This window comes from Mycobacterium simulans (assembly GCF_900232995.1).
Classification (GTDB): domain Bacteria; phylum Actinomycetota; class Actinomycetes; order Mycobacteriales; family Mycobacteriaceae; genus Mycobacterium; species Mycobacterium simulans.
On sequence record NZ_OCVX01000006.1, the window covers coordinates 36,373 to 84,982 of the forward strand.

Consider the following 48,610-nt stretch of genomic DNA (forward strand, 5'->3'; position numbering starts at 1 on the left):
CGGCAGGGGCGGGTTTGGGGTGGTCTATCGCTGTGTGCAGATGGGGTTGGGTCGGGTGGTGGCGGTAAAGGTGCTAACCGCGCTCTCTGATCAGGATCGGGCCCGGTTTGCCTCTGAACAGCAGGCAATGGCGCGGTTGACCGGCCATCCCCACATCGTGGCCGTGTTACAGGCGGATCAAACGGTCAGCGGGTGCCCGTTTTTGGTGATGCCGTTGTGCGGCCGGGGGTCTTGGCAGGAGCATATCGCCCAGCACGGAGTGTTAGGGCTGGGTGAGGCGTTGGGGGTGGGAGCCAAGATAGCCGGGGCGTTGGCGGCCGCACATCAGGCGGGAATAGTGCATCGTGATGTAAAGCCGGCGAACATTTTGTTCACCGAATACGGCGAGCCGGCATTGACCGATTTCGGGGTCGCCCGTACCAATGACGGACTTAGGACCGCCGGCGAGGCATTTGTCGGCACACCGGCATTTACCGCGCCGGAGGTAATCGCCGGGGCTAGCCCCGGCCCCGACGCCGACGTCTACGGTTTGGGGGCCACTTTGTTCGCCGCGCTCACGGGCCATGCAGCCGTTGAGCGCCGCCACGATGAGCGGGTGGTGGCCCAGTTCGTGCCGATCACCAGTGACCCGGTGCCCGATCTAGGCGAGCACGACGTCCCCGCCGAGGTGGCCGCCATCATCGCCGCCGCGATGTCCCCCGAACCCGCCGATCGGCCATCGGCGGCCGACCTGCGCGAGCAGTTGCGCCAGGCCCAACTGCGCCACCCCGGTGATGCCGGCGGGTCGACACGACCCGTCGCGTCGGCCACTGCGGCACCCTTGATGGCGGGTTATCTGCCGGTGCTGCCCGGCGAGGTGGTGGGCCGGGCCGCCGAGGTGGCCCAGCTGCGGGAGCTGTTAGCGGGGTCGCGGCTGGTCACCCTGACCGGTGTTGGCGGGGTCGGCAAAACCACCCTGGCTGTGTATGCCGCGGCCGAGCTGCGCACGGAATACCTCGACGGGGTGTGGCTGGTCGAGCTGGCCGGGCTGCACGATGGCACGCTGCTGACCGAAATAGTGGCCGCAGCACTGGGGGTGCGTGATCAGCCCGGCCGAGCGCTGAGCGAGGTACTGATGGACGTCCTGTATGAGCGCCGCGCGCTGCTCGTATTGGACAATTGCGAACATCTCATCGCCGACGCGGCGAAGTTCGTCGACATGGTGGTGCGCCGGTGTCCACGCCTGCACGTTCTGGCGACCAGCCGCGAGGCCCTTGACATCGCCGCAGAAACCGTAATGACGGTGTCCCCGCTCGCCGTGCCCGACCCCGAGACCGACCCCGAGTTGGGCAGCTTGGCCGCCTACCCCGGGGTGGTGCTATTCCTGCAACGCGCCAACGCCGCGATCCCCGACTTCACGTTGAACGACCACCACGCCACCGCGGTGGCCCGCATCTGTACCCGCGTGGAGGGATTACCACTGGCCATCGAGCTGGCCGCAGCCCGCATGCGTGCCATGTCGGCCGAACAAATCGCCGACGGGCTCACCAACCGCTATTCCCTACTCACTCGTGGCCACCGCGGCGCCCCCACCCGACACCGAACCCTCGCTGGCTGTATCGACTGGAGCTACCAACTCTGCACGCAAACCGAACAATATCTGTGGGCGGCGTTTGCGGTGTTCGCCGGAAGCTTCGACGCACCCGCCGCCCGTTACGTGTGCGCCGACAACCTACCCACCAACGACGTCCTTCCCGACCTGCTTAGCTCCCTGGTCGACAAATCCATCCTGATCCGCACCCAACACCGCGACCAGGTGCGCTTTTGTCTCCTGGACACCCTGCGCGATTACGCAAAAACTCACCTCACCCAAACCGAGCAAGACCGATTGCGCGCCCGCCACGCCCGCTGGTACCACCAACTCGTCACGCAAGCCCGATCGCAATTGTGGGGCCACAGTCAGCTGCACTGGTCGGAGCGCCTCATCGAAGAGATGCCGAACATCCGTGAAGCGCTGCAATTTTCCCTCGGTTACGACCCGACTATGGCGTTAGGGATAGCGGTGGCTATGCGCCCGGTGTGGATGTTCCGCGGGATGCTCGGCGAGGCACGCCGCTGGCTCGGGCTGGCCCTGGACGCGACTTCTCTTCAGCAACCGAGCCTCCCGCGCATTCACGCCTTGGGCGACATCGCGCTGACCAGCTTTCTGCAAGCAGATCTTTCGGCCGCTCGCGCTGCACTCGCCGAAGCCCGCGACCACCTGGCTGCGACGCACAACGCTGAAGCTAGCGTCGAAATCGACTCCATCGAGGGTTACATCGCCAGCATTGAGGGTTACATTGCCAGCCAAACGGGTGAGATTGAGCGGGCAGCTGAGTGTTTCCGGCGGGCTTTGGCGCTAACGACCGATTTCGAGGTGCGGTTTGCATCGATGCACTACCTGGGCTGGGTTTTCGAGATATCGGGTGATCTTGACCAAGCGATGAGCTGCTTTGAAACGGCGTTGGACCTTACGAAATCGCACGGGGAGTCGATGTTTCAGCCACGGGCGCTGGTGTCGGTGGGCATGGGGCACTGGCTGCGTGGGGATCCCCAGCTCGCAGTGCCTGTCCTTACCGAGGGCCTTCGCCTAACGCACGTGGGCGGCGATCGTCTCAACGGGGCACAGTGCTTGGAGGCCTTGGCGTGGATTGCTAGTTCACGTCACGATTGGCGCCTTGCCGCCGTCATGATGGGAGCAGCCGACGCGCTGAGCCGAGCTATCGGTAGCCCGCTACTGTACTTCCCCGATCTGATTGCCTGTCATAACGAGTGCGACACGCAGGCTCGCCAAGAGCTAGGTCCGGTGGGATTCGAGGCCGCTTGGGCTGACGGCTCCGCACTCAAATTCGACGAAGCAGTCGCCTTGGCCCTGGATAGGTGTAATGACTGGCATGACGTGACGCCACAGCGGTGGGGTGCCACTGGGCCTGGGGTGCCTCCTCCCAGTTGAGCGGCCCATACTGCCGCTCCATCAACGCGGCACTTCCGTCAAGACGACGTTGTCCGGTCTGAGGGCATGGCCACATGCCGCAGGGGCACGGCTGCATCGAAAATCCGGTAGCGGTGCGCGGCGGTGTTTGCGGTTTTATCATTTTGAGCTTGATGCGATGGGCTGATGATGGTTGAGCGGGATTGCGCGCCGGCCGTCGATGTGGTGGCGGAGTTAGCCGGGGCAGGGTTCGTTGATGCCGTAGAAATCGGCCGGGGTGGGTTTGGGGTGGTTTATCGCTGTGCGCAGGTGGGGTTGGGTCGGATGGTGGCGGTCAAGGTGTTGATCGCACTCTCTGATCAGGATCGAGCCCGGTTTGCCTCTGAACAGCAGGCAATGGCGCGGTTGACCGGCCATCCCCACATCGTGGCCGTGTTGCAGGTGGGCCAGACCGTCAGCGGCTGCCCGTTTTTGGTGATGCCGCTGTGTGCACAGGGGTCGTGGCAAGAGCGCATCGCCGAGCAAGCGGCGACCTTGGGACTCGATGAGGTGTTGGCGGTGGGCGCCAAGATGGCTGGGGCGTTGGCCGCCGCGCATCGGATCGGGGTGGTGCACCGCGATGTGAAGCCGGCCAACATTTTGTTCACCGAGTACGGTGAGCCGGCGTTGACCGACTTCGCGGTCGCCCACATCGGTGCGGGGTTTCAGACCAGGGAGATGGTTGTCGGCACGCCCGCGTTTGCCGCCCCGGAGCTAGTCGACGGCACCCCACCCAACGAGGCCTCCGACATCTACGGACTGGGCGCCACCCTGTTCGCCGCCCTGACCGGCCATGCCGTCGTCGAGCGCCGCCACGATGAGCAGGTGGTGGCCCAGTTCGTACCGATCACCCGGGACCCGGCGCCCAATCTCGGTGGGCACGACGTCCCCGCCGAGGTGGCCGCCATCATCGCGGCCGCGATGGCCCCCGACCCCGCCGATCGACCATCGGCAGCCGAGCTGGGCGAGCAACTACGCCACGCCCAACTACGCCACCCCGGTGCCGCCGGCGGGGCGGCGCGGCCCGCCATATCGTCGGCCACTGCGGCACGCCCAACGATGGGTCAGGTGCCCGCGTTACCCGGCGAGGTCGTGGGCCGCGAGACCGAGGTGACCCAGCTGCAGAAGCTCTTGACAGGTTCGCGGCTGGTCACCCTGACCGGTGTCGGCGGCGTCGGCAAGACCACCCTGCCTATCCACGCCGCAACCCAACTGCTCACCCACTACCCCGACGGGGTATGGCTAATCGAACTGGCCGGGCTACACGACGGCGCGCTACTGACCGAAACCGTGGCCACAGCGCTAGGGGTACGTGATCAACCCGGCCGAACACTCGGCGACGTGCTACTGGGAATCCTGGCCCAGCGCCACACACTGCTGATCCTGGACAACTGCGAACACCTCATCGACGACGTGGCCAAATTCGTCGACACCGCCCTTCGCCACTGTCGACGGTTACACGTCCTAGCGACCAGCCGCGGGATCCTCGACAACGCCGGCGAAACCGTAATGACCGTCTCCCCGCTGGCCGTACCCGACCCCGAGACCGACCCCGAGTTGGGCAGCTTGGCCGCTTACCCCGGCGTGGTGCTATTCCTGCAACGCGCCAGCGCCGCGATCCCCGACTTCATATTGACCACCCACAACGCCGCCGCCGTGGCCCGCATCTGTACCCGCGTGGAGGGATTACCACTGGCCATCGAGCTGGCCGCAGCCCGCATGCGTGCCATGTCGGCCCAACAAATCGCCGACGGACTCACCAACCGATACACCCTGCTCACTCGTGGCCACCGCCGCGCCCCCACCCGACATCGAACCCTCGCCGCCTGCATCGACTGGAGCTACCAACTCTGCACCGACACCGAACAACAACTCTGGGCGGCGTTTGCGGTGTTCGCCGGAAGCTTCGATTTGCCCGCCGCGCAACATCTCTGTTCCGGCGACTTACCCGCCAACGACGTCCTACCCGACCTGCTGGGCTCCCTAGTCGACAAATCCATCCTTATCCGCACCCAACAGCGCGACCAGGTGCGCTTTCGACTGTTGGAAACCCTGCGCGACTACGCCAAGACCCACCTCAGCCAAAGCGAACAACACCGGCTACGCACCCGCCATACCCACTGGTACCACCAACTCGTCACACAAGCCCGACCGCAATGGTTCGGCCACGGTCAGCTGTACTGGTCGGAGCGGCTGATGCGGGAGATGGCAAACATCCGGGAAGCCCTGCAATTCGCCCTCGACCATGACTCAGCTATCGCGCTAGAGATGGCGGTGGCTATGCGCCCAATCTGGCTCAACACCGGGATGCTCGGCGAAGCACGCCGCTGGCTCAAGTCGGCCTTGGACGCGACATCAGATCAACCGAGCCCCCTCCGCATCCACGCCCTGGGCGACGTCGCGTTCATCGCCTTTGTACAAGGTGATCTCGCGGAGTCCTGCGCTCGAGTGGCGGAGGCCCGCGATCACCTGGAGGGAATGGACGACGCAGAGCTAAACGCCACGATTGACTGCATGGAGGGCTACATTGCCGTGCAAATGGGTGAGATCGAGCGGGCGGCGGCGTGCATCCGGGGGGCTTTGGCGGGAGTCGTCGAACCCGAGGTGCGGTGGGCGTCGTTGTACTACCTGGGCTGGGTTTTGGCGGCCTCGGGCGACCTGGCCCAAGCGGTGAGTTGCTTTGAAACGGCATTGGAGTTCTCCAGATCCCACGGAGAGTCGATCTACCAGTCACGGGCGCTGGTGTCGGTGGGTATGGGGCACTGGCTGCGCGGGGATCCCCAGCGCGCAGAACCCGACCTCATTGAGGGACTTCGCCTTTCGCAGTTTGTCGGCGATCCTTTTAACGGGGCACAGTGCCTCGAGGCCTTGGCGTGGACGGCCGGCTCGCGTCACGATTGGCGACATGCCGCCGTGTTGATGGCGGCAGCCGACGCGCAGAGCCGAGCCATTGGCAGCCCACTACTGTACGTTCCGGATCTGATTAGCTGTCATGTCCAGTGCGACAAGCAGGCTCGTCAAGAGCTAGGTCCGGAGGGCTTCGAAGCCGCTTGGGCTGAGGGAGCCGCGCTCAATTTCGACGAAGCAGTCGCCTTGGTGCTGGAATCGTATGGCGTAAGCACAGGCGCACGGTCAGGAGCGCAGCCCTCTTAGAGCGCCGTGCGGGCCAGAGTCATCCCGGCGATGTGATTCAAGTGCCCGATAGCCACCGCAATAGAACTCTGCCCGGGCACTGCCGGAACACTCTGGTACGAGATGTGCGGCAACGTCGGCGGGTTCGTGCCGTAGAACCGAACGGCAAGGTCGATCGCCTCGACGATCGCTGGGCCCCCCACAATCGGATCCGTGACCAGATCCTGGACCTGCTGCGCCAGGCTTCCTTGACCGGTGAGCCCGGCGATAAGGGCAACGATCACGTTGATGTCGATGCTGAGTTGGACGGCGGCTTTGTAGACAGCGGTGATGTCGGCGCCGGCGGTGTCGTTCGGCGTTGTCGAGTACAGGTCGCCGGGATTGGCGAAATCCCACCAAATATCAACGCCGTTCGCGTCTTTCGGGATCTGCGCCGCGATGAGGTTGATGTCGGCGATACCACGCCCGCCCGGGTCGGTGGCGCCGGGGAAGGTGTGCCCGGCGAGCCGCCACGGGTTTCCAAAGGTGTACCCGCCGATCAGGTTTGGTCGCGCCCATTGCAGCGAGCCGGTCATGATCTCGGCCAGCACGCGCGACGCCGCCTCGGCACCCTGGGTGTACCCGCCCAGCGCAAAAGTCCGGTTTGGGTTAGCAGTGATCCACCCTGTCGCGTTGGTAACGGCGATCTGGACGGATCGGGCGTAGCTCGGCGAAGTCGGCGCGCCGGGCGTTCATCGATTTGGAAAAGACATGGTTACGACGCGGCCGTGTTCGGTATCGGTTCGGCAACCAATCCAGTCGCACTTCTAGAGAAAGCCTTCGGGACAGCGATACAGTTCCGCCGCGCCCATCTTGATTGCGGAAATAACTTCATGAGCGCGAATACCAGGGAGTGCCCATTGAAAAGGTTTGATCGCTGCAGCATGACCGTACTTGCCAGTGCTGGGTTGTGCGGAGCCGCGTTGGCGCTGAGCCCGGGCGCGGCAGCCGCCCCCCTGCCAACGGGCGGCCCCGCGTGCATCGAGCAAATGAGTGCGCTTGGCCCCATGTGCATCGTGCAGATGGCGGGGGTCGCAGCGCCCGTAGGCGCAACGCCATTAGCGCCGATGGTCCTGCCTGGTCCGCCGGTTGTGGCTGCAGCCCCCGCTGCAGTGCCGGCGGGCGCTCCAATACCGGCTGGCGCACCGGTACCGGCGGTTGCTCCAATACCGGCGGGCGCGCCAGTACCGGCTGGTGCGCCGGTGGTCGCGGGTGCACCGGTGGTCGCGGGTGTGCCGGATGGTGCGGTACCGGCCGGCGCGCCTCTGCTGAAGCAGGCGGGAGCAGGCAAGGGTGTGCCAACGAATCCGGGGCCGGCCCTTTCCGCCGGCCCCGTGGTTCTGCCCGGTCCACCGCCTGCGCCTGGTCCGACGTTGGTTACGGCTACGGCACCCCTTCCCCCTGGTAGCCCCTAAGCGGAAGTTGCGCCATATCAACCATTTTCAGCCAGCTGGGGACTCGCCGACCTTGTGTGCGGGGTCAGGATCAGCCGATTTTTCTTCTCTAGGAATTCCTTCCTGAACGATTACCGGGTCACCAACGTTGACTGTGTTGAAGTACCACTCGGCGTCGGTGGGGCTCAGGCTGATGCAGCCGTGGCTGACATTCTCAACCCCCATTGATCGAACCGCCCACGGAGCTGAATGCACATAGAGGCCGCGGCTGGTAATACGTACGGCGTAATCCACCGTGAGCCGGTAACCCTCGGGGTCGTCGACGGGAATGCCGACGCTGCTCGAATCCATAGTCACCGAGCGGTCTTTGGAGATCACCCGGTAGGTACCGACGGGCGTCGCGAATTCCGGCTTGCCCATCGTGGCGGGCATGACACCTGCTTCTCCAAAGTGCGGCCGGTGGTGCGGCGCTGGCAATGGAGGCGGCGTTTCAGCTTCAACTCCGTCGATGCTCACGGTGAAGGTGTGATTTGCGATATCGGCGACGCCGACGACGGCTGGACCTGTTTTGAAGTCCGTGCGCAGACGGCCCACCGAAAGTGCCACCGTGCTGTGAGCGGGCCAGAATCGGTCGGGAACCCATTGCACCACGTTGTCGTCAAGCCACTCGAACTTGCCGGTCATTGCGGGCGCCGATTTCACTTCTATGGCGCGCTCAGCCCCGCGCCGGTCGGCGACGGGGCCGCTAAACGTCACCACTACGGGGTGCGCGACACCCACTACCTCGCCCCGCCTGGGTAGCACGGATGCGATGGCGACGTAGTTGTACGACGGGCTCAGCGCCGCGAGACGCACGCCAGCCGGTTCAGCGACCACTGTCGCGGCGATCACGATCATCACCAGAACAGACCGAACGGCTGCCCGCATCGCTTCCAAACCCCTTGAGATTACTAGCTTGTCGTTGTCGGTGACGATGTTAGGGTGCCGTGGCGGTCGGGTGTGCAAGCGCGCGCCAGCAGCTCGGTCAAGTCTTCGCCACGATTTGGTTACGGCCAACGTCGAGAACTCAACGACGTGAATCGAGTACCGTGATCATCCAGTCAGGCGACGCACGACGTGCGGCAGCAGCGTTGGCGCACAGGGTTATACCAGCAGGCATCGGCGGACCCCCGTCCGGAATTCGCCGCACCTCTCGTCATAGGATGTGCTGAGTGATGAGACGGTCGAGCATCTGAACAGTCCGCTCCAAGGGATCGGTGGATTGCACCGCCAGGCAGAGGATGACTGCGCCCTCGACGGCGGCCACAATGGTCGTGGCCAGCGATTCCGCCTCGTCGATCCCGGCGCCCTCGGCCCTGAGGCGTTCGGTAAGCATCGCCTGCCACGCGGTAAATACCTCACCCGCGGCGTCTGCGGCCGAGGGCGACTCGGTGCGTCCGAGCGCGGCAGCGACGATCGGGCATCCGGAGGTGTAGTCGCTGGAGCGCAGCGTCTCCTTCCATGACTCGACGAACGCCGCCAACGACTCGCGGCCATTACCGTCCGGCGCAGCGCCCGCCAGAGTCGAATCGATGCGTCGGCCCGCCGCCAGAGTGGCCTCGGTTATGAGTTCCGACTTCCCGCCGGGAAAGTTCACGTAGACCGATCGTCGCGCTGTGCCGCTGTGTTCAAGCAGTTCAGCCAGTCCGGTGCCGGACACCCCGTTGCGGCCGAGCAGTTCGATGGCGCTTTCGATCAGTCGCTCGCGCGCGGTCATCGTCTCGTCCTCCCCGGATCCGTGGTCAAAGATCAGGACAGTTGCAGTATACCGATTGGTCTACTAATGTCAGGTAGACCAATCGGTATAAATCATGGAGAGGTCCCGTCGATGACACCCACACGGCCCATCGCACTGATCACCGGAGTGTCCTCCGGCATCGGCGCAGCCATTGCAGTGAAATTGGTGAACGGTGAATTCCGCGTGTTCGGCACGTCGCGCGCACCCCAGAACCTGCCCCCGACGCCCGGCGTCGAGACCTTGGCGGTCGACGTAACCGACGACACCGCAGTCCACGCGGCGGTTTCGGAGGTCATCGACCGCGCCGGACGCATCGACGTCCTAGTCAACAACGCGGGCTTGGGAATCTTGGGCGCCGCCGAGGAAAGTTCGATCGCGCAAGCCCGGGCATTGTTCGAAACCAACTTCTTCGGCGTCATCCGGCTCACTAACGAGGTGCTGCCGCACATGCGCCGTCGTGGCAGCGGGCGCATTGTCAACATCAGCTCCGTGCTCGGCTACCTCCCCGCGCCGTACGCGGCCCTGTACTCGGCGTCAAAGCATGCCCTGGAGGGTTACACCGAATCGTTGGACCACGAACTGCGCGAATACGGCGTGCGCGCGGTCCTGGTTGAACCCGGTTACACCCGAACTGCTTTCGAGGCAAACATGTGGGACGCCGACAGGCTCCAGGCGGCCTACGCCGACAACCGAGCGAACGCCCGCGCGGTGGTCGCCCAGAAAATTCGCAGCGCCGAGTTGCCCGAGGTCGTGGCTGAAGCCACGTACGCGGCGGCCACCGACAAGCGAGTCAAACTGCGCTACCCCGCGGGCCGCCAGGCGCGACAACTGACGCTGCTGAAGCGCATCGCGCCAGCCGCCCTGCTGGACAACGGAATCCGCAAGCGAAGCGGACTGAACAAACCGCGATCGACAGCGGTAACCGCTAACCGCTGATTGCTCAACACATTTGAAATGAGAGCTTGACATGACGAACATCAACGACGACAAGACGCTGCGAAAGTTCCGCAGAGAACGTGCATTCGGCCGCTATGTACTCAACCCGGTGGTGAAAGGGTTGGGCAAACTGGGAGTGCGAACCGCGATGGCCACCGAGCTGGAGACGATCGGGCGCAAGACCGGCCAGGCGCGCCGCGTTCCCGTGTCCGCTCAATTCGATGAAGCAGGGGCGTGGATCATCAGTCAGCATGGCACCCGCTCCGGGTGGGGCCGCAACATCGTTGACAACCCGAATATTCGTGTGCGACATGGAAATCAGTGGCGTATGGGAGTCGCGACATTGAGGCCGGATGATGACGTTGTCGCGCGTGGCCGCAAGTTCGGGCGGGTAGCAGCCTCGGTGGTAAAGGCGCTGGAGACGACACCCGTCTCGGTACGGATCGACTTCACCGACTAGGGGGACTAGGCGCGGGCGGCGTCCACCACGGTGCCCGCGCCCTCATTCTCACCGGAAGCGACTTGTCGAGTCGCGCGAGGCTTCCACACGTACCAACACCTCGTTGCGGCCAGGGGCTGGAGCTGGGCGTTGCTGTTTTCGTGACGATGCCCAGACCATACGAGCTCGCGACGCAGTCACAATCTTCGCGGGTCTACCGACGTCGCGCACCGACAATGAGCAGCGCGGCGCCGAACAACGGACAGACGGTGCGGACATGGTTCCACAACGTCCACGGGTCCGAGTAGTCACGCCACACCCGCGCCGGCTCCGCCGTGAGAGGCGCGCTGTCCAGGTGGTTGTTGAGCGGCACATTGAACGCGGCCGTGACGAGCACCGCCACAACCGACAGGATTGCGCCGGCCAGTAAGTATCCGCTACCGGGTTTGCGCAGCTGTGTCACCGCGGCGACGCCGACTGCCAACGCGGCGAGCGCCGAACCAAAGAACAACAGTAAGAATGGCGGGTTCGTTTGCGCCTCAGCGTTGATTCCGCGCATCGCGGTGATCGCGTCTAGCGGGTTGATGCGGTTCAGACCACGCATCACAAAGCTGGAAAATGCAAAGAATAGGCCGCCGACGGCGGCGCTGCCGATCGCGGCGACGGAGGCCAGGACGCTGATAGGGCTAATGTGCATGCCCGCAGTTAAATCGAGATCGGCGAGACGATCCAGTGTTTAACGTCCCGTGTCGGTATGCCAATGGCATCCGTGCCGCCGACACTGACCAAGGTCGCACTGACCGACCGTCGGCTGCCCACTTTGGCCCCACCGCGCGCGTGGAACCCTGACGGAATCCGCGCTTTGCCGATCAAAGGGGGCTAACGTCACGGTAATGCCGATCCTCCAGCATGATCGAGGCCGCGCCTACTACCGGCACTGGCCCGCCGCAGCTCCCCACGCTGCCGTCATTTTCCTGCACGGATTCGGTGAGCACACCGGCCTGTATCACCGGTACGCATTCGGACTCAATGCCGGCGGCATCGACCTGTGGGCGGTCGACCAGTTCGGCCACGGGCTCACCGGAGGAGAACGCGGCAATTTCGGCTCGATCGAGATCAGCTCCGCGCTGGCCGACGCCATTACCGATCTCGCCGAACGGCAGCGGCCCGGTCTGCCGCTGATCGCTCAGGGCCATTCGTTCGGTTCCGTCGTGACTTTGTGTCGCCTGCTGGATAATCCGGACCGCTATCGCGCCGGCATCATCTCCGGTGCGCCCCTGGCGCCGATACCCGAATTGTTAGACGGGGACGGCTCTTTCGACCTTGATCCGGCGTGGCTGTCGGCCGATCCGTTTTATCTCGATTCGCTCGAGAACGACCCGCTGGCGTTCGTCGACGCGAACGGGTCGGTACTTTCCCGCGAACTCGTCACGGCGTGGGATCGGCTCGGATCGCAGCTGCCGAACCTCGCGGTCCCCACGCTGGCGGTGCACGGTGAGGCCGATCCGATCACGCCGGTTGGACCTGTGCGTGCTTATGCTCAACAGATAGAGCGCTTGCAGCTCAAGACATTTGCCGGTGGACGCCACGACATCCTCAACGAGACCGTGCATCGAGAGGTCGCGGCAGCCGTCATCGAATTCGTGGATGCGCAGTAATGTTCACAGCTCAAGCCGTGAGTGAGATCAGCGGCGCGGCGGGCCAACTTCTGCGGGCGGCGCGACGACGCCCCGGACGTTGACGTCCCGCCAGATCGCAATCTCGCCGACCCTCTCGGGCGCCCGGCCGAACAGGTCGGTGAAGAACGCGAGCATCGTCTGCCACGCCTGCATCGGCCCGACGATCACGTGGCGCACCTCCGCGAACCGGAGGGTGGCGGCCACCTGCGCGCGAACTTCTCCCCGCGCCACGAGCGACGTTTCGCCGTCCTGGATCTCCAGCATGATCTTGGACAGCCGTGTTGCCGGCGGTCCCGAATTCGTCCCGCCGCCGGGCTGCGGCATGTACGCGTAGGCCTCGGGCATCCGAAGCCCATAGTCGGCCTGCGCCGCCCACAACATCGGCGCGGCCTGGCCCCCGTTGGTGAAATACGGTGCGACCAGGACTGTTTCGGTGGGCCCGATGTTGTGGCTGGCCCATGTGCGGAAGAAGGCCGGCGTGTAGAACGGCTGCCGTTGCAGCGGAGCCGGGAGGATCAGGACGAGCGCCGCGACCACCGGAAGCAGCCACCGCGCCGCCGGTCGCGGAGCCAGTCGGTTCGCCCGGGCGATGACGATCGCGACGATCACCGCGACTGCCAACCAGGCGAACAGCGTAAAGCGGCCCGGCAGAACATGTTTGAACAGCGGCAGCTTCCCGAAGGGCAGCCACGGAAGTGGCACGGGCAGAGCCTTTTTGCCAATGTGGAGCCAAGGCCCGAGCGACAGCACGAAGAGCAGCGCCCCAGTAATGCTCGCGACGCGGACCCGGAGGTCGTCCCACTGACGAACGGCCACGACCACCAGCAGGACGAGGAGCGGCAGGCCGAGGTAGCCCGTCGCCTCGTGATACAGGCCGCTGAACTCGCGGGACACATGCGTCACCGCGTCGGGGGCGACAAGCTGGTATGGCGTCGGAAGGACCAAGTTCAGGAGGTCGGTCGAGTACGTCTTGGGGTCCTGGACAAGCCCGTTGATCCGTTGCGGTCCGAAGAACTGGACGGCCAGCGGCCAGGCCGCGAGCGTGAGGAACGTCAGTGTGGCGACCGCGAGCGCCGGGGCGAGCCGGGCCGCTCGTTGGCGGCATCGCGTTCGAACCCGCCCGTCGCGGCGCGCGACGGCCATGACGCAGACCAGTACTACGGCTGCCACGACACTGGTGGCGAGCGTCTCCTCGTTGATCAAAAGCTGTGCGGCGCTGAGGACTCCGAGCGCCACCCCTGCGTGCCACGGCGGTCGACGCCTGGTCACCAGCAGCTCGTCGATGGCAAGTAGGAAGAGCGGCGGAACCCAGGCCGTGGCGAGGTTCAGATGCAAGGCCGCGTGGGAGGCGACGTAGGGCGAGAAGGCGTAGACCGCGCCACCGACCATCGGGCCCACGCCGTCACCGGTCCAGCGTCGGATCGCGAGCCAGGCGGTGAATCCGCTGAGGGCGATGCCGACGACCATGAGAACGTTGAACCCAAAGATTGGGCCCCCGATCTTCGCCGGGAGCCAGCCCAGGAGCCCCGGGAGCGTCATCGGGGTGTTCCACATGAGGTTCACGCCGTCGGGCGCACCGATCTGGGTCGTGAAGAACGGATCGAGCCCATTCGCGAGCGCGTGGGGCGTCCAGCCGAGATACCAGATCGCCTGCTGCTGGTCGCAGCAGTTCCCGGCCCAGCCGGACGTTGGGTCGCTCCAGGCGCCGATCGTGAGGACGACGGCCCCGAGGAGGTAGCCAAGGAACGCCGCGAATCCCCCGCGGCGGCCGCTGGTCCACCCACGCGTTCGCCCAATCGCCGAGCGGGGTGGCGATCTTCGCGGCCGTGTTGGCACTAGGCCTCCTTCCAGGAGAGCGCGATGTGCCTTGAGTCAACGGTTCCCGACCGTGTGCATGACGATACCGACGACGGCTACACGCTGCTTCCGCTCGCACCGAATAGCAGCCCACCGGACCCGCCCATGCCGTGACTGCCGTTAGTGGGTGAGCCGAGCCCGCCAATGCCGCCATTGCCACCGTTTCCGATCAGTACGGCGCTGCCTCCGTCGCCGCCGACACCACCGGTGGAATTGCTGTTGCCGGTCCCGCCGGTCCCGCCGAAGCCGAGCAGGCTGGCGTCTTTCTGTGTCCCGCAAGTCACCTCGACAGCAGAAGTGGCGACGTTCGCTGGCAAAAACGAGGACTTTTGCATGCCCATTGACACTGGCGCCGCCGAATGTTACAGCAATGTAAAGCAACAAAAAAGCAAAGGAGTTTACCAGACGGCCACACAGTGCCATCGATGCCATCGATCACCACGCAAACCAACGACCCTAGAGAACGGAACCACTGTCATGTTCACCGGCACCGCTACCCGCGCGGGCGCCGTGGCTACCGTCACCGTGATAGGTATCGGCGCCGCAATCCTGCGCGGCAGCACAGCAGTGGCCGACCCGAACCAGGACGACCAGTTTCTAGCATCGCTTGATCAACATGGCATCCCAGCCCTCGAGAACGCGCCAAGCCTGATCGCCGTAGCCCATCAAGTTTGTGGCCGACTCGACGGCGGGATGCCGGTGAATGGAGTCGTCGAGGCGATGACGACCTTTGCGTACGACAATGACCCGAGCATGAGGCAATACCCTCGCGACCGCCTCACGCGCACCTTTTCCCGGTTCGTCAGTGCGTCCGTGCAGGTCTATTGCCCCTTCCACCAGGACAAGTTGGCTTCTTTCAGCGCTATTGCCGCGCCGGGATCACATCAATCCACGCACCGAGTCGCTACCTACACGCACCATGCGACCACGTCGGAATGCGATTTGCGGATCAGCATGCCGACAGCATGGCCGGAACGGACACCCACACGTGTGGCGCGGCGCCCGCACCCAATCGTCGGCGGCGTCTTCGTCGCGAGCCACAATTGGGGCGACCGGTCGGACTGCACCGCACATAGCGATGTCCTCGCTCCGCCGATCGAAACCATTCCCGCAGGCGAGACCATCGCGCCGAAGCCCCCGCAGGTTCCGGCGCCACTGCCTCCGCCAGCGAACATCCTGATCCCACCACGGGCGCCCGCGCCGTCGCAGCCACCGCGGCAAACGCCGCCGCTGCCTCAGCAGCCGCCACCGCCACCGCAGGAGCCGCCACCTCCGCCCCAGCAGCTGCCCCCGCAACCGCAGGAGTCGCCGCCTCCGCCCCAGCAGCCGCCGCCTCCACAGGGCCTCCCGCGGCTGCCCCTCAGCCGGGGGGTGCTGCCGGTGGTGGCGGTATCGGTGATGGCGGAGCCGGCAGCGGCGGCGCCGGCAGCGGCGGTGGCGGCGGTGGCGGTGCTGGCGGCGGTAGCGGGCCGGCGGAGCCGTCGCCGACGCGACCCATGCCGCCGGGCATCATCCAGATCGCACCGTGAGACAGAACCGAGCCGCCGCTCAGCGGCCGCCGATGGTGATCTCACCGATCACCGCTTAGATGCGGTGCCTCGACGTCGTCGGTGCGCTGCTAGCACGTCGGCGTTTGCCAGCGTTTGTGCCTGAGCGGCCAGCGTCGATGCCGCGTTGGCATGGGCAATTGCTTCGTGGTCGCAGCTGGCTTCCTTTTCGTGCGCCGCTGCCAAATGGCGTTTCGCATCTTCGAATCGGGTCTGGGCCTCCGCGCCGATGCTCTGGCGATGCTTGGCGACATAGTTGGAGATTTGGCGCAATCTGGCATCCGCGGTGGACAACGCCTGCCCCAACGAATGATCGCGCCCTTCAATGTTCACCTGCCCATCGCTAGGGTCGACCCGCCGAGCGGCGCGCCGGCGGCGGCCCGCGCGACAGAGCACGAAAACCACGACTACCACGACCACGGCGATGACGGCGATCGCGATCAGCGGCCAGATCCGGTTTGACGTTGTGCTTGGCGATTTGTTCAACCCGTCAGCCGCAGCGACCGCGGCACCGCTCCAGTCTTTGGCACTCACCGCTGGCTCAATCTTGTTGCTCCGCAGACTGTTTAACTCGTCTGTCCGGACAGCTTGGACGTTCGGGGGCACGGTGAACGTGTATGACTTGGTGTTCGTGGCCACGGCCAGCAGCGCGTCATGGTCGCCCATCGCGCTAGCGCTGCGGGTTCGGCCGGCCCAATTGTCGGGTTTGAACTTGGAGAAGTTGTCGACGTAGACCACCCACAGTTGAATGTGCCGATCGCGATAAAGCCGGTCGATTGCCGAATTGACCGCCGCCCGACCGGAATCCGTCAACACCCCGTTGCTGTCGGTGATGTGATCCGTGAGCTTGAACGGCGGTTGCGCAATCGCGGGGGTTGCCAGCAGCAACGCCGATGTGAGCATCGTCAGAACTACGCCGAACAGGCGAACCATGCGCATACGGGCAATCTAGCCCGCCGCCATCGGCCCGTGGGTTGGGTCAGGCGTCTTGTTAAGGCTTGTGGATTTAGCTCTAGCAGGGACCACTCGGAATCGCCCGGGCGGGTGTGGTCTCCTGAGTGGGCATTACCTGAGGGAAGGGCACCCGATAAGGAGGAGTTACCTTCGCAAGAGTTGCGACGGTGTCAGGAACGCACTGCACCTGTTGCGGCACGGCCTTCAATGCGGGGTGGTCCAAGAACGGTGCCGATGCGTCGGGTGGGACGGCGAAGTTGAAGGTGGACGTCATATCGCCGGTCACACTTCTTCGCCACGCACTCAGGTTGGGAACCGGCACACCGAACCGTTTCTCGAGCAACCGCAGCTGCGAGGTGTGGTCGAAGGTGTCATGCACCATCGACGGCCCACGGCTGTAGGGAGAGATGACGAAGCACGGGACGCGGTAGCCCAAACCAATCGGCCCACGGATGCCGCCGGAACCCGTGACCGCGTCGATGTCGGGCACGGTGACGTATTCGCCGGGAGTTCCCGGCGGCGCGGTAGGCGGTGTGACGTGGTCAAAGAAGCCGCCGTTTTCGTCAAAGCTGACGATCAACGCGGTCTTTTCCCACACCGCGGGGTTGGACAGCAAGATGCGGAGGATATTGACGATCGCGGTGCCGCCGACGGCCGGCGCTACCGGAAGTGCGGGATGCTCGGACACCTGGAACCCGGGCAGCACCCACGAAACCTGGGGCAGCCTGTTGGCTGCGACGTCGGCGACGAAGTCCAAGGGATAGGTCGGGGCGATGCCGTTGCGGGCCACGTTCGAGCGCGGATCCAGGGCCTGTTTGAAGTCGACGAGCATCCCGTTGTAGCCAACGACCGTGTTGTTGAGCGCCCCCAAAAGCTTGTTTTGGTACACCTTCCAACTGATGCCGGCGTCGCTGAGGTTGTCCGGCATGGTGCGCCAACTGAATTGGCCTTGCGGCTGGATATTGGGATCGATAAGCAGCGGACCGCCCTGGACGCCATCAGGATCGATCCATGCGCTTATCCAGTACAGCCGGTTGGGTGACGTTCCGCCTAACAACGAACAGTGATAGCCATCGCAGATAGTGAAGGTATCGGCCAGCAGATAATGGATCGGTTGGTCTTGGCGGGTGTAGTAACCCATCGTGACCGGGACGTTGCCCTGCAGCGATTGTTGTTGGGCCTGAGCGGGCAGCCAATTGTCGTTGGCGCCATTGTTCCATGACTGGTGGATCGTGATCCATTGGTGGCCCGGGTCGTTGACACACGCGCCGTTGAGTACGGGTCCCCTGGTGGAGTCGAAGCGGTACGGGATGGTGACGCCGGCGGGGTCAAGCGACTGCGTTTGAGGGTTCCAGCCCTTTTGTTGGAATGCTGGCGAGGGCGTGTTGAAGCCGTTGATGCCCGACAGTGTGCCGAAGTAGTGATCGAATGACCGGTTCTCCTGAAGCATGAACACGAAGTGCTCGATGTCGGTTAAATGGCCGCCACACGGACCGGCCCCATACGCCTTCTCGATCACCGGGCCGGCCAAGGACATGAATGCGCCGGCACTGCTTGCGGCGGCGAGCCGGGCCATAAACTCTCGCCGCGACATCCCGTCGACTGGATGTTTGCTCACCACAATGTCCTTCCCGCCGCACACTGCGGTTCAGGGTAGATTTGCGGTGGTCACGAGACGCAAAATGCGCCCGGTGTGTCGTGCCCGGAATTCGGTGTTGTTCGCCAACAGCGGCTCGTCGTTTTCGCAACAGGCAAGCTTTTCCGGCGCTCCTGGAGAACACCGACCGCGGCTTGCGCGCGCCCGCCGGCAAGCCCCCACCTAAAGTCGGCGCGCGGATCACGACCGTAGCCAGCGTCTCGGCCGCCCGGGGAACGGTTAGCAGTGATGGCTCAAATCGCCCGTAGTGCAGCGTAATTGATCGTTACCGGTACGGTGCCCGTACGCCTGCGGTACGGCTACCAACCGCCCGCGGACGCCAGTGACGTCGCCCGCCACGCGCCGCGGCGACGTCGCCCGGGTCCTCCGAAGTATTGACGGCCACTACGGACTGCTTGTCTCCCATTGCGCGACAACCGGATTGGTCAGTGACAGCTCCAAATGCGAGCCGGATGACTCCGGTCGGTTCCCAGTCATTGGCGGTGGTCCCGAACGTAGAAGGAACTTAGATGTGGGTGGAGCTTGCTGAAGCGGTGCTGCGCGCCGAAAAGTGCCGAAATCTTGCGATTTGGGCATCGTCACAGCTTCCGATAGTGAAGAATTTGCGGGGTGAAAGGACCACAATGTCGTATCTAGTCGCCGCGCCGGATCTGTTGATTACAGCAGCGGTAGATGCGGCTGCGATCGGCTCCTCAATGAGGGCGGCGAACCTAGCGGCGTTGGCTCCGACCAGCACTCTGATGACTGCCGCTGCTGACGAAGTATCGGCAGCGATTGCATCGCTGTTTTCTGGCTACGGCCAGGAATACCAGGCGATCAGTGCGCGGGCGGCGGCGCTTCATGAGCAATTTGTGCAGGCATTGAGTAACGCCAGCGGGGCGTATGCGGCCGCGGAGGCGGCCAATGCCACCCCCCTGCAGCCCCTCGTTGACAACATTCTGGGTGTGATCAATGCCCCCACGAACTTCCTGTTGGGGCGTCCATTGATCGGCAACGGGACTAACGGCATTCCCGGCACCGGGCAAGCCGGTGGAGACGGCGGGATTCTGTGGGGCAATGGCGGCACGGGTGGGTCGGGTGGATTCGGTCAGAGTGGAGGGCGCGGCGGTAATGCCGGGTTGATCGGTAATGGTGGAGTCGGCGGCGCCGGCGGTAGCCGCGGCGGGACAGGCGGGGCCGGAGGCACGGGCGGGTTGTTGTGGGGCAATGGCGGGGCCGGCGGCGCTGGCGGTGTCGGCGGAGGAAGCATCGCCGCTGGGGCCGGTGGGATCGGCGGCAGCGCATTGTCCTTGGTCGGCGCCCCGGGCGCGACCGGCAACGCCGGGACGTATTACCCAGACGTGACATTCGCGACCCCAGAAGAGGCACTTGCTCTGCTCCTGGCGACACCAGACGCGAATTTCCTATTGATCGGCACCGACGGCACGAATCTGGCTGCAATCCTGGCCGACCCGGCTGGCACCCCGAACTTCCATGCGTTCATGCAGCAAAGCGTCACCTCCGCGTCGACGATCGTCACGCACACCACCATCTCCAACCCCTCGTGGACGACCATGCAGACGGGTGTGTGGAGCGAGACGGCCGGCGTCAGCAACAACGTCTTTACCCCTTGGACGTACGACAACTGGCCGACCATCTACAACCAACTCGAGAACACCTATGGCGACCAGGTCAACACCACGGTCATCGCCAACTGGTTACCCATAACCGAAATCGCCGGCGCCGGCTCGAACCCCGCCGACCACATCGAATTCGTCCCGCAGGTCGCGGGCGACACGGATTGGATAGCGACACAAAACCTCGTCGGCCAGAAGAGCCGGGCCGCGATTCTGGCGGCCGATCCAGCCAAAGGCAATCTCATTTTTTCCTACTTCGTAGGTGTCGATAACAACGCGCATCAATACGGCGGCGATTCACCGCAATACCGGCTGGCCATTCAGAACATGGACTACAACCTCGGTTCCCAGACCCTAGACGGTGGTGGGCTGTTGGGAGCGGTAGCCGAATGGGAGTTCAACCACCCCGGCGAGGAATTTTCCACGCTCATCGTCACCGACCATGGCGAAATAGGGCCCAACGAGTTCGGCCGCGGTCACGGCTTCCAATCACCCCGTGAGACAGCGACATTCCTCATGTTCGATCAGGCCGGCAATGATCTGCGAGACGGGTACATCAACAACTCATGGCAGATCGTGAGTGTGACGCCAACAATCATGGATCAATTCGGCATTCCGACGCCGACTTATATGCAGGGCGCGCCCCTGACGGCCCACAGCTTCGACGGCACTTACGTTGATCCCGGCGCCAACCTGTTCACGGTGCTCAGCGCCGATTTCGCTGCACAGGGTTATCCCGATATTGCGACCAACGTAAATCTGGTGTCGCGCACGGTCGTGGCCACGATTCCCTCCCTGGTGTACGACCAGGTAAGCAGCATCGTCAATTCGGTGCCCAGCTTCCTACAGGTACCGGTCTCATGGCTCGGCGCCGGCGTGTACCAGGCGGTTAATATCCCCGCACAAATCTGGGTCCGGCTCACCGGCGTGACCGGCAACCAAATCACCCCGCCGGTAATCAACCCATTCCTGCCCTAGGGCATGTCAACCCTGTTCGCACCCGCGCCTAACTTCGGCGGCGGCCTGGGTGATCTGCTGGGCTTGAGAAGCGTTGCGGGGCAAGCCTGATCGGAAAGACCGAGTCAATACACAGGTCGCTGATCTCCTCGACCGATCCATCGCTGTGGGCGCATTCCGGCACCCACGGGCGACTCATCGTCGATCCGGCGCACACGAATTCAAATACAATCCGCAGCAAAATCTCAGACGTACTCGTCAACAGATATCATCAGTGTCGGCGCGGGACTATTCAAATCATCGATATACTGATGGCCAGGCCCTTCGCTATCGATCAATGGCAGTAGCTTATCGAGGATCTCTACTAGTTTCGCATCATCCAGGCGCCATACAACGGTTTGCAACCCCAGCTCGATATCGACCATTCCGCGTTCGCGCACTATCCCGTGGTGGACACCATCGATCTCGAGAGTCGCCTGGCCGCCCTCGTGGGCCAACCGCACAGCTGACTGGAAAAGGCGAAGCCCATCCCGATCCGCAGCAGCCAGAACCACGTCACCAAAGTAATTGGCCGGCTTGACACGAAAAATGGTCATTCTGATCCAATCACTTGTGAGTTGGAAGGTCCCCGATGGGAATGTTTGCCACCGAGAGGTCGGCGAATCGTGCGGATTGTAATCCCGGCATCGGTGGTCGCCTGACGCTTCTTAGCTGGCTAACCGGGTGTGCCGCGTGCGGCACAATACTCCCATCTTCTCGGCCACGTGCGAGATGGACAAATCATCGGCAATTACTGATATCACGGCCTGATACCGCTGCTCGGCCACGCTCAACTCCTTCATCGAAGGAGTGTCAAGCATCAGCCGAAACAATGTCATGCATCAACCGACGCCAAATGTCAAGCATCAGACGAGACAATACAGCATTTCTTGTGGGGCGGGCGGGGCTCGAAACCGTGACCAACGGATTACGGAACGGCCAATCTCGCCAGGTCCCGATAATACGCAACAGTTCTGTGCGGTAAGGGATTAGCCGTCCCGACGATCCCGCCAAAACCGGGCAGATCAGGTCTTTTCTCCATCATTCGCGATGGATAAACGATGACTGCTGCGCCGCCTTAAGCACACTCTGCCACTGCGGCGCCGGCTGTGTCGCAGGCGAGGACCTAGTCGGGAGCAGTCTGGAACAACACGCTGGGCACATGCTGAACGACCCTGTGCCTACTCATCACCCACCTCGCCACAGACCGACCCCAGGACGTAGCGGTAGCGCGTTTTGGCAGGTCGCCGGTGATTCTCGCGCCGGCAGCGGGATGCTTGACGTTCACGGGCACAGGTCGTTCGGCATCGTGCATAACGTGTGGCCCCTCGATGGTCCCAGCGCGACGTCCGTACGACTGCCTCCGGGAATCAGCTCTAACTGATATCAGTTAAAGCTGATAGTATGCCATGGTGCGGAAATGGGAGGTCGATCTGACCCTCATCGAAGCGTGGATCGACAGCCTCGACGACGAGGAATACGACAACGTGATTGCGGCTCTTGAGCAACTGGAGGAACACGGACCGGTCACGCGCCGACCTTCGTGGACACCCTCGAGGGATCAGAGCACCCGAACATGAAAGAGCTTCGGCCTCGCGCCACGAAAGGCGGAGCGCACATACGAGTGCTCTTCGCCTTCGACATCCAGTCTCGGGCGATCATGCTGGACGCCGGAGACAAGAAAGGAAATTGGACGAAGTGGTATACGAAGAACATCCCTATCGCCGATCGCCTGTTCACCGAACACCAAGAGAAGCTATTGAAGGTGACTGAGCAGCCAAAGCCGCTAAGCCGAAGACAAGAAAGGGAAGAAACGATGACCACGCTTGATGATCTTCGGCGTCGCCGTCCGGGCAACCGTGCCCGCATTGACGCAATCAAGAACGAGATGGACCGCGAGGTTGCGCAGTACCGTCTCCGCGAGTTGCGTGAAGAAGCTGGTTACACCCAGACCACCCTCGCTGCAGCCATCGGCGTCGGACAGAACCGCGTTTCCCAGATGGAGCACGGCAATCTGGGCACCAGCCGGGTCGATACCCTCCGCAAGTACGTCGAGGCCACAGGCGGCGAGCTGGAGGTCGCGGTGAAGCGCCCCGACGGGTCTCGCGTCTTACTGAGCCTCTAGCATCCGCCGGGGAGTTCTATAGGAAAACCGCGGTCCGCCCGCAGAGTCAAGATAGCTCTCGGCCAATTGCAGTGGCAACAATGTGATGTGGACCAGCAGCTAGACGTCAATGAGACGCCGGCCCCAGTGCGCTGATACGGTTGTGGCGCAACATATTTCGCCGTATGCAAAGTCGAGGCCGGTAATCGCCCAGCGCCAGGCCGAAGCCCACCCGCGGCTGCCTACTTCGTTGCCGGCGCCACCACCGCCAAGACGGTGATGCATGCGTCACGGCGCGTTACCGTTGATCGCCTTCCCTGCGCGCTTGCGCTGCTCGCTGCGCTCGCGCAACGGCCGCGGGCGACCGGTAGAAGTCACACTGGTCATTCGCCTTATGGGCGAAATATTGAACGATGTCCGCCGCGGCCGCCAAAACCAACACCTTCCTCGGCGAACGCTACCGGCGCATCGTCAAACGCCGCGGCAAACTCAAGGCCCTCGTCGCGGTCGCCCGCTCCATCCTGGTCATCATCTGGCATCTGCTTTCCAACCCCAACGCCCGCTTCTGCGACCTCGGCCCCGACTACCACGCCAACCGCATCGCCACCGAACGCCGACTGCGCAACCACATCGCCCAACTCACCGCCATGGGCTACCGGGTCACCCTCGAACCCGCCGCCTGACCCAAATACGCACTTCCGCAACGACACCCGACTCCACAAACTCCACAAGCTCCGCCGGGTCGCTTTCCGCTGCCCACTCACCCTGGGTATTTTTCGAACCAGAGCGAGCGTCGGCGACGTCTACGGTCGCAGCGTGAAGTTGATGAATCGTTCGAGCTGCACTGCAGCCTGTTTGGTTGGCGTGGGGCCGGCCAGGTGCAGCATGCCGATGCCGGCAGCGAACGCGGTGTTGGCCCGCATTTCTAGCTCTTCGTCCTCAAAACCGTAGTCGCGGTACGCTTGTTTCATCGCATTCAGCAATCGGCCGTCCGCCGATCGCACCGCCGCCGCCACAGTCTCATCGGAGCGGGCCCATTCGCGCATCGCCAGTTCGAGCTTCCAAAGGCGTGACCTGACTAGGATCCCCGCCATTCGCAACAGGCGCTCTCGCGGTGGAATCTCGCCCATCCGCTCGACCTCGCGGCGGTCTTTATCGTGCAACTGCGCCCAGGAGTCGATCAGTGCGCGCCGGTAGGCCGCCATGTCGGCAAAATGCCAGTAGAAGCTGCCCTTCGTCACGTCGAGTCGGGCTGTCAGACGATCGAGCTTGAGCGCGTTGAGACCCTCTTCGGACAGCAGGGCGTATCCGGCTTGCAGCCAATCGTCGACCGTCAGCCGGCTCGTTCCCGACTTGCGACGGCTCACCATAGCAAGCTTACGGGTGCTGCAATCGCATCCGCAGCCCGGTCGCCCGCGCCGCCTGTCGCTCGACCGCACCACGCACTTCGGCTTCGCCTCCGATGACCCGTACCTTGTTCTTCGCGCGCGTGACCCCTGTATAGAACAACTCCCGTGTCAGCAACCGCGAATCCTGCGGCGGCATCAGCACCGTCACTCGTCGGCCTGGCTGCCCTGGCTCTTGTGGATCGTCATCGCGTGCATGGTCTCGACGTCGGAAAGCCGGCCGGTGGCGAAGTCAAGCCGCCCGGTCGCCCCGGCGATCACGGCCCCGAAGGCCGTCGGGACCGGCCACCGCTACACCGGTGTCGCCGTCGTACACCCGCAGTCCGTAGTCATTGGCCGTCACCAGCAGGGGTCGTCCGGCGTACCACTGTGACCACGGCGGTTGGCCGGTCTCCTCGGCGAGCCAGATCTCTGCCTGCCGGTTCCAGTGCTGCACACCAAACGGCCCGCGCCGGTGCGCGCACAGCAGTCGGTGTTCGTTCAGTGCGCCCAACGCCGTGTCCGCTGCGCCCAACAGCGCAGCCTCACGCAGCCGCAGCGCATGCGGCAGCACGACCCTTCGTCTCGGTGCCGTTGGATCGTCATCCTCGATGAACTCGATATGTTCGTCGGCCGAACGCAGCAGCGCCACTACGTGATCCGCGTCGCCGGCTCGTATCGCCTGCGCCAAGGTAGCGATCGATTTCCCAAACCGGTGCGAGGTGCGCAGCGCCGCCACCCGCACGTCGCCGCGTGCCGACACACCATCCACCAGATCCGCCAACACCGCCCCGGCTTCCACAGAGGCCAGCTGGTCGGCGTCGCCAACCAGGATCAGCCGCGCTGCGGGACGGACCGCCTCGGCCAGTCGGGCCATCAGCGTCAGGGACACCATCGACGTCTCGTCCACCACGATCACGTCGTGCGGCAACGATTTTGCGCGATCGTGGCGAAAGCGCGCTGATGTGTTCGGTTTACGGCCGAGCAGACGATGCAGCGTCACCGCATCGAATTCGCCCACCTGCTCCTGCATCGCCTCGGCCAGGCGTGCCGCGGCCTTACCCGTGGGCGCCGCCAACGCGATCCGGATTCGTGACCCGCCGACGATTTCGGCCTGCTCGGCCGCGGCCGCAAGCGGCCGGGCGATCGTGGTCGTCCTCCCGGTGCCCGGCCCACCGCTCAGGACGGTAACCGCGACCGCAACCCGCTCATCGTTCTCCCGGCCGAGTACGCAAAGCCGTTGCGCGACATGTACATCAGTAGCCTCTAGGACTCCGGCCTTCGTTGAACAGGCGCAGTACGTCGCCGGCGGCTACGGCGACCTCGACGTCGCTGACCGTCACACCGGCCTCGCATCCAATAGGCCAGACAGCGCCGTCACCAACCCGTCCGGTGGAAGCCAGCCGAAGACGCCGGTCGGATGGCTACCCAACTTGACTCAAGATTCACAGTCGTCGCGCTTGAGCAAACTAATTTGACAAATTTCGGGTCAGAGGGCACTTTCCTCATTCCGACACCCTATGACCAGCTAATTCATCGGTGGATTCAGGCTCAGGATGTCGCCGCGGCGTCGCTGCGTAGCGTCGCGCGGCACTGCGGGCAGCGGCAGCGAATGTCCAGCCAGTCGCCGTAGCCGGGGTGATCGCGCCACGCGACGGGTAGGGCGTCCAAAGCGTCTTCGATCGCGGCCCAGATCGCGTGCGACGGCGCCATATCGGGGGCGGCGGCACGTATCCGACCTTCGGCGGCCGGATTCGGCTCGTGCGGTGCGTTGGAGATGGGTGCGAGGGCGTTGATGGCATTCAGCGCCCGGGTTCGGCGTGCGGCGTATGGAAGTGCAGTCAATTCGTCGGGCATGATCGGCGATCCGAAGATGTAGTCCTGCGCGGTGTGGCGCCACGGAACCTCGAGTTTGTGGTTCAGCGGCTGCTCAGGCAGACCACCGGCGAAATGCACGGGCACGATCGGCAGTGACATCTGCACCGCCAAGTCCAGCAGCGTGGAGGTCAGTGTGCCGACCCGCTGCGTCGATGAGGTTTGGCGGGTGCCCGCGGTATGGACCATCAGCGAAGAACCGCGCTCCGCAAAGTCGTGCCGCGCCTTGTCGAGAATGGTGAAGAAATCGTGGGGATTGCTTTGATCGAAATAGTGAATGTTGCGCAGGCCGGTGGATTCTCCGCTTCCCAGCGCCCGGGACAGTTTTCCGACCCATCGGTCTTGATGCTTGGCGTTCGATATGGTGGCCACGGTGGTGTCGGTCAGCCAGGAGGCGATCATCGTTCCCAGAATCGATTCCATTTGAACCTGATGATTAGCGAGCAGGAGCACGCTGCGCCCTCGCAGCTCCTGGAAGGCAGCGGGGTCCTCGACGATGACATGGCGCGCATATCGGGAAAGCAGCGCCCACGCCAGCAGATCCCCAAACCAGCCCTTTGGCTTGCCGGTTTGTTGGCTCCACCAAACGCGCATTGGTTCCCAGTCGCATTGCAGTGTCGCGCATGCGCGATAAGTCTGTGAATCGGTGCGGTCAACCGCAATCGAAACCTGCTCGAGCGGCAGCACCGCGCAACTGGCCTCACCATTTCGTAGCTGCACCTGTGATGGGTGGATTGCGCCGTGCGCGGCGTGGGCAACGGCTTCCTTGACCGCCACCTCGGCCACCAATGCTTCACCGTTGGTATTGCACGCATACACTGCGTGGATGGTGCCCGTGAACCAGTTGGCTTCGCCGACTCGTTTCGCGTGGAGCACGATTTCACCTGGTGTCCGCCGCTGACCCAACGACATCTCCGGCACGGCTCGCCGCTCCAGGAAGGCACGCCGCTTCACACCATCGACGTGACCGAGTGACGTCTTGGGCAGCAAGACCTCAACCATGCGGATCTGTGCCCACGCTTGGTCACCTACGCCATACCAAAGATCGACGATCGGAAACTGGTGTTGCGCATCTTCAAAGCCGGCAAAGCGCGCCTCGGCGCTCACTTTTCCGTACTGGGGTGCATCGCGGTAGAACCGCGCCCACGCGATGTGGTGTGGGAAACCTACCGTCGAATCGATTGAACTACCGTCCGGCCCAAGGCTATTCGCGCTCCACAGGCTCATCTCGGTGTGGGGAACAATGTGCAAACCCGCGTCGAGCACTCCAGGGTGCACCAGGGCGCCCGGAACGGCACATCGCTCGACCGTGAGGGTTCCGCTGGCACCGTCGTGGCTGATTTTGGCGCCGTCATCGAGGCTCTGAAACGCTGGACCGTGGAACACGGCGCCGGAATCGTAGGGGCTGGCCAACGGGCGCGGCTCGGCCAACGGACTCGGAGGTGGTGGTCCATCCGGGTAATGGGCAGCCGTCGAGATGGTGCCGGTGCCGATCGTCTCCCAGCGGGACAACTTCGGGTTGGCAGCGTCGCGCCAGGCCTGCAGACGCGCATCGTAGCTGCCCGGCGCCGTCGGCTCGATCTGCGTGCGAAGGCGAACGGGGCGGTCAACGACGATCCACCGCGACAAACGCAGGTTGTTTACCTCCACCACTGCCGCCCCATGCGCGGCCTGATGAGCGGCTTCGGCCAACAGGTTCAGCACCGACATCAGCGGTAACGCGGGAGCGGTGTACGTCGGGCGGTGATCGGCGATCCAGGTGTCACGCGCCGGGTCAATGACGGTTTCTACGGTCGTTATCCGGGGTGTAGTGGTCGGTGGTTCGCCGGCCGCGGCGGCGGGGCTGCGTGGGTTGCGTGTGATGCGCATGCCGAGATCGGTGGCCGAGTAGATCCGCATCCCGTCGACCCACAACGACGCGTCGGCGAGGGCGAGGATCCCCTCGTCGCCGCGCTCGATCCTGGTGATTTCCAGCTGCGTGGTGATCAGCTTGTTTTTCGGCCGAACCTGACCGCGATACCGCCATGTCATCGACCGTTCGATGGCGATCGGTTCGAATTGCGCGGTCGGGCCTGCCTCGTGACCGAGCCCGAGATCCAACATGGCGAATTGCAGAAGGTTGATCATTGACTCGATACCCAAAGACCCGGGCTGTACGGGGTCGCCGAAGAAATGCGCTTTGAAAAACCACTCGGCGGGATCGACGTCCTTGACCGCACGCCAGCGTCCCAACCCTGCGCGCCCGGAGCCGAGCCACCGTCCGGTGACCCGGTCAATCATCAGCAGCATCGGTTCGGGCAGCCTCGCGCCGGGGCCGACATACTGCTGTGGACGGGCGGTCAGGTCGACATCGGCAGCCGCGGATGGCTCAACGAACTGCTCGCGCTCGGCGTCGCTGGTCGGCAGACCCACCTGCTGGTCCAACGCGGGGCCGGGAAAATAGCCGAACACGGTCTCGGCACTGTAGACCTGGGCCTCACCCGCATAGGCCTGCACGCTAAAGCTGACGATGATGGTGTCCGCTATCTTGGCGACGTTCTTCAACTGGACTTCGGTGCGTAACGTCCCGGCGGATGGCGTGACCTCTTGATGCTGCACGCCGGTGCCGTCGAGGTTGCGGAAGAACAAGTCGGTGTCGGTCGATAATGGGCAGCCGATGTAGCTGGCCAGCCACCCGCAGGGCTGCAGGCAGACTTCCATCAGCACCGCGCTGGGCATCGTGGGCTGACCGTTGGCGGTGAAATACCAGGCGTCCGGTGCTACGTCGTACTCGGCGACCAGGGTCGCACCCGATTGCATCACCCCGATCTCGCCAACCACCTCGGTAATGCGCGACATGAAGTGGTAAGGCGGGCCGGGCAACCGAGCGACGTTGCGGGTCGTGTCGAATGGTTGGTAGAGCTCGCCGAAGGCGTGCGACGGCTTGCCCCATGCGCACGCCATGAGCGACTTGTAGTCGAAGCTGAATCCGTCGATGACCGCGACCGGCTTCGGTTCAATGTAGTGGTCGAGTTCTTGTAAGCCCTGATCCATGGGCCATCCAGGCGAGAGCTTCAGCCCTAAGCGGGGGCAGTGGAAGGCCGCCAACCCGTCGACGGTGCACAGCACGTCGGCGAACAACGTGGGCTCGGGACCGCTAATGAGTTCTCGGACGAACACCTCATAGACGACGTCGCGCGAGTCGGGGGTGACCTGGCCGCGGCACTTCAGCTTGTAGGTCTGAAACGGGACAGGTTCGAAGCGCCACCCGTCGCAGGCCAACGTCATGCCCGCGGCAGCCATGTAAGTGGCCATTGCTTGTATTGTGCCTTCGAACATCAAGGTTCCCGGCATGCATGGGTCGTTCTTGAAATGCCCGTCGAAGAACCAGGTTTCGGGCGTGATGTGCTGCACGCCGCGCAGATACCCGCGGCCCCACGGTCCTCCGGAGAAGTCGATCTGCGTCACTTCGTCGATGAACAACATATCGCCGCCGGCGGTGGTGGGCGTGCGGGTGTGGCTTGCGGCGCGCTCGAACCCTTCGCCCAGGGTCGGCCATAGCTTGCCGGTCGCCAGTGCTTTCAGATCGGTTCCGGACAGCGAGCGTCGTGACGTGGCACAGGGCGGTGGATCGAGGCGACCGGTGATGGTGTGGTCCTCGGGGCTCCACAGGATTCCGCCCGAAGCCGCCAGTTCCGCATCGGAGAAAAAGCCGGCCTGTCCGTGGCGAACCGCCAACCGTTGGGCGGTGCCGATGGTGCAGTCGTAGTGGAAAAAGAACAGCCGGATGTCACCCTGGCTGGCGTGACCGTCAACGTGGATATCGAAGCGCAGCGTGTCACCGATCTCGGGCAAGCCGCCGAGGAAGGTCAATTCGCACCCCAACAGGCGGTACACCCGTTCACCCTTATTGACTAGATCCGCCCCCATCCAGGAGATGAGCATGAGGTCGGCCTGCCCGCTTTCGATCATGATCCCGGCTGGCATTCGGCCTTGGTGAAGCCACCACGCATCGGCGGTGACGTCGGTCTCGGTCCACAGGGTGCCCGCGCCGGGACAACCGGGCTCTGCGTCGATGCCCAGCAATCGATCCGCCAGCAGCAGTGGCGGTTCGGGCATGCGGGTCTGCCGCGGATACTCATCTTGAGCCGCGAAGGCGGGACCGTAGATTTGGGAGATTTTGCCCGAGGCATGCACCCGCAAACCGTCCTTGTTCAACGTCAGCCCGGTGGGGATGCGCTTGACCGTCGGCGCTGGAAGCACGGCGTCGCTAGGCGGCACCGGCTGGATCGCCCGGTGCGCGCCGTTGTCGGATCGCGAGGGGGTGGCCAACGGGGATATGTGTGTTGCGCCGCTATCGGCGGAGACTGGCCGCGGGTTGGGGGCCGATTCGGTTGACTCGCTAGAGAATTCGGCCCTGTAACCGCGAGGATGCGTCGTCGTCGGCGCTGACGGGATGTCGGCGAGAGCCGGCAACGCATAGGCCTCGGCAGTCTTGGCTATGACCGGGGGCCTCGGTAGAACGGTCGCCGGATGGTCTGCGGTGTGACGGGCAGCCGCCACACCGGCGGGAACGGGCAGCCGAACCGGCGGCATATGTGCGGCGAACTCCAACAGCCTTGCCTCGCCGGTGTCACCGCGCGCGGCGGCCAGCTGCCGCACCAGCGTCTGGTGTCGTGCCGCGCGGTCCTGGTGTGGCCGCGTTGGTGCCAGCAGTGTCAGCTGTTGATGTTCGCCGGCCAGCCCGTCCAGAGTCACGACGACCTCACGCTGCTGATGTGTTGTCGGGGAACCATCGGGTTCGATGCCCAGGAATCCCAACAGGACTCCGGCTGATACCTGCAGCAGCCCGGAGGCCGCGTGGGCATGGCCCAGCAGCGGTGTGACGTTCAACCCTCCTGGGGCCGTGCCGACGCGAAGCTGCTGACCGGTCGTGTGCGGCATGGCCGGCAACAGGGCGTAGATCGTGTCGTTGTCTCGGCGAGCATCCTGCGCGCGCTTGAGCACCATCAACACTGCAGCATCACCGGGAATCTGCTCATCCTGGGTGAGCAGCACCCTCGCTGCGGCCTCATGGACCGGTTCACAACTGAGATCGACCGCGCCCACCACCGCGGCGTCGATCTCCCCGTGTCGCAGTGCGCGGGCCGCCAGCTCCAGTGCCGTTGTGCCGGACAGCTGCTCACGCGACACGGTGAAACTCGGGCCTCGTAGGTCGAATTGGCTGTTAAGCCGGTTGGCGACGATGTTGGGCATCGAGCCGACAACGGAGCTGGCGACTAGGCCCGGAACCACATCGTCACGCGTCTGCGCCAGCTGCTGTGGGTCATCGATCGTGTCGGCAAGACGCCAGCGCAGGCCCCATCGAGCCACCTCGGCGTCACAGCCCATGCCCATCAGCACGCTGGTGGTCTCCGCGGGCAGGTCCTTAATGACCTCCGCGATGTTCAGGGCAGCCCGCAGCGCGGCTATCTGTTGCGGTAGCGCATTTTTCAGATCGCTGGGCGGGAATCGGACCTTCGTCACGTCCAGTGACAGCGCGGACATGCGCACGCGATTGACACCGTCGGCTTCTTGGGTGGCCAATGTTTGGCCCGCGGCAAGGTGTTCGGCCACCTGCGCCGTCTCGTAGCCATCACCGGCGACGATACTGAGGCCGACGATCGCAATGTCGGCGTCCTTGGGAGGTAGGGTCACACGCCAGGCCGGGGCACCGCCGGTCACCGCGGTCGGCTGCACCCATTCCTCGACGATCAAGTGCGCGTTGCAGCCGCCGAAACCGAAGTTGTTGACCGCGGCGCGCCGCGGTGTACTGCTGGTCCACGGCTCGGCGGCGGTTAACAGCCGAAACGGCGACGTCGCGATGAACGGCACCGGATCTTCAACGTGCAGCGTCGGGGGACGCAGCTGCGTACGCATAGCCGCCAACACCTTGATCAGACCGGCGATACCCGAGGCCGTAATGGAATGGCCCAGATTGGATTTCAGCGAGCCGATCGGCACGTCTTTGCTGTCGGCGAAGATGCGGGCCATGCTTGTCAGTTCGGTGAGGTCGCCCAGTGGGGTCCCCGTCGCGTGACACTCGATCATCGAGATGTCTTGGGGGTCAAGGTCGGCCATGTCGTAGGCCGCCCGCATCGCGCGTTCCTGGCCCTCCTGCGAAGGTGTCAACATGCCGCTTCCGCGGCCGTCGTTGGCCAGACCTACCGCCCGGATCAGCCCGAGTATCTGGTCACCCGCGGCGAGCGCCTCGTCGAGCCTGCGGAGGGCGACGAAGCCGGCACCCTCGGCGGGAACCAAGCCGTCGGCTTGCTGGTGGAACGGACGCGACGTGCCGGCACGACTCAATGCCTGCAATGCGCTGAAGCCGACATGCAGAAACAGATCGTCGGCGCGATTGACGCCACCGGCCAGCATGACGTCGGCGGTCCCATCATGAAGCCGGTCGCAGGCCAGCTTGATTGCATACAGTGAAGACGCGCAGGCGGCATCGAGTGAAAAAGCCCCCGCGGTCAGGCCCACGGCGCGAGCGACAAGGTGTGCGGGCAGCCCGGAATTGAATCGGTTGCGCCAGTCGATGGTGGCGGGTTGTTCCCGCCACACGCTCGCGGCGAGATCGGCCATGGTGTTGGTGGGATAGCTCAGGTTGCCCAACACGACGCCGACGCGGCCGGGAACGCTGCCAACGTGCCACCCGGCGTTCTCAACGGCTTGCCGGGCTGCGTAAAGCGTCCATCGATAGAGCGGGTCGAGGGTCCGCAGGGAATCCGCGTCGAGCAGGAAACCATTCGGGTCGAAGGCTTCCTCGAAGCCACACACGTAGCCGCCCCGGTCCGACCAGGTGTGGTCGAAACACGGTCCGGTGACCTGATCCCGCATGATGCGAGCCGGATTCACCCCCCAGCAGCCCTGCGGGGGCGCACCAATGACGTCTCGACCTTGCGCGATCGCCGTCCACAGCTCATCGGGACTCAGTCCGCCCGGAAAGACGCAGCCCTGCCCGACGATCGCGATCGGTTCAAATCTCATGTCGCGACCGCCCTGATGGCCGAATCAGTGGTGTGCTCATTGCCGTATGCATACATTTCGACCCGTCTGCATTCAGCGATCAGCGCGCCGCTGTCGTCGGTCAGCCGCAGATCGCAGACGATCCGGTTACTGGTTGATTCGCCGTCGTCGAGATGGCAGTACAGCGTGCCCTCGGCAGGTCCCGTGCGGTAGCGAGTGATCTGCCCAATCCGCAGCGGCAGCATCCGACGCCCGGTTCGCTTCAGACCCCACAAAAAGCCGAGTTGCAGACAGCCGTCCAGCGCGGCCGGATCGGTCGCCCAGCGCTGCTGCGGCCAGCCTGCCCGGTTGAGACCGTGGATTTGTGCGATCGCACCGGATGGTTCACAGCCGGTGAGCCGCTCGATCACTTGGAAGGCCGGACCGTGGAATAGTGCACCATCGCCGTAGCACGGCTGTTGGACGAGCCGTTCGGGATCCACCTGCGCGGTGGCCAAGACCGGGGTGTCCAGATCGCCGGAGCCCACCTCGGCTGTCGCGCAGTAGCGGACCATCCCGGCGGCGTCGAGCAACGAAAGTTCCAGCCGCTGCGGCGCGTGTTCTACTGGCACACACCGCACCACGAAGGCCTCGCCGGCGTTGTCGAAGTCCGGAAACTGGACGCCACGAAGAACCCGAAGGTCGAGCAGCCGCGTCACGCGCTGGCCCGGCCGGCAGCCCTCGGCCGCGCGTACGAACCACTCCGCGACCTGCACCACCGGTAGCACCACCTGATGCTGAACGCGGTGATCCTGTAGGTAAGGCTGCTGTTCCGCGTCTGCGGCGACACGGGCCAGGCGCCCGGTATCGGGCAGTGGATGCGGAAGCCCGCCGGCGATCACACCGCCTCCGAGCAGGACCTGCACGTCTTGGGTCTGACTGTCGAGCGCTTCGGACACGAATGCGCACGCACCATCGTCAAGCGATATCGGTGTGATGCCCCGGGACTCAAACACGGCTTGCAGGGCCGGCGTCACCATGCCTGCCCCCCAGGGCCCCCAGCCCAGCGAGCGGACAAGACACGACGGACCCCGCCGGATGCGCTCCGCCAATGCGACCTGGTTCAAAACCTCGTTGGCCATCGCGTAGTCGCTCTGTCCGATGTTGCCAGCGCGGGCGGACACCGATGAGAACAGCAGGATCATTTTCAGCGCGTCGGACGCGGTCGCGTCGAGCAGCGCGGACAATCCAGCGACCTTGGTGCCGAAGACTTGGTCGAACTGGTCACATGTCTTGCGGCTCAGCCGCGCGTCGGCCAGCACACCGGCACCGTGCACCAGTGCGGTAATCGGACCGAAGTCAGTTCGGACGCGATCGAGCAGTGCACCAAGCTCGCTGCTGTCGCGAACGTCGATCGCTTGGTACACGACCCGTGACCCGGCGGCCTCGATCGCAGCGATCGTTGCACGTATCTCACGGTCGGCCTGCAGTCGCCGGACTTGTTGTTCCAACTGCCGCGGAGTCGGCTTGATGCCCCGCCGTTGGGCATCCGCGAGCAGGGCCCGTTTGAGTGCGACATCGGTCGTTTGACCATGCGCCGCGGGAGGTTCGTCGCCCAACCCCGACCGCCCAACCAAGACAAAACTGGCTTGGGTCTGCTTGGCTAGTGCGATCACCGATGCCGCGGTCACGCCGCGCGCACCCCCGGAGACCAACACGACGTCACGATGGTCCAGGCGAGCTACCCTGCCGGTGACACCAGACTCTTCGGTCGCCACCGTCACGCGGCCGTGAATGCTACCGAGGCCCACCTCGAGTTCGGGGCCGCCGGCCAAGATTTCCGTGGCGATCCCCTCGGCGACTTGCTGCGGCAACCGATCCGTGGTGTCGATGTCAATGGCCTTGGCATAGGTGTTCGGCCACTCGAGTGCAACGGTCTTCGCCAGCGCCGCAACGCCGCCCGCCCACGCGCGCGGACCGGCGTCGGTAAGTAAACCGAACGTGCCGCCGGTGTCCTGAACCGTCACAAACACGCCCCCGCCGAGCTCCATGCGGGGCGCGACTCGCAGTGCATCGGCGAAGACTCGATGGTTCACCGCCAAGGCCTCCGCGCGGCCCCGGACCGATCCGAGGCCGCCCAGGTGCAGCACGCAGGCCGAATCCTCACTCGGCTGGTCAACGACCACCGCGGAAATGCCATGGCTTCGCAGAATGGCCTGCAACGCATCGGCGACGGCAGTTTCGCGGCCGACAATCTCCACCCGAGTGGCCTCGTGCAGCCCGGGAACGCCCATCCCACGAACCGGAGCGGCGATCGCGCGCACTGCGTAGCGAGCCATCGGCGCTCCGGTCGACTCAAAAGGGAGGCCATCACCCCTCTCGGTCGACGGCACGGCCGCCGACACCCCGGTGTGCTGGCCGTTGCCATTGGCGGTATGTACCGCCGGCGGCGCCTGCACCGAGGTCAGGTAGTCAACGATCTCCTGCAAGGTGGACAACTCGGCCAACGCCGAAGCCTCCACCTCGGGCAACGACGGCACCCGCTGCTGAACCGCCGACAAAATCTCCACCCGCTTGATCGAATCGATGCCCAAATCAGCCTCCAGCGCCATCGACAGATCCAAAATCTCCACCGGATAACCCGTCTTATCCGCAACGACCTGCAACATGTCAGCCACCAAATCCGCACCGAATCCGGCACCCGCCGGCGCCTCAACCACCGGCGCAACCAGCACCGGCTCCGGCATAACCGCCACCGGCCGCGGGGTCGGCGCCACCGATACCCCGGTGTGCTGGCCGTTGCCATTGGCGGTATGCGCCGGCGGCGCCTGCACCGAGGGCAGGTAGTCAACGATCTCCTGCAACGTGGACAGCTCAGCCAACGCCGAAGCCTCCACCTCGGGCAACGACGGCACCCGCTGCTGAACCGCCGACAAAATCTCCACCCGCTTGATCGAATCGATGCCCAAATCAGCCTCCAGCGCCATCGACAGATCCAAAATCTCCACCGGATAACCCGTCTTATCGGCAACGACCTGCAACATGTCAGCCACCAAATCCGCACCGAACCCGGCGCCCGCCGGGGCCTCAACCGCCGGCGCAACCAGCGCCGGCTCGGGCACAGCCACCACCGGCTGCGGGGTCGGCGCCACCGTCACCCCGTTGTGGTGGCCGATGCCATTGGCGGTATGTGCCGCCGAACGTGAATTCCGCTCTGACGCTGGTGATGTCGGTGCTGTCGTGCCCGGCGCTGTGGCGGTGACCGCGGCGCTTGGTGGAGTCGTCGGCTGCTCGTCGATCTGGGGCTTGCCGTAGTTGGCGCCATTGATCTTCAGCACCAATTTGGGCTTTTGCCGGGCCCGAGGATCATCGATCGTCCGGTAGTCAGCACACAGGCCACTAAAATTCATTGGCACTCCGGCTGCCACCAACTGAGCAAGCCCAAGCCAGAGTGCGCGAATGCCGTTGGTGCGCTTGCGGTCAAGCGCGATGGCATTGTGCGGCAGGCCCTCTAGGCACTTGCCCACCAGATTGGTCAATACACCGTCAGGGCCGACTTCCACGAAGGTTCGTGCGCCCGCGGTCCACATTGACCGCACCTGGTCGACGAACCGGACCGGCTGCGCTATCTGCCCGGCAAGCGTGGCACGCATTTCGTCGGGGTCACCGTCATAGGGCTTCGCGGTCGCATTCGCGTACACAGGTACCGCCGGGGTGTCGAATGGAATGTCGGCCAGGTAAGCCCCGAACGGCTCCGCGGAGGCAGCGACGATCTCCGAATGGAACGCGGTGGCCACCTTCAATTGCGCCGATTTGATACCGACCGCAGACAGCCGTTCGGTAGCTTCGGCAACCGCGCTAGCGGCGCCCGACACGATGACTTGTGTTGGGCTGTTGTGGTTGGCGACCGTGACCGGGAGTCCCCACTGTTGGAGCAGTTCCTGCACTATCTCGCGGGGCGCCGTGACCGCACACATCGTCCCTTGGCTGGTGCGGGCCGCTTCGGCCATGAGGGCACCTCGTTTACGGGCTATCCGAAGTGCTGCTTCGTCGTCGAATACCCCGGCAGCGCACAGTGCCACGACTTCCCCGAAGCTGTGCCCGCCCACCGCAATAGGTTGGATGTCAAGGGCGCGAAGGATCTGAAGCAGGCTCAGGCTGTGTGCGCCAAGGGCAGGTTGTGCCCATTCGGTTCTGGTAAGCGTGGCGCCTTGTTCTGCTCGGGCTTCCTCGCTGAAAGCTGGCTTTGGCCAAACGATCTTGTGCAGGTCGCAGTCAGTGCCCAGAAGGGAGGCGCGGGCGGCCTCCCAGGGAGAAAGTGCCGGCTCGAACAACTGCGGGATGTCGGCGCCCATACCCACGTACTGGCTGCCCTGGCCGGGGAATAACAAAGCGACCGGTCCGGCTTGCCGCGAGGAATAGAAGTAGCCCTGCGGTGAGGCGAACTCTTCCGCATTGTTTCCCTCGGCGAGCCTGCCGGCAGCTTCATCGAGCATGGAACGCAGACTTGCCAAATCATCAGCCACAAGAGCCAAGCGGTGTTGCTGGGCGGCGTCATAGCGGCTCTGCGTCTCCTGGGCGATATAGCGCAGCATGTCCTTGTCGTCTTCGAGCGAGGCAGACAAGCGTGCCGCTTCGGTGGCCAGTGCCACTGCGGTTGACGCACCGAGCACGACCAGTTCGGACTTCCAGGATCGATGGCGCTTGGCTCGGACACCGCTGCCGGTGTATTCCTCCAGCGTCACATGAAAATTGGTTCCGCCGAATCCGAACGAACTGACCGACGCGCGACGCGGAACGCCCTCTTCGGCGATCCACGGCTGTTGGTGCGTGGATAGATAAAACGGCGACTTCTCGATCTCAAGAGCAGGGTTGGGCTGACTAACTTTGATCGTCGGCGGCAGAGTCTTGTGGTGCAGCGCCATCACCGCCTTGAACAGTCCGCAAGCGCCCGACGCAGCTTTTGTATGACCCACTTGTGATTTCACCGAACCGAGCGCGCACCATTGGCGATCTTCACGTCCGGAGGCGTCGAAAACTTCTCGAAGTGCCGAAAACTCAGCAGCGTCACCGGCTTTGGTTCCAGTCCCATGCGCCTCGAGCAGCTCGACTGTTTCCGGGCCATAACCGGCCGCGTCGTAAGCGCGGCGCAACGCTTTTGCCTGTCCCTGCGGGCTGGGCGCATAAACGCTTTTCGCTCGACCGTCCGACGATGAGCCCATGCCGCGAATCACGGCGTATATGGGGTCACCGTCGCGCTCCGCGTCCTCTAGACGCTTCAGCGCCATCATGGCAAGCCCCTCGCCAAGCATCGTCCCGTCCGCGTTGTCGGAGAACGGCCGGCAGTCGCCTGACGGAGATAGCGCCGTGACCTTGGCAAAGCACATGAACATGAGGATGTCGTTGAGGGCGTCTACCCCACCGGTAATGACCATCTCCGAGTCACCGAGATACAGCTCGTTGAGCGCGATTTCGATAGCCGCGAGGGAACTTGCGCACGCGGCGTCGACGACGCAATTCGTTCCGCCGAGATCGAATCGGTTGGCGATGCGTCCGGCAACGACATTGCCTAGCATTCCTGGGAAAGTGTTCTCCTGCCATGGCGTGTACGCGGCAGCGATGCGCTGCTTGAACGACTCCAGCTGGCCGCCTGCCAGCCCGGCGCCGCGAAGTGCCCTATCCCATACGGGAGCCTGTAGGCGACCCGCCATGTGGGCGAGCATCTCGGTGGCACTGCCGGCGCCCAGCACCACTGAGATACGTTCACGATCAACATGGGCGAAGTCCCCTCCAGCAACGTCTTCCAAGACCTGCTTGGCAACCGCCAACGCGAGCAGTTGCGCGGTGTCGGTGGCTGGAACAACGTTGGGAGGGATGCCGAATTCGGTTGGGGAGAAGTCGATGTAAGGTAGGAAACCACCACGCCGGGCATACATCTTGTCTGGCGTGCTTAACCCCGGGTCATAGTAATCGCTGAGACGCCAATGCGATTCCGGTATGTCCGAGAGGAGATCCGCGCCGTCAACGATGTTGCGCCAGAAGTACTCGGCGTCAGGCGAATTGGGGAACAGGGCGCTGACGCCGACAACGGCGATGGGGGGACGTTTAGTCATGTTCTACAAGCACTTTCGTTATTTGTGACGAGGTAGAAATTGATCGGGCTCGGCATGGTTCGGCATTGTTAAGACACGGCGTCGATGCCGTCCTCGTGGTGTGCGATGGCTCGATGACCATCTCAACTGCTTTCGTCGACTGCCAGTCGTCGAGGTCTAAAGTGAAATGCTTCAGTGGGTACCGGAACACCGCATACCCGCGCCTGCTGAGCGCGTGTGGTTTGTGCGGCACCCTCAAGCAGATTGAGCGCAACTTGAACGACCTCACGCTGCTCGGGCGGCTCCAGGAAGCTGTCGCGGACCCAGCTATTGAAGGCGCCCATGGCCGGCCCACACCAGATTTGGTAGTCGAGCGTACGGTCGGCGACGCCGTCTATAGCCCACCGGCTTGACTTACCCAGATACCAGCGAAACATCAGCGCCATCTGGTACTTCGGATCTCTCGCGGCCAACTGCAACACCGCTGGATCACGGCCGAGCCAGAACCGCTCTGTGTCCGACCAGACTTCCTCGACACTCTGGCCGAAAATCTTCTCAAGATCTTCTCGCTGCTTGCCGACGATCGCATCGACGCCCGGCTTGGTGACGTACAGCTCATAGAGCTTCTTGGCGCGTGGACCGAACATCGAGCCACGCTTGAGTACCTGAAGGTCAACGCCTAGCTCGAACATGTCGGCCGCGGGCGCCATCATGACATCCGCAATTCCAACGTTGGCGAGCAGCTTGCGTCCCTGCCTAGACAAGCCGGACTCTACGCAGGCTTGATTTACCGAGCCTGTCATTACATAGGCGGCACCCATGGCGAACGCACCAGCAACTGACACAGGCGTGCCCAACCCGCCCGCTGCGCCTACCCTGACTGGGCGTTGAAAGCCATGTTGACTCGCAAGTTCATCACGCAACATGACAATCTCAGGGAACAGCGCCGATAGCGGTCGGTTGTCGGTGTGGCCTCCGCTGTCCGCCTCGACGGTAATGTCTTCCGCCACTGCGACATACCGACCGAGGTCGGCTTCCCGGGCTGTGAGCTTGCCCGACTCCACCAGCATCGAGACGATCGCCGGGGGCGCCGGTGCGATGAATTGGCGAGCGACCTCAGGACGGGAAACCTTGGCGAAGACGCTGTTCTTACGCACAATATTGCCCGCTGGATCGGTCGACAGACCGCTAAGGGAATAGTGCACCACCGAAGGGGTGATCCTCATGAAGGCCGAGGCTTCGACCTTACGGACACCTCTGGCTATAAACAGTTCGGCCACGCGGCTTTCCAGCGATGCCTCGTTGGGGGAGTGAATCAGATTGGCGCCCCACACACCCGTGGTCCCCGAAAGTCCCTCCTCGATCTTTGCCAATGCCCGCTCCACATTCGGGTAGGACAAACCACCCGCGCCGAAGAACCCCAGCATTCCGGCTTTCGCCATCGCCACAACCAAGCTCGCAGTGGCGATACCGTTAGCCATCGATCCCGCGAGGTATGGGAAGCGGACACCATGGGACTCGCAGAATGCTCGATCCCCCAGCCACTCCGGATATATCGGCGGCAAGGTGCCGACCAGGGTAGTTCGCCCGGACCCGCCGGATGCACCGTCGCCCATGGCCATACCCAGGTGCCCAGTCTGCTCATCGCGCAAGACTCGGACAGGTTGGCGAACATGCTCAACGATGCGCGCCAGGTCTGCCGGGGCAAAAGCGGCACCACCCGCGGGATGCCGATCGGTGTCGGGTGGATAGGTCGAGGTAGCGACGTCCGTCACGCTCACCGGTACACCAACTCCATGATCTGTGGCAACGCCTCACGGGCCGCGATCCGGCCCGCCTCGCGGGCGCGGTCGATCTGGTGGTACTCCATGAGTCCGACGCCAGTTGGGTTGGGCTTGATCACAAGGTCGGCCTGTGCCAGTACCCCCGCGGACGCCATTGCGCTGCTGATGGTCATAGTGCGCAGGAGGGTGTCGGTGATGCCGGGCACCCGCGGTTTGCTGCGGCGGTGGCTGCTGGAGGCCGAGCTGGGGCTTCCGTTGGCGGCCACGTCCACCGCGATCAGCGGGCCGTCCTTGCCGACCAGTGTGGTGACGGGCACGTTGTCCAGCACCCCGCCGTCGACGTGCAGTGTGCCGTTGTAGGGCATTGGCGCGTACAGGAAGGGCAGCCGCATCGAGCAGCCGACGACATCGGCGAGTCGCCCTCGGCGGTGCACAACGAGCTGGCGGGCCAGCAAGTCGACACTGACACAGCGGAAGTGCTTCGGCAGCTCCTCCACCAACCGGTCTCCGAAGATGGTGCCGAGGGAAGCCAGGGTACGCTTCCCACGGATGAGCCCCTTCGTCGGCAGGGTGTAGTCGCCGTGGCTCGTGCGCACGAAGTGCTCGTAGATTTCCGCGTCCACACCCGCGGCGTCCACACCGTTGGCCGCCAGAGCTGCGATAATCGCCCCCATGCTGGTGCCGGCGAAGCGGTCGACGGTGACCCCGGCGGCTTCCAGCTCCTCCAACACACCGAGGTGGGCACACGCCCGCGCGGCCCCACCGCCAAGGACCAGTCCGATGGAACGCCCCGCGACGCGCGTGGCGAGCACGCGCAGGTCATCGGCGACACGTCCGCATCGGACTACATGCATCGACCGCGGTGTGATCAATTCCTCCCACGCGCGCCGGTGCTCCCGGCCGGCGGGTGGTCCGGCCAGCACCAGGTCAGCGCCGGTCGCTCGCACCGGCAGCGGTGCTGAAGGCGGGGCCGGGTCGCCGGCGACCAGCACCACGCGATCGGCAACGCGCAGGCAGAAGGACCGCCACTGCGCGTCATCGACCGTCGCGTGCAACAGCACCCGGTCGGCGGCCTGCTCGGCGCGTTCCAACCCGTCACGGTCGACCCGGCCGGGGGCGACCGCGCGTAGCCGAGTCGACAGCGCCCTGCACAACTCGGTGGCCACCATGGCTACCGGTGCGTGGGCGTCGACACCGATAACCGCGACAACGGCCTCGGGCGATGTCCGCTGGCCGGCCGCGCGCGTCTCATGCTGCCGCTTGGCCAATACCCGCGCGACTGCCCCGAGCACGCGAGCATCGGCGACCCTCTCGAATTCCGCCTTGGTCAGTCGGGTGAGGGACGAGTCGCGCACGGCCCGAACCGACGCCGAGCGAGGCGCATCAATCAGCACCCCGAGCGCACCGACCAGCTCCCCGCGACCCAGCTCGGCGACCACGCCGTCGTCGTCGAGCACCTGCACCCGGCCGTTGCGCACGACGTAAAGCGAATCCGACACGTCGCCCACGCGGAACAAATACGAACCCGCCTCCAGCTCAACCTGCTCTCCGTCCACCCCGGCAAGCCGCAGAGCCTCCAACATGTCGACATCGTGCGCCGCCTTGAGCATCGGGGGAACGGGCGCCGCCGATGCGGGCACCCATGAGGGTCCCGGCGACTGCGCCCCCAGCGGCTCGGCCAGCCGACTGGGGTCGGGCTCAACCACCCCAGCGGGGGCTTGGCGGTTGCGGCCCAAAAACACCGCCCCGATCGCGACTGCCACAAAGCAGATCACGGCCATCGTCCATCCACGGCGTAACGCCTCTTCGGCCTCGGCCAGTGCCGGTGTGCCGATCAGGACCACCAGTAACGCGACGCCGATCACGGCGCCGACCTGGCGGATGGCGCCTATCACGGCCGAGGCGGTGGCGTAGCTGCCGCCGGCGGCCAGCCCGGCTAGGGCGGCACTGCTGAGCAGCGGGAACGTTGCGCCGACCCCGATCCCTGCCAGTATCTGGCCGGGTAGCCATTCACCGAGAAAGTTGGGTTTGGACCCGACACATTCGAGGTACCACAACAAGCTGCCAGCCCAGGTCAGTGCGCCGACGCCGACGATGACGCGGTAACCGTGCCGGTCGGCGACCCGGCCAAGCAGTCCTGCGACGACGGCGGCGACAAATGCGGCGGGGGCAACGGCCAGCCCGGTCTCTAGCAGCGTGTAGTGCCACACGTACTTAAGGAACAAGACGTGTGTCAGCAGATAGGCATAGAAACCGGCACTCGCGATGGCGGTGAGCCCGCTGCCGGCCACGAACGACCGGATACGTAACAGCGTGGGCTCGATCAGCGGCGCCGGGTGGTTTCGCGAGCTCATCACGAATCCGACCATCGCGACCGCCGCGGCCACCAAGGACCCGATTGCCGGCAGGCTGGCCCAGCCCCAATCCGGGCCCTTGATCAGCCCGAGGGTCAGCAACCCCAGCGCGACGGCCAGCAGTGCCGCGCCACGCACGTCGGGCACGCGCCGCCCTCCGGAGGCTCGGCTCTCCACCAGCGCTCGCCGCGCCGCCAGCACAGCCACAGCTCCCAGCGGAATGTTCACCAAAAACACCCACCGCCAGCCCCACGCCTCAACGAGGGCACCACCGATCGGCGGGCCGAGGCCCGCGGCAATGGCCCCCGCCGCGCCCCACAGGCTCACCCCATGCGCGCGCCGCTCGGCTGGGAAGGCCTCGACGACGAGTCCGAGCGATGCCGGTACCAGAACCGCTGCGCCGATGCCCTGCAGCACGCGAAAGACGACGAGCTCACCGACGCTATCGGCGATCGCGCACAGCGCCGACGCAACCGTGAACAACACCACTCCATAGATGAAGATCCGCTTGCGCCCAAGCAGGTCGGCGAGCCGGCCCGCGGCCACCAGGAACGCCGCGAAGACGATGTTGTAGGCGTTGAGCACCCACGACAGGTCGGTGATGTCGCTATGGAAGTACCGCTGGATGTCGGGAAACGCGACGTTGACGATCGTGGAATCAAGGAAAGCGAGGAAGGCGCCGAAACCAGCCACCAGCAGGACCGCCGCGGAGGAGGGCTGGCGGCGTCGAGCGGGTGTGTGCGGGCTGCCGGCATGACGACCCCGTCTGCCGGGTATAACGGGCCCGGCGTCGACGACGGGCGCGGGCGCAGGATTCTCAGCGGAGGGGGCGTCGACGGTCATGGTGAACTCCAGATCTGCGAGGGTTGATGCTGTCGGCGGCTCCAAAACCACCGATCCACATGCCGGAGAACCGCGAATGGGGCGGGATCCCGGAAGTCGATCTGCAGTCGAGGCGCGGCGTGGGCAGCGACGCCGCTGATGATTTCGTGGGCGGCCAGATAGCCGGAGCTTGCGGCCTTCTCCATGGTGGGGACGAACAAGGTCAAGTCCGGTGAATAAATCGCTTCACCGGCGAGAAAAAGGTTGGGCACCTCTGTGCGAATGTTCGGGGACCGGTGGCGAGCGCCAGGCATCAATATGGCGAGCGGCGAGAAATTCACCATGCGCTTCCCGTACGCGGGCGCCGAAGCAGTGTGGGGAGGCAGCTCACTCGCCAGCCTTTCGTAGTCGGCCTCGCCCAGGTGCTTCAGCTCCTGATCAATCTGCCAGCCCAGGATGTGCGACCGATCGAGACCGCACTGCGCCAGGCACTCGGTCAAGATCTCGTCTGGCGTACATTTGTTCAACGGCCGATGCAAGACCGGACCGGGCTTGTCCACATCACTCCAGGTGATCGACAGAACGTACTTGGTTCGGTCCGGGAGGCGGACATCTCTCCAGAAGCCTTCCCCCTGGAGAACGGAGACTAGCGACCACGCGCTCTCGGGGTGGGCAGTGACTACGCCGGGGCGGATGAATGAAGGCCACGTCGAGGGAATGTCGCGCAGAAAACACTGCATTCCGTTCGATGCCTCGAGCGCAATGGCATGCTCCTGCGCGAGCTTGGGAAGACATTGCTTGACATGATCTGATTTGGCCATCTTGCGCAGCGTTAGATAGGGCACGGCGAGGATGGAATAGTCGCAGGCATACCTACGGCCGTCGGTCGATAACAGTGCGGTGACACGGCCGTCCTCGAACTCGAGATCGCTGATGCGCGTGTCGAAGTGTATGTCTACGCCGAGATTTTGGAGGTGCCGAGTCCAGGGATCGACCATGCGCTCGCTCGTTGGTCCATCCATCATCATGATCGAGGGCAGCTTTGTCTTGTTGAGAGTTTGGGGGCAGTTGCTTTTCAGGCGAAACAGCCCCTTGAGAACCAAGGGAGTAATCGCCGCCGCTTCTGCGCTCGGGCTCGCCGCGACGTAAATGCGTGGCAAGGCGGCAAAGAATTCCCGCGCCTGGGGAGACCTACGACTGAACTTCAGATAGTCCGCATACGAGATATCGCTCAGTTCCGCGAAGAGTCGCTCCTTGCACATCCACAGCAGGCGCAGATGTGCGTAGAGGTAGTGGATGATCTCTCCGGGCGCCAGTCCTTTTTGCGACAGACCGACAACCACCATTAGGCTCCGCGAAATGATCTGGCCAAGTTGCCGGAGCGGTTCGGCTACCTTGTCAACGATCTGCGCGAAGGCCGGCCGCTGACGTGCCAACGCCACGGGCGCAGCCCATCGGCCAATCACGCCCCTGGTGGTAGCCGAAATCAGGCTCACGCCAAGCAGATTGTCGAGCACGGTCCTGCCGTTCTCGCTGGGTATGCGCGAAAATAGCGTCAGCAGGGTCTGGTAGGTATCCGTGTAGACCCGCAAACTGTGCTCGGTCGGGTGACCATCCGGCAGGCGAAGACTCTTGGCCTTGCCCCCGGCTTCGGGCGCAGCTTCGCACAACGTGACCCGCACTCCGGCTTCGGCCAGCATCATGGCGGCGGCCATCCCCGCGATTCCAGCACCGGCGATGACAACGTGAGGTTCGGCAGGCATCGAAGGTTTCATGTGGCCTCGTACTCGCTACTCACCAAACCAGGAAAAGGTTGGAGAATCCTCGGCTTCACATACACCTCGCTGCGGGTGACGACAAACCCAACGTCCTAGACCTGCTTGGCGCTCAACGTCACCGGTCGGGCCGGCCGCGGGTCGTCGACCAGTCCGATCCAAGCGGGCCTCAACGAACCGGCGCCACCACTTGCCCACCGCGGACGGTGACACCCGCTCGCGCGCCGCGTTCGACAGGCCTGGGGCGCAACCCACACGATCCGCGACCGCAACGCCAGCGCTTGGGGAGGACTTGCGCCGCCGCGCCCACCGTGTCAACGTCTGGTGTTCCTCCTCGGTCAGACCCAGCCCCCCCGTCGGGCATCCGCGTGACGTGATACGCGAATCACCCCACCTGCCAACGTGGTTCACTGGCAAACACCGCCGATCCGTATCGATTGCAATTTTCGTAACGAACTAATGGCGCGGGACACAAGTTAGAGCCATCAACTAGGGACCGCCTGTTGAGGTCAGCGAGCAAAATACCATACGTTTTTGTATGTCATCTAGGTCTCGGCGGCCCCAAGCAAGGGAGCAGGCCTGCTGCAAGACATCTACCTGCGCAGAAACCGACGGCACAGTCAAGTCAGCGGGACGACGACCGGCGTTACCCACTGCGCTTCCACGGATCCCCCCATGGATTCGATTTCCGTCAGCCATAGCCGCATCCAACGGCTCGAGCAAAACAATCATGCGATTGCAAAAAACTCTCTGTCACGTGTCCACCAACCTCGCGTCTTCGAACTACGAAGATCCAGCGTGTTCAAACCGCACGAGACCGCTAATCGTGCATTCCCTGAACTGCTTGGACACAGCACTGATGGAACGATCACCGGTAGCCAACAGCCCAACCACACCAGATGACGCCGCCAGAATCGCATTAGTGCTCGCAGATTGATGAGTCTTGGGCTTCATGAAACCTCGTTACGGATGACTAACAAACCCGAGCTAGGCGGCGAGACCACTCCCACGCGAACGGCAACCCGGAGTATTTCTCGACCGCCTTCCGCCTTGCGCTAGTACCGCAGCACAGAGCGATGTGACAAATATTTGTCATGCTATCAACGAATAGTCAATATACTTGAGGGCGGAAGCGCGCACAACGGCGTACCTCACATAATTTGAGCGCGTGGCCGGTGGTGGTGGTCGCGTCCTAAAGCCGGTGTAAAAGGGGCCGGGCATAGGTCCTGCTTCGAGACCTACCAAGTCATCGAAGAAAGGACCTATGCCCGTGCCTGCACGAGTATCGCCGACCGATCGTGTTCGCGCCAAGATCGACGAGCTGTTCGCCTCGGATCGTGAGCTGCCCGAGATTCTCGATGAGGTGGCTCGCCTTGGTGCGCAGTTGTTGATGCAGGCCGCGTTGGAGGCCGAGGTGACCGAGTTTCTGGGCCGTGAGCGTTACCAACGCAGCGCGACTGCGCCGGATGCGCAGTCTGGGGCACGTAACGGTTATCGGGCTGCGACGGTCAACACCACCGCCGGCCCGATCACCCTGGAGCGGCCCAAGCTGCGGGGCACCACCGTCGCGTTCGCCTCACGGCTGTTCGGCAAGCACGTCACCAAGACCAACGCGCTGGAATCACTGGTGATCGCGTCGTTCGTGCGCGGGCTGTCGGTGCGCGATGTCGAAGCCACCCTCGCCGATGCGCTGGGCGATCAGGCCGCGATCTCGAAATCGACTGTCTCCCAGATATGTCAACCCATCAAGACCGAGTACGACACCTGGGCACGGCGCCCGCTGGGCGATGTCGTGCTCGATTACCTGTTCCTGGATGCCTCCTTCTTCCGGATGCATCCCGGCTCACCTGCCGAGCCGATCCTGGCCGCCTGGGGCATCACCACCGCCGGCAAGCCGATCTTTGTTGGACTGGCCCCCGGCGTGGTTGAGGCCACCGACGCCTGGGCGGGCTTCCTGACCGATCTCACCGACCGCGGGCTGAGGTGTCCGCTGCTGGTCGTCTCCGATGGTGCGGCCGGCTTGATCGCGGCGATCGAGCAGATTTTCCCGACCGCGCTTCGCCAACGCTGTCTGATTCATCGACTCCGCAACGTGCTGGCCAAGATTCCTGCCGGCATGCAGGCCGAGATCCGCGACGGCTACTGGGCTTGCTTCGACACCCCCGACCTCCCCAACCAGACCGGCCCCAAACTCGTCGAACTCATCGACACCCGCCTCGGTGCCTTCGCGGCCCGCTACGCACCCACCTGCCCCGCAGCGATGAAGATCCTCCTGGCCGACCGCCCGGGCCTGACCGCCTATCTACGGTTCCCGCCCGAACACCATCACCGTATCCGTCACTCCAATTTCATAGAACGCACCTTCGGCGAAACCCGGCGCCGCGCAAAGGTTATCGGCCGCTTCCCCGGAGAAACCACTGCATCAGCATCGCCTGGGCCGT

26 protein-coding genes and 4 pseudogenes are annotated in these 48,610 nt (G+C 64.1%); 13 read left to right on the forward strand and 17 right to left on the reverse strand.

The window, feature by feature from the left end; all coding sequences use genetic code 11:
* Positions 1–2,971 (forward strand): protein kinase domain-containing protein (locus MSIMFI_RS22010; RefSeq protein ID WP_191499165.1); only part of this gene is annotated, 2,971 nt, incomplete at its 5' end.
* A gap of 165 nt (positions 2,972–3,136) precedes the next feature.
* Positions 3,137–6,142, forward strand: coding sequence for a protein kinase domain-containing protein (locus tag MSIMFI_RS22015; protein ID WP_191499166.1), 3,006 nt, complete (start codon positions 3,137–3,139; stop codon positions 6,140–6,142).
* On the opposite strand, the gene MSIMFI_RS22020 is transcribed toward MSIMFI_RS22015, so the two are convergent.
* Positions 6,139–6,711 carry a hypothetical protein gene (locus MSIMFI_RS22020; protein WP_224770376.1) on the reverse strand — a complete coding sequence of 191 codons (573 nt, stop codon included), beginning with the start codon at positions 6,709–6,711 and terminating at the stop codon, positions 6,139–6,141. The two genes, MSIMFI_RS22015 and MSIMFI_RS22020, sit on opposite strands and share 4 nt — an antisense overlap.
* A gap of 282 nt (positions 6,712–6,993) precedes the next feature.
* On the opposite strand from MSIMFI_RS22020, the gene MSIMFI_RS28455 reads away from it, so the two are divergent.
* The gene (locus tag MSIMFI_RS28455; protein ID WP_396820567.1) at positions 6,994–7,575 is read left to right on the forward strand and encodes a hypothetical protein; all 582 of its coding nucleotides are present in this window, start codon (positions 6,994–6,996) and stop codon (positions 7,573–7,575) included.
* 27 nt (positions 7,576–7,602) lie between these two features.
* Here MSIMFI_RS28455 and MSIMFI_RS22025 read toward each other — a convergent pair whose 3' ends face one another.
* Entirely contained in the window at positions 7,603–8,481 is an 879-nt protein-coding gene (locus tag MSIMFI_RS22025; protein WP_191499167.1) for a L,D-transpeptidase, read from the reverse strand.
* Positions 8,482–8,749: 268 nt separating this feature from the next.
* On the reverse strand, positions 8,750–9,310 hold the full coding sequence (locus tag MSIMFI_RS22030) for a TetR/AcrR family transcriptional regulator (RefSeq protein ID WP_191499168.1): 561 nt from the start codon (positions 9,308–9,310) through the stop codon (positions 8,750–8,752).
* Positions 9,311–9,421: 111 nt separating this feature from the next.
* Here MSIMFI_RS22030 and MSIMFI_RS22035 point away from each other — a divergent pair, with 111 nt between their 5' ends.
* On the forward strand, positions 9,422–10,267 hold the full coding sequence (locus MSIMFI_RS22035; protein ID WP_191499169.1) for an oxidoreductase: 846 nt from the start codon (positions 9,422–9,424) through the stop codon (positions 10,265–10,267).
* A gap of 31 nt (positions 10,268–10,298) precedes the next feature.
* On the forward strand, positions 10,299–10,727 hold the full coding sequence (locus tag MSIMFI_RS22040; protein WP_191499170.1) for a nitroreductase/quinone reductase family protein: 429 nt from the start codon (positions 10,299–10,301) through the stop codon (positions 10,725–10,727).
* Positions 10,728–10,920: 193 nt separating this feature from the next.
* On the opposite strand, the gene MSIMFI_RS22045 is transcribed toward MSIMFI_RS22040, so the two are convergent.
* Positions 10,921–11,403, reverse strand: coding sequence for an anthrone oxygenase family protein (locus MSIMFI_RS22045; protein WP_191499171.1), 483 nt, complete (start codon positions 11,401–11,403; stop codon positions 10,921–10,923).
* A gap of 196 nt (positions 11,404–11,599) precedes the next feature.
* Here MSIMFI_RS22045 and MSIMFI_RS22050 point away from each other — a divergent pair, with 196 nt between their 5' ends.
* Positions 11,600–12,364: an alpha/beta fold hydrolase gene (locus MSIMFI_RS22050; RefSeq protein ID WP_191499172.1), complete on the forward strand. Its 765-nt coding sequence runs from the start codon at positions 11,600–11,602 to the stop codon at positions 12,362–12,364.
* A gap of 27 nt (positions 12,365–12,391) precedes the next feature.
* Here the strand turns inward: MSIMFI_RS22050 and MSIMFI_RS22055 are convergent, their stop codons facing one another.
* Positions 12,392–14,221: a hypothetical protein gene (locus tag MSIMFI_RS22055; RefSeq protein ID WP_191499173.1), complete on the reverse strand. Its 1,830-nt coding sequence runs from the start codon at positions 14,219–14,221 to the stop codon at positions 12,392–12,394.
* A gap of 77 nt (positions 14,222–14,298) precedes the next feature.
* The gene (locus MSIMFI_RS29050; RefSeq protein WP_263597434.1) at positions 14,299–14,577 is read right to left on the reverse strand and encodes a PE-PGRS family protein; all 279 of its coding nucleotides are present in this window, start codon (positions 14,575–14,577) and stop codon (positions 14,299–14,301) included.
* 142 nt (positions 14,578–14,719) lie between these two features.
* Here MSIMFI_RS29050 and MSIMFI_RS22065 point away from each other — a divergent pair, with 142 nt between their 5' ends.
* The gene (locus tag MSIMFI_RS22065) at positions 14,720–15,895 is read left to right on the forward strand and encodes a DUF732 domain-containing protein (protein ID WP_224770378.1); all 1,176 of its coding nucleotides are present in this window, start codon (positions 14,720–14,722) and stop codon (positions 15,893–15,895) included.
* On the opposite strand, the gene MSIMFI_RS22070 is transcribed toward MSIMFI_RS22065, so the two are convergent.
* Positions 15,820–16,728, reverse strand: coding sequence for a TPM domain-containing protein (locus tag MSIMFI_RS22070; protein WP_191499174.1), 909 nt, complete (start codon positions 16,726–16,728; stop codon positions 15,820–15,822). The two genes, MSIMFI_RS22065 and MSIMFI_RS22070, sit on opposite strands and share 76 nt — an antisense overlap.
* A gap of 73 nt (positions 16,729–16,801) precedes the next feature.
* The gene (locus tag MSIMFI_RS22075) at positions 16,802–18,361 is read right to left on the reverse strand and encodes a phospholipase C (RefSeq protein ID WP_191499175.1); all 1,560 of its coding nucleotides are present in this window, start codon (positions 18,359–18,361) and stop codon (positions 16,802–16,804) included.
* 662 nt (positions 18,362–19,023) lie between these two features.
* Here MSIMFI_RS22075 and MSIMFI_RS29390 point away from each other — a divergent pair.
* Entirely contained in the window at positions 19,024–20,994 is a 1,971-nt protein-coding gene (locus tag MSIMFI_RS29390) for a PE domain-containing protein (RefSeq protein WP_191499176.1), read from the forward strand.
* 224 nt (positions 20,995–21,218) lie between these two features.
* Here the strand turns inward: MSIMFI_RS29390 and MSIMFI_RS22085 are convergent, their stop codons facing one another.
* On the reverse strand, positions 21,219–21,569 hold the full coding sequence (locus tag MSIMFI_RS22085; RefSeq protein ID WP_191499177.1) for a hypothetical protein: 351 nt from the start codon (positions 21,567–21,569) through the stop codon (positions 21,219–21,221).
* 117 nt (positions 21,570–21,686) lie between these two features.
* A pseudogene (locus tag MSIMFI_RS28470) lies at positions 21,687–21,815 on the reverse strand (IS481 family transposase); the annotation flags it as partial.
* A 609-nt stretch (positions 21,816–22,424) separates the two neighbouring features.
* On the opposite strand from MSIMFI_RS28470, the gene MSIMFI_RS30080 reads away from it, so the two are divergent.
* From MSIMFI_RS30080 to MSIMFI_RS22100, 4 genes and pseudogenes are all read left to right on the forward strand, one after another.
* Positions 22,425–22,592 carry a hypothetical protein gene (locus tag MSIMFI_RS30080; RefSeq protein ID WP_449870970.1) on the forward strand — a complete coding sequence of 56 codons (168 nt, stop codon included), beginning with the start codon at positions 22,425–22,427 and terminating at the stop codon, positions 22,590–22,592.
* Positions 22,589–22,690, forward strand: a pseudogene (locus MSIMFI_RS30085) (type II toxin-antitoxin system RelE/ParE family toxin); the annotation flags it as partial. The gene MSIMFI_RS30080 and the pseudogene MSIMFI_RS30085, both read left to right, overlap by 4 nt.
* Positions 22,691–22,828: 138 nt before the next feature.
* Positions 22,829–23,137 carry a helix-turn-helix domain-containing protein gene (locus MSIMFI_RS22095; RefSeq protein ID WP_191499178.1) on the forward strand — a complete coding sequence of 103 codons (309 nt, stop codon included), beginning with the start codon at positions 22,829–22,831 and terminating at the stop codon, positions 23,135–23,137.
* A gap of 395 nt (positions 23,138–23,532) precedes the next feature.
* Positions 23,533–23,799 (forward strand): annotated as a pseudogene (locus tag MSIMFI_RS22100) (IS110 family transposase); the annotation flags it as partial.
* 120 nt (positions 23,800–23,919) lie between these two features.
* Here MSIMFI_RS22100 and MSIMFI_RS22105 read toward each other — a convergent pair.
* From MSIMFI_RS22105 to MSIMFI_RS22135, 7 genes and pseudogenes are all read right to left on the reverse strand, one after another.
* Positions 23,920–24,486, reverse strand: coding sequence for a TetR/AcrR family transcriptional regulator (locus MSIMFI_RS22105; RefSeq protein ID WP_191499179.1), 567 nt, complete (start codon positions 24,484–24,486; stop codon positions 23,920–23,922).
* Between the two features lie 7 nt (positions 24,487–24,493).
* Positions 24,494–25,699, reverse strand: a pseudogene (gene recD, locus MSIMFI_RS22110) (exodeoxyribonuclease V subunit alpha); the annotation flags it as partial.
* 353 nt (positions 25,700–26,052) lie between these two features.
* Complete coding sequence (locus MSIMFI_RS22115) at positions 26,053–33,384, reverse strand: beta-ketoacyl synthase N-terminal-like domain-containing protein (protein WP_191499180.1); 7,332 nt, start codon at positions 33,382–33,384, stop codon at positions 26,053–26,055.
* Positions 33,381–39,455, reverse strand: coding sequence for a type I polyketide synthase (locus MSIMFI_RS22120; protein WP_191499181.1), 6,075 nt, complete (start codon positions 39,453–39,455; stop codon positions 33,381–33,383). The genes MSIMFI_RS22115 and MSIMFI_RS22120 overlap by 4 nt, the downstream gene beginning before the upstream one ends.
* A gap of 122 nt (positions 39,456–39,577) precedes the next feature.
* Complete coding sequence (locus tag MSIMFI_RS22125) at positions 39,578–41,215, reverse strand: PfaD family polyunsaturated fatty acid/polyketide biosynthesis protein (RefSeq protein ID WP_396820568.1); 1,638 nt, start codon at positions 41,213–41,215, stop codon at positions 39,578–39,580.
* Positions 41,212–44,415, reverse strand: coding sequence for an MFS transporter (locus MSIMFI_RS22130; RefSeq protein ID WP_191499182.1), 3,204 nt, complete (start codon positions 44,413–44,415; stop codon positions 41,212–41,214). The genes MSIMFI_RS22125 and MSIMFI_RS22130 overlap by 4 nt, the downstream gene beginning before the upstream one ends.
* The gene (locus MSIMFI_RS22135; RefSeq protein ID WP_191499183.1) at positions 44,412–46,169 is read right to left on the reverse strand and encodes an FAD-dependent oxidoreductase; all 1,758 of its coding nucleotides are present in this window, start codon (positions 46,167–46,169) and stop codon (positions 44,412–44,414) included. Before MSIMFI_RS22135 ends, MSIMFI_RS22130 begins: the two co-directional genes overlap by 4 nt.
* A gap of 1,270 nt (positions 46,170–47,439) precedes the next feature.
* On the opposite strand from MSIMFI_RS22135, the gene MSIMFI_RS22140 reads away from it, so the two are divergent.
* Positions 47,440–48,610, forward strand: a 1,171-nt coding sequence (locus MSIMFI_RS22140) for an IS256 family transposase (protein ID WP_191499184.1), incomplete at its 3' end; no start/stop codon positions are given.

Excerpts from the sequence above, each read along its gene's own strand:
- MSIMFI_RS22040 (WP_191499170.1), top strand. The coding sequence starts at position 10,299 with ATGACGAACATCAACGACGACAAGACGCTGCGAAAGTTCCGCAGAGAA.
- MSIMFI_RS22115 (WP_191499180.1), bottom strand. The coding sequence starts at position 33,384 with ATGAGATTTGAACCGATCGCGATCGTCGGGCAGGGCTGCGTCTTTCCG.
- MSIMFI_RS22130 (WP_191499182.1), bottom strand. The coding sequence starts at position 44,415 with ATGACCGTCGACGCCCCCTCCGCTGAGAATCCTGCGCCCGCGCCCGTC.
- MSIMFI_RS28455 (WP_396820567.1), top strand. The coding sequence starts at position 6,994 with ATGAGCGCGAATACCAGGGAGTGCCCATTGAAAAGGTTTGATCGCTGC.
- MSIMFI_RS22025 (WP_191499167.1), bottom strand. The coding sequence starts at position 8,481 with ATGCGGGCAGCCGTTCGGTCTGTTCTGGTGATGATCGTGATCGCCGCG.
- MSIMFI_RS22120 (WP_191499181.1), bottom strand. The coding sequence starts at position 39,455 with ATGACTAAACGTCCCCCCATCGCCGTTGTCGGCGTCAGCGCCCTGTTC.
- MSIMFI_RS22015 (WP_191499166.1), top strand. The coding sequence starts at position 3,137 with ATGATGGTTGAGCGGGATTGCGCGCCGGCCGTCGATGTGGTGGCGGAG.
- MSIMFI_RS29050 (WP_263597434.1), bottom strand. The coding sequence starts at position 14,577 with ATGCAAAAGTCCTCGTTTTTGCCAGCGAACGTCGCCACTTCTGCTGTC.
- MSIMFI_RS22135 (WP_191499183.1), bottom strand. The coding sequence starts at position 46,169 with ATGAAACCTTCGATGCCTGCCGAACCTCACGTTGTCATCGCCGGTGCT.
- MSIMFI_RS22030 (WP_191499168.1), bottom strand. The coding sequence starts at position 9,310 with ATGACCGCGCGCGAGCGACTGATCGAAAGCGCCATCGAACTGCTCGGC.
- MSIMFI_RS29390 (WP_191499176.1), top strand. The coding sequence starts at position 19,024 with ATGTCGTATCTAGTCGCCGCGCCGGATCTGTTGATTACAGCAGCGGTA.
- MSIMFI_RS22070 (WP_191499174.1), bottom strand. The coding sequence starts at position 16,728 with ATGCGCATGGTTCGCCTGTTCGGCGTAGTTCTGACGATGCTCACATCG.
- MSIMFI_RS22045 (WP_191499171.1), bottom strand. The coding sequence starts at position 11,403 with ATGCACATTAGCCCTATCAGCGTCCTGGCCTCCGTCGCCGCGATCGGC.
- MSIMFI_RS22035 (WP_191499169.1), top strand. The coding sequence starts at position 9,422 with ATGACACCCACACGGCCCATCGCACTGATCACCGGAGTGTCCTCCGGC.
- MSIMFI_RS22065 (WP_224770378.1), top strand. The coding sequence starts at position 14,720 with ATGTTCACCGGCACCGCTACCCGCGCGGGCGCCGTGGCTACCGTCACC.
- MSIMFI_RS22050 (WP_191499172.1), top strand. The coding sequence starts at position 11,600 with ATGCCGATCCTCCAGCATGATCGAGGCCGCGCCTACTACCGGCACTGG.
- MSIMFI_RS22085 (WP_191499177.1), bottom strand. The coding sequence starts at position 21,569 with ATGACCATTTTTCGTGTCAAGCCGGCCAATTACTTTGGTGACGTGGTT.
- MSIMFI_RS22105 (WP_191499179.1), bottom strand. The coding sequence starts at position 24,486 with ATGGTGAGCCGTCGCAAGTCGGGAACGAGCCGGCTGACGGTCGACGAT.
- MSIMFI_RS22095 (WP_191499178.1), top strand. The coding sequence starts at position 22,829 with ATGACCACGCTTGATGATCTTCGGCGTCGCCGTCCGGGCAACCGTGCC.